The sequence below is a fragment of the Ruegeria sp. YKSD163 genome, from assembly GCF_059612905.1.
Genome location: NZ_JBXWRM010000014.1, coordinates 54,760 through 112,430 on the forward strand (window position 1 = coordinate 54,760; position 57,671 = coordinate 112,430).

A 57,671-nucleotide genomic window follows, 5' to 3' on the forward strand; every position below is an offset into this window, starting at 1 on the left:
CAGCGGCCAGAGGGGTTGCCGCCGACTATCAGGCCCTGCTTTCGGGCGCCCGGACCTAGCGCTGATCGCTCGCCGACTCGATATTGCTCTGCCGAAAGGCCTCAGAAGAGTTGGTGTGCGGATAGTCTTGCTCCGGGACCGGGACCCCGAGGAATGCACAAAGCGGTTCCCAGCCCGTCCCAAGCTCATAGACAAGCAGGCGATCCGCGGGGATTGCAGATTTCACCTCGGCGACATGCCGATCGAATTCGGCAATGGCCCGTTCGCGACTATCGAAACGGTCTGCGAGGAAAACTTCGATGAATTCCTGCATGCGGCGCTGATGCACGGCCTCGGGTGGCATCTCCGTCTCGCGAAAGACCTTGATGGTCTTGGAATAGGAGTTGTACCAGCCTTCGGCGTCGCGGACCGACAGGATCACCTTGGCATCGGGATATCTTTCAGCCGCCTCCCGCCATAGATGTGCACCGGGCCAATCGACCTGCGACCGGTACCCGTCGAAAAGCAGGTCAAGATCCAGCGGCGCACCCCCGCAGAAATGATCATGCCATGGCTCTATCTTTTCGGGATTGTCGCGGATCTCGTACATATGGTGGCAGGGACCAAACCCCAGGATCGTCAATGCTGCGCGCAGCGAGTCGGTGCCTGTCCGCCCGAAACCGGCGCCGATGATTTCCAGTGCCATCGGTATCTCTCCTTCAACCGAAGCCGTGTCAGCGAAGCATGGGGCGCGGAAACGCGGCTGGCAATCTATTCTTGAAATGGCAGATGAGCATCACTTCTCTGGATGTCATGCGCCGCCGGATCCCCTAAGTTGCCCGAAGCACCCCATTCAGGAGCCTGACCCCTCAGATGACCAAGATATCCGATCCCTTGTTGGCGCAAATCCGTGACCGATTTGCCCAGGTCGAAAATTGCCCGGTGCAGGGGCGGCGCATCTTCTTTGAAAACGCCGGTGGTGCGTTGACGCTGAAAACCGTTCTGGAAAGCTCTGCCATCCATGCCGCCATCCCCGACAACCAGGGACGCGACAATCCCGGCAGTCATGCACTGGTGGCGACAATCAACAAGGCCAAGCAGGACATGGCGGACTTCATGAACGCCCCCGGAGGCCAGTTCTTTGTGGGGGAAAGCGGCACTGAATTGCTGTTCCGCCTGATCATGAACGCCTGTCTGGGTACCGGCACAGGCAAGGTTCTGGGATCGACGCTGGAACACCCCGCCTCTCGCTCGGCCTGTGACCGCTGGGCACGCATCGCGGGCCAGCAGCATGTTCTGATACCACATGACGACGCCATCGGCACGATCGGGGCCGATGCCTATGCCGCGGTCGTCACCCCGGACACCAGGGTGGCCACGATCGTACACACCTCGCCCGTGACAGGCATGGGCGTGGATGTGACAGCCGTCAGCCGTGCCATCCGAATGGTGGCCCCCGACTGTTTCATCATAGTGGACGGCATTCAGCACGCGGCCCATGGCGGCATCGACCTGACCGACCATGACGTGGATGGATACGTGATCTCGCCTTACAAGGTGTTCTCGCGCCATGGGTACGGGGTTGCATGGATCTCGGACCGGTTGACCCGCCTGCCCCATAACGCGCTGCTCGACGGGCCGGAAGACAACTGGGAAATGGGTACCCGCGACACCGGTGCCTATGCGACCATGTCGGACGTCGTCTCCTATTTCGAATGGCTGGGCGGCGAGGTTAGTGATGCCACCGACCGACGAGGCAAGTTCAAGGCGGCGGCCGAAGCGATCCATGACCAGGAAAAGGCCCTGACCGATGCCATGATCCATGGTACCGGCAACCTGTCCGGCCTGGCGGAGATGGAAAAAGTGACCATCCTTGGCGGTGTCGACAACCCCGCGCGCGAGGGTCTCGTGTCGCTGCGGGTCGAGGGCGTGCCCTCGGTGGATGTGGTCAGGGCGCTGAACGAACAGGGCATTCGGACCCATCTGAGAAAGGCGGACCACTACTCGGGCAACATCCTGACACCGCTGGGCATGGACAGTTGCGTGCGCGTTTCGATGTGCCATTACAACAGCATCCAGGAAGTCGCCCAGTTCCTTGCCGCCATGAAAGACATCACCGCCTGACAGCCTGCCGTCCGGGGCAGGCGAAAGGAACGTGCCGCGCGGTCTTGCCCGCGGCGCGTTTCGTGAGCAGACCGCTCCCGGCAACACGGCCACACCAGTGCCGCGTGCGGGGCCTCTTGGGTCCGGGCCCGTTTTGATATGGATCATTGCTCGCGCGGCTCCGCTTCGGCCACATTTCAAGTGGGAGGGGGCCGTGATGCACGAGATCATCAGAAAGCGCCCGCAGCATTTGGGAAGCTCGAAGTCGACGCCGGACGTCGGAACCGCTCGGTTGGATGCCTACGCGATGGGACGCGCGCTGGTTACGGGTTTGCCGAATGGCGCGCTCAACATCGGTTTCGAGGCCGTCGATCGCCATGTCGCGCAGGGCCATGGTCGTGAAACAGCGATCATCTGGCTCTCGAAAGATGGTCGCCGCGAGGTGATCAGCTATCAGGAGCTTGCCGAACTCTCCTCCCGATTAGCAAATGTGCTGAAGTCGCATGGTCTGGAGAAAGGAGCCCGCGTCTTTTCCGCCATGGGCCGCGAGAAAGAGCTTTATGCCGCGGCCTTGGGCACTTGGAAGGCGGGCATGGTCTTCACGCCGCTCTTCGCCGCCTTCGGGCCCGAGCCGTTCAGAACCCGGATGGAAATCGGAGAGGCCAACGTTCTGGTCACCAGCCGCGCACTCTATGAACGCAAGATCGCCGCCTGGCGGGAGGACATCCCGACGCTGCGTCTTGTGTTGATCGTTGGCGAGGAGGCACCCGAGGGATGTGTCGCGCTGGGTCCGGCGCTGCGCGCAGCCTCGCCGGAACACGAGACGGTCAACACCCGGCCCGAAGACCCGGCGCTGATCCATTTCACCTCGGGCACCACCGGCAAGCCCAAGGGTGCGTTGCATGTTCACGAGGCGGTTCTCTACCACGCCCTGTCCGGGCGCCGTGCGCTGGGGCTGCGGCCCGGCATTCGCTACTGGTGCACCGCCGATCCCGGCTGGGTCACGGGAACGACCTATGGCATCATCTCGCCGCTGGTGAACCGGGCCACGATGATCGTTGACGAGGCGGAATTTGACCTTGACCGCTGGTACGGGACGCTTCAGCGGGAAAAGGTCCAGATCTGGTATTCCGCCCCGACCGCAATACGGATGATGATGCGCGCCGGCAAGGACGCCGCCGCTCCTTACGATTTCTCGGTCCTTGAGTTTCTGGCCAGCGTCGGCGAGCCGCTGAACCCCGAGGCGGTGATCTGGTCGAACGAGGTGTTCGGGCTGCCGTTCCATGACAACTGGTGGCAGACCGAAACCGGCGGGATCATGATCGCCAACACGCAGGACGCGGACATCAAGCCCGGTTCGATGGGCAAGCCGCTGCCGGGGATCACCGCCGGGATCGTCGAACCCGCCGTTGATGGCCTGCGCGAACTGCCGGATGGCGAGATCGGCGAACTGGCCTTGCGGCCAGGTTGGCCCTCGATGATGCGGGCCTATCTGAACGAACAGGCGCGCTATGACAAGTGCTTTGCCGATGGCTGGTACCTGTCCGGCGACTTGGCCATGCGCGATGCCGACGGGTATTACTGGTTCGTCGGGCGGGCCGACGACCTGATCAAGTCCTCGGGCCACCTGATCGGGCCGTTCGAGGTGGAAAGCGCGCTGATCGAACATGACGCGGTGGCCGAGGCGGCGGTGATCGGCGTGCCCGACGAAACCGCCGGCGAGGTGGTCAAGGCTTTCGTCACGCTCAATCGTGGTGCAGAACCCGGCCCCGAGCTTGAACGCGACATTCGCGGTTTCGCCCGCAAACGTCTGGGTGCCGCCGTGGCCCCGCGCGAGATCGTGTTCCGCAACACGCTGCCGAAAACGAGATCGGGCAAGATCATGCGCCGTCTGTTGAAAGCGCGCGAACTGGGTCTGCCCGAAGGCGATACCTCGACACTGGAGACGGAGGAGACATGAGCACGGAGGAAAAACCGAAGCTTGATCACGACACTGTCCGTCGGCGTCTTGGGGACATGATCCGGGTGCGACGCTTCGAAGAACGATGCGCAGAGTTGTATACACAGGAAAAGATCCGGGGATTCCTGCATCTCTACGATGGTGAAGAGGCGATTGCCGCCGGGATCATCCCGCTTCTGGCCGAGAAGGACCGGGTTGTCGCCACCTATCGCGAACATGGCCACGCCCTGATGCGCGGCGTGCCGATGACCACCGTCATGGCCGAGATGTATGGCAAGGCCGAGGGCTGCTCCGGCGGTCGCGGCGGCTCCATGCACCTGTTCGATGCCACGCGCAATTTTTATGGGGGGAACGCCATCGTGGGCGGCGGCCTGCCGCTGGCCGCCGGACTTGCGCTGGCTGACAGGATGCGGGGTGACGACACGGTCACCGCCTGTTTCTTTGGCGAGGGCGCTGTGGCCGAAGGCGAGTTTCACGAGGCGATGAACCTTGCCGCGCTCTGGACCCTGCCGGTTCTGTTCGTCTGCGAGAACAATGGCTATGCCATGGGAACCGCGCTGGACCGGTCCGAGTCGGAAACAGATATCGGCCGCAAGGCTGCCGTCTTTGGCATCGAAACGCAGGTTGTCGACGGCATGGATGTCGTCGCTGTCGAGGTGGCCGCGGCGAAGGCGCTGCGCCGGATACGCGCGGGCGAAGGCCCCGTCTTTCTGGAGTGCCGGACCTATCGGTTCCGGGCGCATTCGATGTTCGACGCGCAGCTCTATCGCGACAAGGCCGAGGTTGAAGCGTGGAGGCAAAAAGGGCCGATCCTGCGGTTCCAGTCCTGGCTTCTGGACAACGGTCTGATCCATGAAGAAGAGATCACGGCGATCGGGGCCCGTGCCGAGGCCGAGATCGCCGAGGCGGTGCAGTTTGCCGAGGCAGGCACCTGGGAACCGGTCGAAAGCCTGACCCACGACGTGGTGGCCGTCGAAACGCCACCGGTCGCAGCATCCCCGCCCACCGGGGAGAAGATCGAGACCACCTATCGCGACGCCGTTCGCGCCGCGATTTCCGAAGCGATGCGACGAGATGAACGGGTGTTCCTGATGGGAGAGGACGTGGGCGCCTATGGGGGCTGCTACGCGGTGTCCAAGGGGTTGATGGACGAATTCGGCGAGGCCCGCGTACGCGATACCCCACTGTCGGAATCCGGCTTTACCGGCGCCGGGATCGGGGCAGCCTGTGCGGGCATGCGCCCCATCGTAGAGCTGATGACGGTGAACTTCAGCCTGCTCGCTCTGGACCAGATCCTGAACACCGCAGCGACACTCAGGCACATGTCCGGCGGGCAGTTCAACGTGCCCGTGGTGATCCGCATGGCAACTGGCGCGGGCAAGCAATTGGCCGCGCAGCATTCCCACAGCCTCGAAGGGTGGTATGCGCATATTCCGGGGCTCAGGGTGCTTGCCCCCGCCACGCTGGAGGATGCGCGCGGCATGCTGTGGACGGCGCTGGAAGATCCCGACCCGGTGCTGATCTTTGAAAACGTGATGCTCTACAATCGCAGCGGCGAGATCGACGCGGGCGCAGGTGCCGTCGACATCTCGCGCGCGGCGATCCGGCGCGAGGGCGGAGACATCACCCTGATCACCTATGGCGGCTCGCTCTACAAGACGCTGGAGGCCGCCGAAGTGCTGTCCGGCGACGGGATCGCGGCCGAGGTGATCGATCTGCGCGTGTTGCGACCGCTTGACGATGAAACCATCATGGCCTCGGTCGCGCGGACACGGAGGGCGGTCATCGTCGACGAGGGCTGGCGCAGCGGCTCGCTGGCGGCAGAACTATCGGCGCGCATCATGGAACAGGTGTTCTGGACACTCGACGCTCCGGTCGGGCGGGTCTGTTCGGCAGAGGTGCCGATCCCCTATCCGAAACATCTGGAAGATGCCGCGATCCCGCAGGTTCCGGCCATTGTCGCCGCCGCCAAAACGGCATTGGGGCGCGGCTGAGATGGGTGTTTTCCGAATGCCATCGCTGGGGGCCGACATGGAGGCCGGGACACTGGTCGAATGGCTGGTGAACCCCGGTGACACGGTCGCGCGCGGTGATGTGGTCGCCGTGGTCGAGACCCAGAAGGGCGCGATCGAGATCGAGGTTTTCGAGGCAGGTACGGTCACGGAACTCTTGGTGGAGATCGGGCAGACCCTGCCGGTTGGTGCCCCCATGGCCCGGATCGGCGACGGCGAAGAAGCGGGTGCGGAGCCAAAGCCGCCGGAAGAGGAAACACGACCGGCGCCGAAGGAGCTGAGCGCCCCTGCCCCACCAGCAGAAGCCGAAGCGCCCTCGGAAAAGCCCGCGCAGCCCCGGCAAGAGCCACCAGCGTCCGCCGCCGGTGCAAGCCCGGCGGCCCGCCGCGCCGCGCAAGAGGCCGGGATCGACCTCGTCCAGGTCAAGGGCTCGGGCCCCCAAGGCGCAATTGTTCTGGCTGATGTCGAGGCGCAAATGGGACAGGCCACGCCCACCAGCCGGCCAGCCGGAGAAGGCCTGTCGGACATGCGCCAGGCCGTCGCCGCCGCGATGAGCCGGTCCAAGCGCGAGATACCGCATTTCTACGTCTCGCACACGGTCGAAACCCAACCGGTTTCGGAATGGCTCGCGCAGCAGAACGCCGAGCGGCCGCCAGCCGACCGGATTTTGCTGGGAGCCGTCTTTGTCAAGGCGGCGGCGATGGCGGCCCGGCAGGTCGCGGCTCTCAACGGTCATTTTACAGGGGGTGGTTTTGTCCCCTCGGAAACGGTGAACATCGGCATGGTCATTTCCCTGCGCGGTGGCGGGTTGGTGGCCCCTGCGCTGGCCGATGTCGACAAGATGAGCTTGTCGGATGTCATGGCCGGGTTGCGCGACATGGTCACGCGGGCGCGTTCCGGACGCTTGCGCGGTTCCGAGTTCACACGCGGCACCCTGACCGTGTCGAGCCTGGGCGAGGATGGCGCAGAGGGCATGACCGGAGTGATCTTTCCCCCGCAGGTCGCACTTCTTGCCGTGGGCGCGCCACAGATACGACCATGGGTAACCGGGTCCGGGGTGGAACCGCGCCAGGTCACGACCCTTGTTCTGTCCGCCGACCACCGTGTTTGCGACGGGCGGCAGGCGTCCCGGTTTCTCGTCGCCATCCAAGACTGCCTTGCCAGACCGGAGGAGCTATGACCGAAACCGAAACGAGGGCGATCTTCCTGGAGGAACTCAACCGTGTCGCGCCCGACATAGACCCGGCAACGGTAAGGGACACAGACCATCTTCAGGATGATCTGGAACTGGATTCCATGGATATCCTCAATCTCGTGACAGCGCTGCATGCGCGTCTCGGCGTTTCGATCCCCGAGTCCGATTACAAGGAGATTGAAACGCCACGGAAAGCCAGCGGATATCTTGCCAGACGGCTGCGCGAGCCGGAGTAACGGGCGCTGCTGCCAGCGCGTCGTCAATCCGCTCGCGTGGTGCGGCGGCCTGCGCGCAACCAACCGCCCCCGACAACAATGGGAAACAGGCTTGCACCGACTGCCAGCGCCCCTTGCCGCCAGCCTAGCGGCGTCAGCTGCAAAGCCTCTGAAACGGCCGGGATCTGGAACGCGGCCACCAACAACCCCATGCAGAACCCCAGCGCGGCATAGACCCAAGGGTTCCGGGAGACGCTGTTGATCACGCCGGGCTCGCCCCGATCACGCATGTTGAACACGTGCCACAGCTGCGCCAGCGCAAGGGTCAGGAACGCGACGGACACGGCATCGTGGGCATCCATGTCCAACCGCGATAGCGCGATCCAGAACGCTCCCAGCGTGGCAATGGTGATGGCAAGGCCGAAGACGACGATATCAACCCATTGCGGCATTCCGACGATCGGCTCTTTCGGGTTGCGCGGCGGCCGTTTCATGACGCTGCGATCCCCCTCGCCAAGACCCAGTGCAAAGGCGGGAAAGACATCCGTCACGATGTTCAGGAACAGGATCTGAAGCGGCAGCAGCGGCGCGGGCAACCCTGCTGCAATGGCCAGGCCAACGATCAGTATCTCACTGAAATTGCAGGACATGAGGTAGATGACAAAGCGCCGGATATTGCCAAATATGACGCGCCCCTGCCACATCGCCGCAACGATCGAGGAGAATGCATCATCCTTGAGGATGACATCCGCCGCATCGCGCGCGACCTGCGTGCCGCGCTGGCCCATGGCGATACCGATATCCGATTTCTTGAGCGCGGGCGCATCGTTCACACCGTCACCGGTCATCGCAACGATATGACCGGCGTCCTGGTAGTGGGCGACGAGCTTCAATTTGGTTTCCGGAGCAACGCGGGCGAAAACATCAACCTGCTCCAGCTGATCCCGCATCTCGGCATCGTTGCCCCTCGTTTTCAACCCTTCAAGCGATGTTTCGGACAGCGCAACGATGCGCCCATCCTCTCCGAGACCGGCCTGCAACGCGATTTCCCTGGCCGTCGCAATATGGTCACCGGTCATCATGACAACGCGCACTCCGGCGTCCCGGCACTCGGCAATGGTGGCGGGCACATCCTGTCGGAGCGGATCAAGAAGCGTGACGAGGCCGACAAGAATCAACGACTGATAGAGGGCGGCTTCCTCTGGACCGCCCTGTTTGTAGGCCAGCCCAATCAGGCGATAGCCGTCACCTGCAGCATCCTCGACCCGTTGCAGCCAGTCCTGCCGCGCGACCTCGGAGAGGTCACGGATGCCCTCTGCCGTCAAAACACGATCAGAGGCGTCGATCACCGCTTCGGGCGCCCCCTTGACCGCGGTAAACACATCGCCGCCTGCGGAATGCAGCGTCGCCATCATCTTGAATTCGGGATCATAGGGATGCTTGGCGATCGCGGGCCTGTCGTCCGCGTCGAGATCGGGACGCACGCCAAGCAGTTCGGCAAAATGCAGCAAGGCGATTTCCATCGGGTCACCGACCCCGTGTTGCGCGCCCGCCTGACCGATCTCGGCAGTATTGCACAACACGCCGATTTCCAACGCGAGACGCAGATCGGGCGCGGTCACGGCCGCTTGTGCATTCAACAGATCAGCGGCCGCCAAATCGCGCCCGTCCAGCAGGAACCCCGCGACGGTCATTCTGTTCTCGGTCAGTGTCCCGGTCTTGTCCGTCAGGATCAGCGTTGTCGCGCCCAGGGTTTCCACCGCCGAAAGCCGTTCGATCAACGTGTTCCGCCGCGCCATCCGCAACATCCCTCGGGCAAGCGCGAGCGTGGCGACGACCGGCAACCCCTCGGGCACTGCCGCGACGGCCAGTGCAATCGCGGTTTCGATCATGTCTACCAGCGCCAGACCTCGTACAAACCCGATTGCGCCAATCAGGGTGGATAGCGCGATGGTGATCAGGACCAGGGTGCGCCCCAACCTGTCGAGGCGCTTTTCCAGCGGATGCGCGGCAGCCTCGGCGGTTTGAACCAGTGTCGATATCCGACCCAGTTCCGTTTCGGAACCGATCGTCGCGACCACGCCGATCCCATCGCCCCGCGTCACCGCCGTGCCCTTGAAGGCCATGTTGGTTCGATCCGCGACAAGAGCGTCAAGAGCAAGCGGCGCGACGGTTTTCGAAACGGGGGCCGATTCACCGGTGAGCGCGGATTCGTTGCATTGCAGCGTGTCGACCTGGATCAGCCGCAGGTCTGCGGGCACCACATCCCCCGCCTCGACGACAACGATGTCGCCCGGCGTGATCTCGTGCACTGGCAGCATGACCGAATGACCGTCACGTCGGACCCGTGCCGTTGCCGCGGTGAGACTGAACAGCGCCTCCATCGAGCGCAGGGCATTCCAACTGGTGAAGAAGCCGATGGCGGTGTTGATGGCCAGCACGAGGATGATCGCAACAGCCTCGGGATAGTCCCCCACCGCCACCGACAACAGCGCAGCAGCACTCAGCAACCAGACGATCACGCTGCGGAACTGATCGAGCAAGAGTGCCAGGGCAGAGCGACGCTTCACCCTGTCCAGACGGTTGTCACCATAGGCTTGCCGCCGCAAGGCGGCCTCGTCCGACGACAGGCCGATTTCCGGGTCGACGCCAAGAAGAGCGAGCGCCGCCGCGCTCCCGTCTGCGTGGACCTGTGATCGTATCTCGCTTTCTACATGGATGCGTGACATGGGCTTTCGCGATCCGGAGGCAGTTGAACGCCCGCCTCCAACAAAACATTTTCGACCGGGTTCCAGACGCCTGTCGGCACCAAGATCTATAGATGCTAGAATTGTGATACAATCTGGTGAAAGGTCACGCCATGCCAACGGCGACGCACACGCAAACACATCATATCGTAGGGGCCGGCATCGCGGGGCTGGCGACGGCGGTGTATCTGTGCCGCGACGCGGGCGTTGCTGGTCGCAACATCCATATCTACGAAGCACTGGAGACGGCGGGCGGGGCGCTTGACGGATCGGGGAGTGCCGAAACCGGTTACCTGGTTCGAGGCGGTCGCATGTTCGAAGACCAGTTCGTCTGCACGCTGGATCTTCTCGACAGCATTCCTCTTGCCGACGATCCGACAACGTCGCTCAAGGAGGATCTTCTTGCGTTCAACCGCATGGTTCCGGGATCCTCCAATTGCAGGCTGGTGCGTGATGGCAGGCCGGCCGAGGACCGGCACGAACTGACGCTGAACGCACGCGACATTGTAGACATCAACAGGCTGTTCCTGCACAGCGAGCGGGGTCTGGGCGGCAAGACCATCCAGGACTGGTTTCAACCCGATTTCTTCGACAGCAATTTCTGGCTGATGTGGTCGACGATGTTTTCGTTCCAGCCGTGGCATTCGCTGACCGAAATGCAGAGGTATCTGCGGCGTTTCATCCATCTGTTTCCCGGCTTCACCCGGATCGCCGGGATCTTGCGGACACGCCACAACCAGTATGATTCAATCATTGCTCCGATCCTGGCATGGCTGACGGCCCGCGGCGTACGTATCGAAACCAAGGCGCATGTTGCCGACGTCCTGATCAGCGGCACCAAGCTGGATCGCCGCGCGAGCGCCCTCCTGCTTAGCGATGGCAGGACGGTGCCGCTGCGGTCGGACATGTATGCCTACCTGACCCTTGGTTCGATGACAGAGGGCTCGGCTCTGGGGTCCAACGACCGCGCGCCAAGCGGCGGCAACGGTCCGGGGCCAAGCTGGAACCTGTGGCGCAAGCTGGCGACTGAACACGAAGGTTTCGGGAACCCCGACGTGTTCCTGGGCCGACCCGACCAGACCACATGGACATCTTTCACGGTCACGATGGATGGCCCCGAGTTCTTCGAGTTCATGGAGGATTTCACCAACAATCGCAGCGGAACCGGGGGGCTTGTCACCTTTGCCGGTTCGGGCTGGACGCTTTCTGTCGTGATGCTTCATCAGCCGCACTTCCGGGCACAGAAGAAGGGGACCTATACGTTTTGGGGTTATGGCCTGCGGGGTGAACGGGACGGAGACTTTGTCAGGAAGCCCATGTGGGAGGCCACCGGAACGGAAATCATCAAGGAGCTTTCCGGCCAGTTGCGCCTGTCCGAGGCGCAGAGGGCATGGTTCGACAAGGCGCGTATCATTCCCTGCCGCATGCCTTTTATCACCAGCCAGTTCATGCCGCGCAATCCGGGCGACCGCCCCGACGTACGCCCGCCCGGTGCGCGCAATTTTGCGATCATCGGGCAATATTGCGAACTGCCCCGCGACTGCGTCTTTACGGTGGAGTATTCGGTACGCTCGGCCCGGACCGCCGTTGCGCAATTGACGGGACTGGTCGATGCGCCCCCACCCGTTTCACGCACCGATCTCGATCCGATGGTATTGGGGCGCGCGGCAAGGGTGCTGTTGGGTATGTAGCTCCCGCCTGCCTGCTCAAGCGTATCAAGAGAACTCCGCCTCAGTCACGGGGCGCACCGGTTTGGGCAGAGGGGCGCTTGAGACGCGTTGCCCCGATCACCACCACCGGGCATCTTGCGGCCGAGAAAAGATGTCGCAGGTCCTCTTCACTGGTGAAAGGCCCCACTGTCAGATCGACGACGATCGCCGCGACACGGCTGCGATCGATCCGCTCCAGAACATCTGCAGCTTTCTCGTCATTCCGAACCTCGGACACGAGGGCTGCGGACGCATCGGCCAGCGCCCGGACCGTGGCCAACACTGTGGCGGAATGTGAACCGGTTGCGCCGATCAGCAGCACATCGCCATGAAAACCGAGCATCGGGCGCTGGCACAAAAGCAGGATATCTTCGTCTTGGGCGGCGGCGCATGCGCAGGACACGATATCGCCCTCGGCAAGGTCGCAACGCCAGTGCCGGGACCGACCCGATGCGAGTTCGGCCATCAGTGTCTCGACAGAGCTTACCTCTCGTTTCAAGGTTCGCCGCGATTGTTCGTCACTGGGAATGTCGCGCAGCGTACCGTCGGGGGCAACGATCCTGTGCCCCGCGCCAATTGTCAGCCCGGCAATCCGCGTATCCACAAGCAGCCCCCTCGGGGCCGCCGAGAGTGTCTCGAGCAAGACACGCGCATAGGACATCGTGGCCTTGACATCGGCAAGGCTCATGCCCGCAACAACCAGATTTGGCTCGGGTCGTATCCTGCCAGTCATGACCGGCCACCCTCTCCTGTCGGCTCGGCACGCGACGCAAAGGCCCTTCGTTCCCTGGCAAAGGCGCGTAACCGTTCTTCGACATCCGCATTGACGCTTCCCTCCGGGAACACGCCCGTTTCCGTTCTGGCGCCTGCGGTACAGCTGGTCATGATTTCCAGCCCCTCGTCGACCGACTGGATCGGAATGATACGAAAGCGCCCCTGCGCGACCGCCGCAACGACCCGGTCACGCAACATGAGATGCTCGACATTCGAGGCCGGGATGATCACGCCCTGCCCGCCGGTCAGACCACGCGCATCGCACAGATCGAAGAAGCCTTCGATCTTTTCGTTGACGCCACCGATCGCCTGAACTTCGCCCAGCTGGTTGACCGAACCGGTCATTGCGAAATCCTGCCGGACGGGTCGGCCCGAGAGTGCCGAAAGCAGCGCAATCAGTTCGGCACAAGAGGCACTGTCGCCATCGACCCCGCCATAGCTCTGCTCGAAAACAAGGCTGGCATGCAGCGAAAAAGGTGCATCAAGCGCGTAGGTCGATGTGAGATATCCCGCAAGGATCATGACGCCCTTGGAATGCAGGGCACCGCCAAGTTCCACCTCTCGCTCGATGTCGATCAGCTTGCCGGATCCCATTCGGACACGCGCCGTGATGCGCGAGGGTCGGCCGAACCTGTGCCCCCCCGTCTCTATCACGGACAATCCGTTGATCTGGCCCACCTTGGCTCCTTCGGTATCGATCAGGATGATCTGCCGCGACATGGCTTCCTGAAAACGCTCCTGCACCCGCGATGCGCGCCGCTCACCCTCGTCGACGGCGCGACCTATATCGGCTTCACCGACGATGGAATGCCCGTCGGAGCGTGCATAATGCTCCGCCTCGCGCAGCAGGTCTGCCAACGGGCTCAGTTGCAGCGTCAGCTTTCTGGCATCACCTGCGATCCGCGTGGCCTCGTCCAGCAGGCGTGCCGCACCGGTATCGGACAGGGGAAGCAAACCCTGTTCGCGGACAAAATTGCGAATGACCGAGGCCAGACCGATCATTGTCTGGTCGCTGCGGTCCACCACACCTTCGAAATCGGCCTGTACCTTGAACAGTTCCGAAAACTCCGGGTCCAGCATGACAAGGAGACTGTGCAGCATGCGGTCCCCGACAAGAACGACCCTGACATCCAGTGGAATCGGTTCCGGTTCCAGTGATGTTGTCGAGAACAGGCTCATGCGATCCGCAAGCGAGGTGATCGTGATCGACCGTTTCTTGAGACAACGCTTCAGCGCGTCCCATGCATAGGGCTCCCCGAGAATGCGCTGCGCATCGATCAGCAGGTACCCCCCGTTTGCCAGGTGCAGCGCGCCCGGACGAATGAGGGAAAAGTCGGTGACCAGGGATCCCATCTGGGAAACATGTTCAATACGCCCCGCCAGCCTTTCCAAGGTTGGCAGGTCCTCGACAACCACGGGCGCTGACGCCTCCTGCCCCGGATCGTTGGAGACGATCACGTTGACCTGATACCGCAGGAAAATCGGGTCGAGATGCGATTTCCCGACCGCCTCGGGAAAGGGCCCGGTCTGCCGCTCGGCTGCGGCCTGAAGAAAGGTCTCGGGGTTCTCGATCATGTCGGTCCGGACACGCGCCAGATAGCTGGCAACCCCGTCGACAGTGCCGAACACAGATTGAGCCTCGTCGATCCGGCTTGAAACCGCGCGTTCAGCCATCTCGGCATTCAGCTCTTCTACGCGCGAGCGGTGTTCACGCTCCAGTTTCGAAGCGTCCCTGAGAATCTCGGAAAGCTGGTTCTGAAAGCGATCGACCTTCTCCTCGATCGCGGCCTGCTCGTCTTCGGAAAGCTTCTGGAATTCCTCGGTCTTGAGGACGTTCCCCTCTTTGGTTGCAGCGACCATGAAGCCCATCGGCGTTCTGATCAGGGTCGTGTCTTCGGCGCGGGCGCGCTCGGCAAAATCGGCCATCGCCTGCTCGTGCCGCTCGCTGAAGCTTTCTTCGATTGCGCGCCTTTGTGCCTGGTATTCCTCGGACTCGAAGAGCGCCGGCATGTCGCCCGCGAGGTCGTCGATGATGTCCTCCATCTCGGTCTTGAGACGATCCGCCATACCGACAGGAAGCTTGAGTGCGACCGGCTTGTGCGGCGCGTCAAAGTTGTTCACGTAGACCCAATCGCATGGGGTTTCGCGCGTGGCTGCGTGATCACGCAGAACCTGCTCGACCGTAGTATGGCGCCCCGTGCCTTGCGGGCCGAGCACGAAAAGGTTGAAGTCCGCGTGGCGAATTTCGACGGCCAGCTTGAGGGCGCGCAGCGCGCGTTCCTGCCCAACGAGCGTGCCATTCCCGGTTGTTTCGACCTGCGCCGCCGCAAGGATCGTGGGGTCGCACTTCTGCTGCAGCTGTTCGACCGACAGTTCACCCTTCGATCGTGTCGCCATGATAGCCACCTCGTGTACTCCGGATGCCTTCAATCTAGGTGCTGCGAAAAAGGTTGGCGTTGATCTCCATCAAGCGTTTGCGGCCTTCAGGAAACGAACGTTCTCGGGTTCGATGAGCAAGGTATTCCCTGCCACAGGATGGCATCGGCCTCGCCTTGACTGACGACAGCAGGTGCAAGAAAACCGAGCCTCGCGTGACAGCGGCTGTTCTCGTCGGGAATGGCGAAGTCATCGCCCTTTCCAGGCAGATGCGTCAGCTGGCCACGTTCGAGACACCATTCCATTCCAGCCTGGCCTTCTTGAGCAGACCGTCCTCGGCCAGGGTACCAACCGTCGCGCAAGCTTTCATGATCGGAAAGGCGGCCAGCGCCAGCCGCTTTCCCGCCTCGCTGTCTGACGGGTAGTGAACCCCAAGAACCTCGCGGTTTCGGGCGATGCGCGTGGCCATGTCATGCAGGGCATTGCGTGTTGCACCGCCCTGATGCGCGGTTTCCAGTATCTTGTTTCCCGCTGCGTCCAGCATTACCTCGTCAAGACAATAGGCAATCAGCCAGGCTTCGGTGGCATGGGCGCTGGGATAGGCGGCATGCTGGGGCACATCGATCGGTGGCAACAATCCGGGATGCAATTGAGAGGGTCGCGGGCGCCCGAACTTCATCTTGAAGTGGAAGGCAAGAAACTGTGCCACCGTAAGCGCCAGATTGCACAGGCGGAACGTGTTGGGATGCGACAGGTATGCAAACGGCATGATCCCCTGAAAATAGCCGATCAGCGTATCACGTTGCTGCAAGGCCTCATCCAGTACGCCCTGCCGATACTCGATCAGCCCCACCAGTTCTTTCAGCTCATCGTCGATCTTCCAACTCACTCCGCCGCCGAAATTCGTCTCATCGCCTGTGTTGGTTCCGGTATGGGCCGGTTCGGGCAATGACAGGCTCATCCAGTCGGGGCCACCTGCCCCTTCAGAATCCAGGGCGGCGAATTCGGAAAGGAATGCAATCGCCTGATTGCCCGGCGACCAGTGGTTGAACGACGCGGATTTGTAGAACTTGTATATCGCGTGAAGCCGCGCGGGGTCGCCTGAGCCGTCCGCCACGACCGGATGGGTCGGCGGCCATTGGTTTCCCGGCCACCATCGGTTTTCAACCGCCGGGGTCCCCTCGCCGTCATGCTCGGTGTGTGGCGAGATGCCCAGGCCCAGATAGGCCGGACTACCACCATAGCCCGAGGCCCCGCGCGCATCCCTTGCATCGCGTGCATCCCGGGCGTCGCGCGCATCGCGTGCATCGCGTGCATCAAACGGGCCAAGTCTTCCTGTCGGTATCGGCATCTTGCTGTTCCCCCTTCGTTGCGCTGTCAGTCTGGAACGCCAGCCTGTTCGAGGCGCGCACAAAACAAATCGACAAGCCCCGGATCGCTGTAGTGGCGATGCGTCCTGCGGTACTCGGACACGGAGAATCCGGGCTCCAGTTCCAGCAGGCGCTGGGCCGATTTCCGCGCATCCTGCAGTTGTCCGGCCGCAACTTGGGCAACGGCCAGAGTCCGCAGACCGCTGGTATAGCGCTGGTTCTCCGCCAGCCCACGCGACAACCACTTGATCGCGGTCAGGTAATTCCCGGCATCGTAATGCACGGTTCCAAGAAAAACATAATAGACGAACAGGCGCTGATCGAACGGCGACAGACGCAAGGCCCGTTCAGCCGCCGAGATCGCCTCGTCGCTGCGCCCCACGCTCGACAACGTGACACTCGATAGCAGCCATGCGATCGAACTGTTGGGATTGGCCGCGCGCGCGCGGTCGAGATAATCTATCGCGGTCTCGAAATCTCCGAACAGGTAGGATTGGATATGGCCATAGGTGGCAAGCGCAAGCGCGTTCCGGGCATCCAGTCCTATGGCCTTCTTGGCCAGGGAAATGGCGGTGCCCGCATCCGCGCGCGGGTCGTTGGACCACCCTTGCCCGACGTTCAGGCTGTACCATCTGGCCAACCAGGCCAGAGGTGAGGAAAAGCTGGGATCCGCCGCAATGGCGTCTTCGAGATGACGTCGCGCCTGACCGAACGCGTCCCGTTCCAGATCCCCGATCAGGTCGAGTGCCTTGAGGTAACTGTCATAGGCGGTAAAGGACGCGGGCGTCTTGCGCAGCGTCCGGCGCCGCTCCTCGGCCAGCAGGCTTGGCAACAGGTGCACCAGCGAAGATTCGACAATCTCGTCCTGTATCGCAAACAGGTCGCTCTGATCGAAATCCCGTTGCAGGCTGGTCAGGTTCCGGCTGTTTTCGGTATCCACCAACTGGGCAGAGATGCGGATATGCTCTCCGACCCGCCACAGCGTGCCCGTGATCAGGTACCGCGCATTCAGTGCCTTGCCGATCGACTTCGGTTCGATTGCCTGACGTGCAAAGGCCAGGGTGGACGACCTTGAAATCACGGTCAGATCCCCTTGCCGTGACAGCTGGGACACGATGCCCTCGGATATGCCGGCGGCAAGATACTCATCCGCCTGGTCAACCCGGGAATTGCTGAAAGGCATCACCGCTACAGAGGGCAGGCTCACGTGATCGTCGGTCGGTTGCACAGAGTATCGCGCATCGGAAACCAACTCGTAGGCGGCGACACTCACGCCCAGCTTGCGCATCGGCAGCTGGCCCAGCTCTCGGGTTTCGAACTCGCTGCTGCCGGCAATCGTGTCCTGTACGGATTGCGTCAGGATGATGCCACCAGCGCTGGCAAACTCCTGCAACCGGGCGGCAATGTTCACCCCATCGCCCAACAGGTCGTCCCGGTCGCGCAGAACCTTGCAATAATTGAGCGATATTCGCAGCGACAATCCCTGTCTGCGCTGCCGGGCCCTTATCTGCAACTCCCGCCCCCAGCGTACAGCTGCGACCGGATCGCCAAACGTTGTCAGGACGCCATCGCCGGTCAATTTGACCAAGGTGCCACCATGCTGCTGCATCAGCGGCAGCACCACCTCGTCACGCAGATCCGTCCAACGATAGAACGTACCCTCCTCGTCGCTGTGCATGAGCGCCGAGAAACCGACCACATCGACAAAGCCGACACAGAGTTCAAGTTGCTTGGCCGTCTTGCCAAGATCAGAGCGCAATGCCGGAGCGGAGGACGGTTCGCATTCACCTGAACCGAGTGTGGTCGCTTGGGGCTCGGAGCCGCCTGGAGCGACGCCGCCCAAATCAACCGGCACTTCTCGTCCCGGCTCAATCGAAATCTCGGTCGTTTGAAAGAGACCGTTTCTCAAATCAATCTCTCCTATGAGTGCATTATGTTACGATTCGCGGTAAAAGTTAACTGTGAGCCGGAGAAGGCGCAGACGTGCTCGTGCGTCGACGTTGACCGGACAGCCATCCGTTCGCGGGCCGGAGACCATGGCCGACAGGCCGTTTCCCCGCCCAGGCTGCCGTCAGTCCGGACGGTGGAGGCGTGGCCATGACAATCAAGATGTTCCTGTTCGACCGCAATCAGGAGGGGCTGAAATCCAACCTTTCCAAGATCGGGTTTGATCTGGCTGACCTGATGGATTCATTCGGCTTGCCCGGCTTCACTCCGCCGACGGACCAGACCAACAACCCGTGGGTTCCCTTCGATCGGAACGGTACCCAGATCGACGGCGTGCCGGGGTCGGGCACCGGCTATGGTATTCCCCTGCTGTTGCCCGACGCAGGCACGGCGCGCGGTCTGTTACAGGATTTCCGGGACAAGGCACTGGCGGTCGGCGACCCGAATGCGGCGCGGGTTCTGGGGGTCGAGTTGGAACCGGCGACGATGACCCTTGCGCTGCCCGGCCAGCATTGGTGCGCCGGTCACGGCATGGGCACAAGGTTCGGAACCCGCAGAAACGCGCGCGGCCTGATACAGGCCGATGCCCTGCGAACACATGAACTGGACGGTCAGGGCACCAAGGTCTTTGTTGTCGACCGGGGGTTCAGCAAGACCTATGTCGAAGCGCTCGGCGGCACGTTTGGCGGCGGTCTCGGTATCGCCGAAGACGGAAAGATCACCAAACCGGGCAGCGGCGCGGAACCCTATCTGCCATTGCATCTGCGGCACGGATCGATGCTGCTGCGAACTCTGACCGACCTGGCACCGAGGGCCGAATTCTTTGACCTGCCGCTGTTGCCGACGCGGATCACCGATGTCGATTACTTCGCTCTGCGGGCAATGTTTGCGTTTCTGGCCATGGAACACTTCTTTTTGTCCGAGGATGAGAACTGGGTGATCCTGAACGCCTGGGGCATCGTCGACCGCTTTGCCGAACGGATCAGGGGCGAATACACCAACAACCCCGACCACTGGCTGAATACCCTGCTGGCCTCGATGGGGCGCCGGCACGATGTTGTCTTTGCGGCGGGAAACAATGGCCAGTTCTGCGCTGACCCGCGCGCTCCCGGCTATGACCGGGGTCCGGGACAGAGCATTTTCGGCGCCAATGGCCTGATCGACGTCACCTCTGTTGCGGCGGTTCGCTGCGACGGGATATGGATCGGGGCGTCGTCCCAGGGGCCGGGACCATCGGCTTTCGATCCCGAAGGCGCACCAGTCGAAAAGCCCGATCTCTGCGCGCCGAGCTGGTTCGTGGAAGATCGCGATGCCTCGCTGCGCAGCAGCGGAACCTCTGGCGCCTCCGCAGTCGTTGCCGGTGTCATAGCCGCGCTGCGCAGCGGCTGGGACAACACCGCCATCTCTCCTTCGCAGATGCGTTCCGCCCTGCGCGCAGGCGCCCGCGAGATTTCGGGACCGGGTTGGCACTACAGGACCGGTGCGGGCCTGCTGCGGCTTGAGGACACGATCACAGAACTTCAGGCCTGAATGCCCACAGTGAGCCGGAACGCTCATCCCGGTTGAAAACGGTTGCCTGAATGCGCCTCCAGTAGTCATCCAACCCCTACCCGTCTCGATCCGATCTGCCATCAAGCGGTCGATCCGGCCACGATCCGGGGGCTGTATGGTTTGGTCTGTCCAAGCCGGGGATGTCATGCGACCAATGGATCATGACCAGAATCAATATCGAGCAACTCAGGACATTTCTGGCGGTCGTGCGTCTGGGCGGGGTCCGCCGGGCGGCGTCAGGGCTCAACCTGACCCAGCCCGCCGTCACCGCACGGATCAAGAACCTTGAGGATTCGCTTGCCTGTGAACTGTTCGAACGGCGCTCGGGGGGCATGCGGCTGACCAAGCGCGGCGAGCTGCTTCTGGCCCATGCAGAGAAGTTCGAACACCTCACCGAACTGGTGGAACGCGATGTGGTCGACCCGCAAGGGATCGATGGCCGTTTGCGGCTGGGCGTGTCCGAAACCATCGCCCAGTGCTGGCTACCCGAACTGATTTCAAGGTTGCACGGGCTTTACCCAAGGCTGGATATCGAATTCAACGTGGATATCTCGCTGAACCTGCGGGCCGGGCTTCTCAATCGCGAGATCGATCTGGCCATCCTTCTCGGCCCGGTATCCGAATATTTCGTCAACAACATCGAACTCCCCGGCTTTGATCTGGCCTGGTATGCGGCGGCCAATACCGCACCCGGTCTGACCGAAGACAAGTACCTTTCCCGCCCCGTCCTGACCTATGCCCGCAATACCCGGCCCTATCGCGAACTCAAGGAGATGCTGTTCGAACGGGTTGGCCCGGATGTGTCGATGTTCCCCTCTTCTTCGCTATCCGCCTGCTTCCGGCTGGTCGAGGCCGATCTGGGCGTTGCGGTCCTGCCGCGCGCCCTGGGTCAGGAATTCGTCGACACCGGTCGCATCCGGGAATTCGATCCAGGCTGGGTGCCGTCGCCGCTTCGGTTTACCGCCTCGTATCTGGGTGAGCCCAGAAGCCATCTGATTGAAACGGCGGCAAAACTGGCGCTGGAAGTTGCCACCGAATACCAGCGCGATAGAAATTCTTAATCGATATCGAGAAAAAGTTTCGATTTGAGTTTATAGAGCTAACCGGCGACCCTCGCTTCATCTCGATGGAGGGGCCCGCGTGAGCGAAACATACCAGAAGCTGAAAAACAGCACATTGGACGAACAGCGCGCCGCGATCCGGTCCGGCGCTTACCGGTCGCACACGGCGGGGCTGGGCCAGGGCCACTTGCAAGCCAACCTGGCAATCATGCCCGAGGCCTATGCGCTCGACTTCATGCGGTTTTGTCAACGCAATCCCAAGCCCTGCCCGTTGACCGGGGTTTCCGACACCGGCAATCCGATGATGTTCACCCTGGGCCGCGACATCGACATCCGCACCGACGTTCCGGCCTATAACATCTACCGAAACGGAAAGCTTGCAGGCTCTGCCAGCGACATATCCGACATCTGGCATGACGATCTGGTGGTATTTGCTCTGGGGTGTTCGTTTACCTTCGAACATGCGCTGATGCGGGCCGGGATACCTGTCTGGCATATCGACAACGACAAGACGGTGCCGATGTTCCGCTCGAATGTCGACACGGTGCCGGCGGGTCCCTTTTCCGGCAAGATGGTGGTGTCGATGCGCGCCATCCCCGAAAACCGTGTCAGCGAGGCCATCGAGATTTCGCGCCGCTTTCCGCTGGCCCATGGAGCACCGGTCTATTGGGGTGACTCGGCCGGTCTGGGCATCGCCGACCTGTCCGCCCCGGACTGGGGCGACCCTTCGCCCATAGGCCCCGGCGAGGTGCCGGTATTCTGGGCCTGCGGCGTGACCCCGCAGGTCGCGATCGAAGCCGCCAGACTGCCGCTCTGCATTACCCACAAGCCGGGACACATGCTGATCACCGACGTGGCCGAGGACGCCGAAGCCCCGGTCCTTACATTCACCAATGACAAGACATAACGTCCAACCAGGAGAACGAAGATGAAGCGTATCACCACCATTCTGGCCGCCACGACGGCGCTGGCCGCGCCCGCCATGGCCGAGGATCTTTCCGTCGTCGGCAGCTGGTCCAGCCTGCCCCTGCACAAGCAATACGAAGCCCCGTTCTGGGGCGAGGCCCTGCCCGCCGCGTCGGGCGGCAAGATCAATGTCAATCTGACCACCCATAACCAGATGAATCTTGGCGTCGGCGACGTTTTCCGCCTGCTGGGTGACGGCGTCTATGACGTTGCGATGACGGTGGCGGACTATGCCGTTGCCGATGCGCCCGAGCTCGAAGGGCTGGACGTGCCGTTGCTGGCGCTGACCGCAGACGAGGCCCGCGCCATGGTCGATGCGGCCCGGCCGATGGTGACCGACATTTTCCACAACCGGTTCAATTCGCACGTCCTGGCCATCGCCCCCTATCCGCCGCAAGTGGTGTTCTGCAATGCCGAGATCGCCGGGCTGGACGATCTGAAGGGGCTCAAGGTACGTGCCTCGGGCCGGATGACCGCCAAGTTCCTCGAAGCGCTGGGTGCCGAGGGCGTCAATGTCAGCTTTGGCGAGGTACCCGGTGCATTGCAGAAGGGCACCGTGGACTGCGCCGTGACCGGCGCCGGCTCGGGCTATTCGGCGGGCTGGTGGGAGGTCTCGACCCATCTCCTGCCGATCCCGCTGGGAGGCTGGGACAGCGTCGTGACCGCGATGAACCTGGACAAGTGGAACAGCCTCGATGCCGACACCCAAGCGCTGATCGCGTCCAAGGTCGCATCGGATTTCGAGGCCCCGGCCTGGGCCAGCGCGCAGGGTGCACTGGTCAATGACATCGCCTGCCTGACCGGCAATGGCGACTGCCCCGCCGGCGACGCGCGCGGGATGAAACTGGTCGAGGTCTCGGATGCCGATTTTGCCCGCGCCCGCGACGTGTTGGTTGGTGAAGTTCTGCCCGATTGGGCCGAGCGCGCCGGTGGCGACTGGGCCGAGCGCTGGAACGCCTCGGTGGGCGCGACCGTCGGTGTAACCATCGGGAACTGATCGGCACCGCCAGGGAGGGACAGATGGAAGAGATCGTGCTGGAGAAACTGCGCAGCTGGAATCGCCGTATAGCGATCTTGACCGGATGTGTCCTGATGGCCTGTGCCAGTGTCGTCCTTCTCGACGTTCTGCTCAGGCGCCTGGGCTCCTCCTTTGGCGGAACCGATGAAATCTCGGGCTATGTGATGGCCATTGCCACCTCTTGGGGAATGGCCTTCACGCTTCTCGAACTTGGTCACGTCCGCATCGACCTGCTGCGCGGGCGAACCGGGCAGATCGGCAAGTCGCTGTTCGATCTGTTCGCAATGCTCATGATGGCAGGCACGGTGACACTGATCGCGGTCAAATGCTGGCCGGTGCTGGCCCGGTCCCTGGCCAATTCCTCACGCGCGAACACGCCGCTGGAAACGCCGCTGGCACTGGTGCAGGTGCCATGGTTCGCCGGTTGGGTCTGGTTTGCCATCGTTGCCTGGGCGACGCTTGGGTCGGCTCTGCTGCTTGTGCTCAAAGGCAGGTTCGAAGCGTCGGAGGCAGCCATCGGCTGTTTCGGCGAGGAGGCGGCGCTGAAATGATCGGCTATGTGACAATCGGCCTGCTCGGGCTGCTCGCTCTGTCGATCCCGGTCGGCATCGTGCTCTTTCTTCTCGGTTTCGGGGTCGATGCGTTCTTTAGCCCGTTTCCCCTGATCCGCGGATTGGGCAACCTTGTCTGGTCGACCTCGAACAATGCAACCCTGATCGCGATCCCCTTCTTCGTACTGCTGGGCGAAATCCTGGTCCGGTCGGGGATCGCAACACGCACCTATGCCGCGCTCGACCGCTGGGTCAGCTGGTTGCCCGGCGGATTGGTGCATGCCAATGTCGCCACCGCCACGATGTTCTCGGCCACCTCCGGCTCGTCAGTTGCCACCGCCGCCACGGTCGCCACGGTCGCGATGCCCCAGGCCGAGAAACTGGGCTATGACCCCAAGCTCTTTTCGGGCGCAATTGCGGCCGGCGGCACGCTCGGGATCATGATCCCGCCCTCGATCAACCTGATCGTCTACGGGTTCCTCACCCAGACCTCGATACCGCGCCTGTTCCTGGCGGGCCTGGTCCCCGGTCTGGCGCTGGCGCTGGGCTTCATGGCGATCACCGTGATCATCTGTCTTATCCGCCCGTCACTGGGCGGCACGCGACAGGTGTTTCCGCTGGCCGAGATGCTGCGGGCCCTGCTACAACTGCTGCCCATCGTGCTGCTCTTCACCATCATCATCGGAACGATCTACAAAGGCTGGGCAACCCCGACAGAGGCCGCCGCGGTTGGCGTTGCCGGCGCGGTGATAATCGCCGCGTTCTTCGGGAGTGTGTCCAGGGCAATCTTCGTCGAAGCCATCCTTGGTACGGTCAAGATAACCTCGATGATCATGCTGGTCGTCATTGGCGCCTCGTTCCTCAATTTCACACTGGCCTCGGCCGGGCTCGGGCGCGAGCTGGAGACCTTCCTCGACGGGCTGGGCCTCTCGCCTCTGGGCACGATCCTGGTGGTGGTGCTGATCTACATCGTGCTGGGTTTCTTCATCGAAACACTGTCGCTGATGGTGGTGACGATCCCGATCATCGTACCGCTGGTGGTGGCGCAGGGTTATGACCCGATCTGGTTCGGCATCCTGATGATCGTGCTGATCGAGATGGCACTGATCACACCGCCGGTCGGCCTGAACCTCTACGTGGTTCAGGGGGCTCGGAAGTCAGGCAAAATGAGCGAAGTCATGCTGGGGACGATCCCTTACGTGATCGCCATGCTGATCATGGTGGCGCTGCTGATTGCCTTTCCCGCAATCGCGCTGTTCCTGCCATCTGTGCTTGGGGGGTAAGGCCTGATGCGGTTTGTTGCGGAGGGACGCGAGATAGAAGCACGGATCGAGCATATTGTCGTCGCCGGATGGACCGGACGCGACATCGGCGCGGTGCGGCATCATATCGACGAGTTGGCGGCGATCGGCGTCGCGCCGCCATCGCAGGTGCCTCTTTTCTACCGGGTTTCGCAGTCGCTGCTGGTGCAGAGCCCGAGGATCGAGGTGCTGGGCTCGGACACCTCGGGCGAGGTCGAACCGTTGCTACTCAATATCGACGGTACGCTCTGGCTCGGGCTTGGATCGGACCACACGGACCGCCAGCTTGAAACGACCTCGGTGGCTGCCTCGAAACAGGCCTGCCCGAAACCGGTCTCGAACATGCTCTGGCGGTTCGACACGGTCACGCCCCATCTGGATCGGCTGATCCTGACATGTGAAATCCGTGAGAACGACGAATGGACGCTCTATCAGGAGGGGACGCTGGCCATGATCCGGCCGCTTGGCGATCTGGTCGCGCAATCGGGCCTGGATGCTGGCGGCGCCATGCTCTGCGGCACGCTTGGCGCCATTGGCGGGGTGCGGCCCGCTTCGGACTATCGCATGCAATTGCGCGACCCGGTTCTCGAACGCTGCCTGCTTCTGGAATATCGGGCCGCTGCCCTGCCGGTGGTGGCCTGATAACCACCCACAGCGCCGAACCCCGCGCGTTCAACTACGGGACCGCACTGACCTCTGCGGGACTGGGTTCCGCCACCCTGCGCGACAGAAGGCCTAGGGCGGCAGTTCGACCCTAACTTGCAGCCCCCCCTCCCCCGGCATTCAGAACAAGATCGGGCTCGCGCGAGTTTGCATCGACCCTATCCGCATTCACCAGATCGTTCCCGATCGCCCGAGCCCGCGCGGCATCGAAAGGCATCCCCTGATCCAGCCAGCGCTGTGTCAGTCGCGCCTCCAGTTCTTCACGCGCGACCTCCAGTCTGACCGTCAGATCGAACAGATCCGCAAGCTCGGACCATGGCGCGGTATTCATGAGCAGGTAGTTTCCCTCGATCAGCGCGATTTTTGTGTCAGCCTCGACCCTGGCCGCATCGGCAACACATCGATCGGCATCCCGATCGAACAAGGGGTAGGAAACGCTGGTGCCCAGGCGCAAGTTGCGGACAAGCGCGACGAAACCATCCGCATCGAACGTCTCCGGCGCCCCTTTGCGATGCAAAAGTCCGGCTTTCGCGAGGACATCGTTTTCCAGGTGATACCCGTCCATAGGCACCACTGCCGCCGGTTGGTCCAGGCAGGCCGCCAGTTCTGCGCAAAGTGTCGACTTTCCCGACCCCGGCGGGCCGGCGATGGCGACCAGAACACGGCCTTGCCCGACGCTGCGTGCATTGATCTCGCCGATCAGCTGTTTTCTTGTGATCTTTCGCATCGCACACATCAGAGTTCGTCGGCCCAGGGCGGGTTGGCACCGGCACGCGAGACCGTGACGGCGGCGGCGCGTGCCCCGAATTGCATTGCCCTTTCCACCTCGTCGGGTCCCAACAAGGCGATTCCGTCCGGGCTCAGGCACCCGCGCTCTGCCAGATGCGCCAGCACGCCTGCATTAAACGTGTCACCGGCACCGACAGTGTCGACGACCCTTGTTTCACAGGCCGGGACATGCAGCTCGTGCCCACCACGCAGGATCCCTGTCGCCCCGGCTCCACCCTTGGTGACAATGACCAGCGCCGGTCCCGTGTCCAGCAGGGTCCGAGCCTTCTCTGACACCGAATTCGGTGCCTCGACGATCCAGTCCAGGTCTTCGTCGGACAACTTCACGATATCGGCCAGGGAAATCAGACGCGCGATCCGCGCCCGGTAAGCGTCTGCATCCGCGATGAAATCCGGCCGAATATTTGGATCCAGCATGATCACGCGTCGTCCGCTCTCTCTTTCGAGCAGCGCGGCATAGGCGCTGGCCCCCGGTTCGCAGGCCAGACTGATTCCACCGAAGAACAGCGTCGAAACCTCGGCGGACAGGTCGGGCATATCGTCGACCGTCAACATGCGCCCTGCGGAATTCTCGTCAAAGAAGCTATAGCGCGCCTGCCCGCCGCATAGCTGAACGAACGCCAGCGTGGTGGGTCTGTCACTCAGGATCACGCGGGACACATCGACATGCGACGCCGCAAGGCTTTCCGACAACTGCCTGCCAAACAGGTCGGATGACAGACCGGTCAGCAGGCCAACCCGAGCGCCGAGCCGGCCCAGCGCGATGGCAGTGTTGAAAACGGCGCCGCCGGCATGGGGAACAAAACCGACCTCACCCGAAGCCACCGCCTTGGGGATCATGTCGACAAGCGCTTCTCCGCAGCAGAGTATCATTCGCAATCGTCCCTCCGCTCAACGAGCCAGATAGTCGGCTATCGCGGCCTCAACACCCTCTTGCCAGATCTGCACCAACCACCTGCCGAATGCATCGGCGAACCCGGATGCCTCTGACAGGTCCCCATAGATGGGCGCCTGTGCAAGCCACGCCGAGGGGTCGTGCCGGGCCGCCACCGCCGCCGCCTGCAATCGGTCCCAGAACGGGTCGTTGGGGTCGATCCGGGTACCATCCTCGCGGGTGCCCTCGCACATGCGCGCCCAGATCGCCTCGACCAGAGCCAGCCCCTCGACACTGATGCCCGCGGCAAGGCCCGCGCGGATCGACGGGATCACAAAGCCCGGATGCCGCGAGGACCCGTCGAAAGCAACCCGCCGCGTGGTGTCCACGATGCTGCGGTTCGAGAACCGGCGTTCAATCAGATCGGCATAGGCGTCCGGCGCCATTCCCGGAACCGGTGCCACATGAGGTGCGATCTCTTCTCGCGCGACCTTGCGGAACAAGGCCCTGATCCGTTCATGCGCCATACAGTCCGCGATCGTGGGAAGTGAAAGAATTTCACCCGGATTGGCGACGATCTGATGCCCGCCGTTCAGGATCCGGATCTTCATCGCCTCATAGGCATGCACGTCGTCGGCAAAGACTGCCCCGGCCCTGTCCCATTCGGGTCGACCCGCGCAGAACGCATCCTCGATCACCCATTGGCGGAAATCCTCGTGCGTTACAGGGACCGCGTCATCGATGCCATGGACCCGCGCCAGTTCCATTTCCTTTGGGCCGGTAGCGGGAACGATGCAATCGACCATCGAGTTGGGAAAGCTGCAATGCGCGTCGATCCAGTCCGCCAGCTCAGGATCGGACAGGCGGGCCAGTGAAACGACCACGTGGCGAAGGATGGTACCGTTGCCCTGCAGGTTGTCGCAACACAGACCCGAAAACGGGCCGGTCCCGTTCTGGCGCCGCAGCTTCAGGGCGGCAACCATTGCCCCGAAAGCGGTCCTGGGCTGTTCGGGATATGCCGCATCGTGCCGTATATCGGGGTGCGCGCTATCCAACGCCCGCGTCACCGGATCGAGGTAGTATCCCCCCTCCGTCACGGTCAGCGACACGATCCGGATTTCGGGACGAGCCATGTACTCGATCAGTGGCCCGTTGCCGGGCACCACCGGAACATAGTCAATCATCGACCCGATCACCTCGGCCGAGCTGCCCGAAGGGGTAAGCTCGATCAGGGTCGTCAGGTAATCCTGCCCCGCCAGTTTCCGGCGCTGCTCCTCGTCATAACTGCGCATGCCAGCACCGACGATCGCCCAGTCGCGGGCCAAACCGACCTGCATCAGACGATGCAGGTACCATGCCTGATGGGCGCGATGGAAGTTTCCGACACCGATATGCAAGATACCCGGCCTGAGAGTCGACCTGTCGTAGACCGGTTTCAGGACATCTTGCGGCAGCGCCGTCAGAGAGGAATTGCTCAGTTTTACGGGGACAGGTTCTCCAGAGAAAAGCGGGGACATCAGCTCATCCAGTTCCCGCCGTCAACGCCGAAGGTTTGCGCGACGACATAGTCGGACTCGTCGCTGGCAAGAAACACGGCCATTCCAGTCAAATCCGAGGCATCTGCCATGCGCCCGATCGGTACGGCCTCGGCCACTTCCTTTTTCTTCTGTCCCAACGGCTTGTTCTCGTAGCGGGCAAAGAACGCATCGACCCCATCCCAATGTTCGCCCTCAACGACGCCCGGCGCGATGGCGTTCACGTTGATGCCATGGCGGACAAGGTTCAGCCCGGCAGATTGCGTCAGGCTGATCACCGCCGCCTTGGAGGCGCAATAGACCGCAACCAGGGGTTCGCCGCGCCGCCCGGCCTGCGAGGCCATGTTGATGATCTTGCCGCGCGTGCCGGTTTCGATCATGTGCCGCGCCACCGCTTGCAGCGTGAACAGAGTACCGGCGACGTTGATATCGAACACGCGGGCATAATCGGCGCGGTCGATTTCGACGATCGGAGCCGCGCTGAAGATCGCGGCATTGTTGACCAGAATGTCGATGCCGCCGAAATGGGCGACGATTTTGGCGATGGCCTTGTCGATGCTCTCTTGCCGGGTCACATCCATGTCCACCGCCAGCGCTGCCGGGCCTATCTCCTCTGCCGCGCTCCGGGCGCGGACAATGTCGATATCGCAGAGCGCGACCTGCGCGCCTTCGGCGGCATAAGCGCGGGCGAATTCCAGCCCGATACCGCGTGCGGCCCCGGTGATCAGGGCGGTTTTTCCGGCGAGTCGTTTCATTCCTGGCGCAACCCCTTGTCGTCGAACCGGTGCAGATGCGCCGGATCGGGGGTCAGGAAGACGCGCGCACCGTAGGACAATTCCCTTTCGCCGCTTGCCCGCACGGTCAGCGGTTCGGGAAACGCATCGCATTTGACGTGAAAGAACGTGTCCGACCCCAGATGCTCGGACACGCCGACCGTACCGGGCCACGCCCCGTCGGCATCCGAGATCGCAACATGTTCGGGCCGGATGCCGATGGTATGCGCGCCCAGTTTCTGCGCCTCGGACCCTTCCAGAAGGTTCATTTTCGGAGAGCCGATGAAACCGGCGACAAAGGTGTTGCGCGGGGTACGGTACAGCTCCAGCGGGCTGCCGACCTGTTCGATCACTCCGGCCTGAAGCACCACGATCTTGTCGGCCATTGTCATTGCCTCGACCTGATCATGGGTCACATAGATCATCGTTGTCGCCAGCCGCTTGTGCAATTCGCTGATTTCCAGCCGCATCCCCACGCGCAGCGCCGCGTCGAGGTTCGACAGTGGCTCGTCGAACAGGAACGCCGCCGGTTCGCGCACAATGGCGCGTCCGATGGCCACGCGCTGGCGTTGACCGCCCGAGAGTTGTCCCGGACGCCGGTCCAGATAATCGGTCAGGTTCAGAACCTCGGCGGCCTGCGCAACACGCCGGTCCTGTTCGGCCTTGTCCAGCCCGGCCATGCGCAGCGGAAAGGCGATGTTCTTGCGTACCGACATATGCGGGTAAAGTGCATAGGACTGGAACACCATGGCCAGTCTCCGCTTGGCCGGGGGCATCGACGTGGCATCCTGTCCGTCGATCAGCATCTGCCCGCTGCTCACATCCTCCAGCCCCGCGATCAGCCGCAGAAGCGTTGACTTGCCACAACCCGACGGACCGACAAAGACCACGAATTCTCCATCGTTGATTGTCAGGTCCAGCGGCGGGATGACTTCGATGTCTCCAAACGTCTTGGCGACCCGCTTCATTTCGATTTGTCCCATCGTGTCAGTCCTTATTTCACTGCGCCGAATGTCAGGCCGCGGACGAGTTGTTTCTGGCTGAACCAGCCCATCACCAGGATCGGCGCGATGGCCATGACCGAAGCCGCGCTGAGCTTGGAATAGAACAGTCCTTCGGGGCTGGAATAGCTTGCGATGAAGGCTGTCAGCGGCGCAGCCTTGGCCGCCGTCAGATTGAGGGTCCAGAACGCCTCGTTCCAGGCCAGGATCACGTTCAGAAGAACGGTCGAGGCTATTCCGGGCACCGCCATCGGGGTCAGGACATAGAGAAGTTCCTCGCGCAGACCGGCGCCGTCCATCCGGGCGGCTTCCAGGATCTCGCCGGGGATCTCGCGGAAATACGTGTAGAGCATCCACACAATGATCGGCAGGTTGATCAGCATAAGCACCACCACCAGCCCGGTGCGCGTATCGAGCAACCCCAGCCTGATGAACATCAGGTAGATCGGATAGAGCACGCCCACCGCCGGCAGCATCTTGGTCGAGAGCATCCACATCAGGATGTCCTTGGTGCGCTTTGAGGGCACGAAAGCCATCGACCACGCCGCCGGAACCGCGATCAGCACGCCAAGCAGCGTCGACCCCAGGGCAATGATCACGGAATTCATGAAGTGCTTGAAATAATCCGACCGTTCCTGCACGACCTCATAGCTTTCAAACGTCCAGGCAGAGGTCAGGACTTCGAGCGGTGTGCGGATGGCATCGCCCTCGGCCTTGAAGGACAGGACCACGATCCAGAGGATCGGGAAGAAGATCAGCAGACCAACTGTCCAGGCGATGGCGGTATTCAGTGCCTTGCGGCGGGTTGTGACGGCGCGGGCCATTTTCCGTTCTCCTCACGCGTCCAGATTCTTGCCGACGATGCGCATCAGGAAGAAGGCAACGATATTGGCTAGAATGATTGCATAGACCCCGCCCGCAGACCCCAGCCCGACATTCTGGCTTTCCAGAACCCGCTGATAAATCAGGTATGTGAGCGTCTTGGTGCCAAAGGCGCCGGCGGTGGTGACAAAGATCTCGGCAAAGATCGACAACAGAAAGATCGTCTGGATCAACACCACGATGGTGATCGCGCGCGAGAGGTGCGGCAGCACGATGAACCAGAACCGGCTGAACCAGCCCGCCCCGTCCATCTCTGCCGCCTCGACTTGCTCGCGGTCCAGCGACTGGATCGCGGTCAGCAGGATAAGCGTGGCAAAGGGCAACCATTGCCAGGACACAATCATGATGAGCGACGGCAACGACGCCTGGCTGAGCCATTGCACGGGCTCGGCACCGAAGGCTTTCCAGAGATGGGCCAGAAATCCATTCACCGGGTCCATGAACATGTTTTTCCAGACCAGGCCCGACACGGTCGGCATGACGAAAAAGGGCGCAATGACCAGGATACGGACGACCCCCTGCCCCCACATCGGTTGATCGAGCAGGATCGCCAGCAGGATCCCCAGAAAGACGGTGATCACCAAAACGCCGCCCACGATGATCAGCGTGGTCGCAATCGCCGGCCAGAACGCGCTGGAGGTCACGAAGCGCACGTAGTTTTCGAACCCGACCCAACCCAGGTCACCGCCGCGCAAAGGCAGGTATTTCTTGAAAGAAAAGTAGAGCGTCATCGTCAGCGGCACCAGCATCCAGCCCAAAAGCAGGATCACGGCGGGGGCCATCATGATGCGCGCAGCAGATCGTGAATGCTGCGTGGCCATTGACATATCTCCTGTGTTCACGCGCGCCGCAAAAGTTCCCGGCGCCGATCCTCAGTTTCCGGGATCGGAAAGTCAGAGAGCGGCAAGACCGCTCTCTGACAAGGGAGGGACCCTAGCGATAGCCAGCGGCTTCCATCGCATCATTGGTCAAGGCCTGCGCCTTGGCCAAAGCCTCTTCCACGGTCTGCTGACCGGCATAGACCGCCGAGAACTCTTGGCTGACCTCGGTCGCGATTCCGGCAAATTCGGGGATCGCCACGAACTGGATACCGACATAGGGAACCGGCTTGACTGTCGGGTTCGTCGGATCGGCCGCGTTGATCGAATCCAGCGTCATCTTGGCAAACGGAACCTTCTGATATTCGGGGTTCTCATAGAGCGAAGTCCGCGCCCCCGGCGGGACGTTGGCCCACCCCTCCTTGGCCGCGACCAGTTCGATATACTCCTTCGAGGTCGCCCATTCGATGAACTGCTTGGCCGCCGCTTCCTTCTGGGTGCCCGCCGGCACTGCCAGCGCCCAGGCCCACAGCCAGTTCGACCGCTTGCCCATGCCGGTATCGGGCGCCAGCGCAAAGCCGACCTTGTCGGCAACCGTCGAATCCTTGGGGTTGGTCACGAACGAGGCCGCCACGGTTGCGTCGATCCACATGCCGCACTTGCCCTGCTGGAACAGCGACAGGTTCTCGTTGAAGCCGTTGGTGGCATATCCCGGAGGTCCGGCTTCGGTCATCAGTTCTACAAAGAAGTTGAGCGCATTGGCCCATTCCGGCTGGTCGAACTGGGCATTCCAGTCCTCGTCGAACCAGCGCGCGCCAAAGGAGTTCCCGGTGACCGTGATGAAGGCACCGCCTTCACCCCAACCGGCCTTGCCGCGCAGGCAGACACCGTTGATTTCATTGTCGCGGTCGGTCATCGCGATCGCCGCCTGGCGAATGAAATCCCAGGTCGGTGCCTCGGGCATCGTCAGCCCGGCCTTTTCCATCAGGTCGGTGCGGTACATGACCATCGAGCTTTCGCCATAGAACGGCGCGGCGTAGAGCGTACCCTCATGGCTGAGCCCGCCACGCATCGCCGGCAGGATGTCGTTGACATCATAGGCATCCGACAGGTCGTCGAGCGGCACCAGCCAGCCATTGGCACCCCAGATCGGGGTTTCGTACATACCGATGGTCATGATGTCGAACGCGCCACCCTTGGTGGTGATGTCGGTGGTAACACGCTGACGAAGAACGTTTTCCTCCAACGTCACCCATTCGACCTCATGACCCGTCTTGGCCGTGAAGTCATCGGTGTAGCCCTGCATGCGGATCATGTCACCGTTGTTAACGGTCGCAATCGTGATGGTATCGGCAAATGCACCGCTGGTCGCCAAGAGCGACATGGCCGTCGCCGCACCAAGTGCGTTTCGGAAATACATACGAGTCCTCCCTCTCGTGAGTTTGTCGTTTCACGATAAGAAATCAGATTGCCTCTCGTCAATTTATTTTTTTACGCGCGTAAATTTAGTGACTTCTTTTCTTATCAAAGTATTACGCTGATGCGCGCATGATCAGCTCTCCGTTGAACAGCCTCGTTTCGCGAGCAGCTCCCCGTTCTCCCGATTCGATCAGGGACAGGATCGTCTCGACGCTGGTCGTCGCGATCGCAGAATAATTGTGCGAAACCGTCGTCAAGGTTGGGCAGGTATAGCGCGAGAACGGGTGGTTGTCGTGACCGGCCACCCGCAGCGAACAGTCCGGCCCCCGCCCCACACTCACCCTCAATTCATAGGCTGCGGCAAGGAAACCTATGGCCAGTCGATCATTGCTGCAAAACACCGTGTTTGTGGCCAACCGCCCCGCAGAGATCACCCGCAGACCTTCTTGATACCCGATCTCTTCCAGATCCCAGCCCTCACCTGCGGCCTGGATCATATGCGGCGTCAGGCCCATCTGCTCCATGCCCTCGATATAGGCATTGCGACGCTTGTTGGCATTCGGGTTCGGCGGCGTGCGCATCTCGAAAAAGACCGGAGGTTCTCCGGACCTTGTCAGGTATTCCAGCATGATCTTAGTGGCCTGGGCATTGTCGTGACCGATGAATGCCTCGCCCACCCCCTCGATATTGGCGTCGAAATTCACGGTCGGAACGCTCTTGCAGAAGGCTTCGATCGCCCGCCTATCCGATGCCCGGCCCAGTGGCGCGAGCAGCACGCCCGCCGGCTTGATCGAGCGCAGGGAGTCGAGATTGCCGACCTCAAGCGCCGGATCGCCATGCGATGACAAAAGGATCGGCCGGAACCCCGCTTCGATCACGAGCGTCTCGATCCGGCGCGCAATCTCTGCAAAGAACGGATCCGCCAGATAGGGCACCACTATGCCAATATTCTTGGTCAGTTTCCGGTTCTGGTTAATGGCGAAAATGTTGGGCCGGTAGTCGCAGGTTTCCAGCGCCCTCTCGATCTTCTCACGCGTCGAGGGGCGTACACTCTGCGGATCGTCGAAATATTTCGACGCCGTGGGCCGCGAGACACCGCTATGCGCAGCAAACTCTTCCATGTTCCGGATCTTGTGCTTGCTCATCTGCGCCGACCTCTCAAACTTTCTGAAACTTAACAATTTATTACCGCGCGCAAAAAATCAAATGCATTTCCGCATCGATGCAGCATTGTTGCAGAACTCTCGCTCTGAAGGATTCACTTCATGAATCCATGCGTTTAGACGGATGGCATGAGCAAGCCCAGGCCCGCCCGCAACCACACGACGAATTGGTCCGCCTAAAACGCTGCGCTCCGCAAGCGCGGGTCTCTGATGGGCTGGCTTGACAAGGAGATGGCGTGGCACGCACCGCATGAAGGCCGCCCGGGCCGCCCCGCGGTCTTCTCGGAAGCGGCAATCCAGTTCTGCTTGTCGATCAAGGTGCTGTTTAAGTTACCGCTCAGTCAGACCGCCGGGATGGCAGCAAGCCTCCTGCGTCTGGCCGGGCTTGATTGGCCGGTTCCGGATTACTCGACGCTATGCCGGAGGCAGAAGACCCTGCAGGTGTAGATCCCATATCGCCGCGCCGACGGGTCACTGAACCTGTTGGTGGACAGTACCGGGATCAAGTTCCTCGGCGATGGCGAATGGCAAGCCCGCAAGCATGGTGTCCAGGGGCGACGCCAATGGCGCAAAGTACATTTGGCCATGGACACGGTCACATCCGATATCCGCACGGTCGAGTTCACCCTCAGCCGAGATGGCGACAGCCCTGTCCTGCCTGATCTACTGGACCAGATAGCCGATGACGAAGAGATCGGCACCGTGACCGCTGATGGTGCCTATGACACGCGCCGGTGCCACAGCGCGATCCTCGAGCGCGACGCGGTCCCGATCATTCCGATCCGCAAGAACGGTCGATTATGGAAGGAAGACTGCCCGGCCGCATGCGTCCGCAACCAAACCCTGCGCGCCACCCGATACCATGGCCGAGCCTTCTGGAAGCGCTGGGCGGGCTATCACGCCCGGGTCGGGTCGAAGCGAAAATGCGCCGCCTGAAAGCATTCGGAGAACGCATCGCCGCCAGAGACCCCGACCGCCAGACGGCCGAAATCCACATCCGCATCGCACTCGTGAACCGCTTCAACGCCTTCGGCACCGCCGAGATCGTTCGCGTCGCCTGACGTCAATGGGGTAAGGGGCCAGCGCGCCTCAAGCCCAAGTTCTGCAACAATTCCGGGCCGCTGTGAAAATACCTAAATGGATCGCGTTTGGGCATGGAAAGGAGCTACAAGCCGCCCTCCCCGCCTCAACCAGATTCCTTCTGACAAGACCCACCGTACATCTCAAGGGCAAAGACCCCATCCTTCTGGCCAAGGAGCATCTATTTCGACAGCGGTATCGGGCACGCCTACGTCTTTGGCTAGGAGCAGGATGCCATGGTTCTGAGTGTTTGCTGGAAGCCCGGTTAACGTCTATCTGGTGCTTTCATTGACCATTTTGATCAGTTCCGCCCGCACCCAACGCATCATCGGGTTGGTATGGGTACGAGGGTGCCACCAGATCGAGACGTCATAGGCGGGCAGATCGAAATCGAGTTCGATCTGCCTGAGCGGTGCGCCCTGAAGAATCCTGAGCATGGGCAAGGGCATCAGCCCGACCATGTCCGAACCTTTCAGCACATCGGGCAGCGAGGCAAAGGACGACAGAACCGTGACGATCCTGCGTTCTTCCTTGAAGCGGCGCTGGCTGCGCTCGAAATACCGTCGGATGACGCCCGTGCCTGTGGGCGAGACATCGATCTGTGGCAGCGCAAGGAAGTCATCAAGCGAAAGCCTGTCAGGGATCGTTGTATTGGCCGCATCGGCCACGCATACAAACGGGTCGGATATGGTTTTTTCGTGATGAAGGTTGGCAAAGGGAAAGGCTGCGCTCACCACCATATCGACCATGCCCTCATCAAGGATTTGCTGGGGATAGAGTGAGCCGACGCTCCTCAATTCGACACAAAGGTTGGGCGCGGCTTCCCGCATGCGCCGAATGAAAGGCATCCCGACGGTCGCCTGTACATAATCGTTGGCGCCGATCTTCAGCCAACCACTCACGGTTTGTGGTTCAAAGGGCCCTTGTGGGTGATAAAGCGCATCGAGCGAAGCGATGATGTCCTGAAGCTTGAGCGAGAGATCATTTGCATAAGGCGTCAGATGCATGCTGTTGCCTCTGCGGACCAGAAGCGGATCGCCAAAGGTTGCGCGCAGGCGCGTGAGCGCCTTGCTCACGGTGGGCTGGGTCACATTCAACAGCTCGGCTGCGCGCGTCACGCCTCCTGTATGAAGCAACGCCGCGAGCGAAATCAGCTGGTTAAGATCCTGGCGCTGAAGGTTGGTCAGTTCGACATCGCTCATGTTCGGGCTCCTTTCTGCCAAGACATTCCAAATTGGAATGTATGAAATAGCTTTGCCATTATCGCATAGGAATGACCCTGATGCTAGTTTCTCACCAAACATGTGCGGCCACGCGGCCCAGAGGGGACATTCATGGATTTTCAACTCAGTGAAGAACAGGCGCAACTGCAGGACATGGCGCGCAGATTTGCGCGCGAGAATCTCGCGGAGCTGGCACGCGATCTGGAACGGCGCGAAGAGGCGCTGCCTGACGAATGGATGCGCCGCTACGCCGAGATGGGCTTTCTGGGCATCAACCTGCCCGAAGAATACGGCGGGCAGGGCATGTCGCATCTTGATGCCGTGCTAGTGCTGGAAGAGTTCAACAAGCTCGGCAGCGTTGTCGCGCTTCCCATATTCGAATCCTGCTTTGGCCCGACGCTGGCGATCTGGCGCAATGCAAGCGAGACGCTGAAGCAAAAGGTTCTGCCTGCCGTCTGCCGTGGCGAATTGATCGTCGCGGTTTCGATGAGCGAGCCAAATGCGGGCTCAGCCCTGACCGACTTGACCACCAAAGGGGTGATCGACGGCGACGAGGTCGTTCTGAACGGACAAAAGCGCTGGTGCTCGGGCGCGGGCCATGCCGGGGGGTATCTGGTCTATTGCCGTCTGGCCGACAAACCGGGCGCGGCGGGGATCGGTGCGGTCTATCTCGAAAAGGACACGCCCGGCCTCAGCTTCGGCAAGCGCGAACACCTGATGGGGTTCCGTTCGGTACACCATGCCGACATCTTCCTGGATGATGTCCGGGTGCCCGTGGACAACATCGTTGTGCCTGCGGGCGGGTTCAAGGCGCTGATGGAAAGCTTCGGGCTTGAGCGCTGTGGAAACACCACGATGTCGCTCAGCCTTGCGCAATCGGCCTTCGATGATGTGGTCGAATACATTAAGGAGCGCCGCGCCTTCGGGCGGCCGCTGGACGACTTCCAGGCGGTGCAGCTCAAGGTCGCCGAGATGAAGATGAAGCTCGATGCAAGCCGCATGCTGCTCTATCGCGCAGTTTGCAATGCGGGCGCTGATTTCCCCGACAGCGGTGAGGCCTCGATTGCCAAGTGCTTCGCCAATGAGATCGTACGCGATGTCTGCGTCACCTCGATGCAGCTGATGGGCGGCTATGGCTATTCCACCGAATACCCGATGGAACAGCGGGTGCGCGAAAGCTTTGGCTGGGGCCTCGCCGGCGGCACGATGGACATTCAGAAGACCAACATCGCAGCCGCAGTGATGGGCCGGCGCTATGATCAGCGGAGAACCTGAGCGGATGCGCCGCGATCTGCAAAGCGAAATCAAGGTAAGCCGCGAAGGCTTTGTCGGCATCGTCGAGATCGACCGCCCGCCGCTGAATTTCTTCGACGTCACTTTGGTCGACACCTTGCTGCAGCAGATGCAGGCGCTGGATACCGATCCCGACTGCCGCGCCATCGTGTTGGCGGCGGCGGGCAAGGTGTTCTGTGCCGGGGCTGATTTCGGCGGCGGGATCGATCCTGACAAAGGTGTCGAGATCGCCAAGGCGCTTTACGGCAATGCAATCGCGCTGTTCGAGATTGCCACACCTATCGTTGCCGCTGTCCAGGGCCCGGCGATTGGCGGGGGTCTTGGCCTTGCCCTCACGGCTGATTTCCGGGTGGCAAGCGAGGCTGCGCGCTTTTCTGCCAATTTCGCGGTTCTAGGGATGCATTGTGGTTTTGCGATCAGCACGACACTGCCCCGGCTTGTCGGGCAGAATGCAGCGGCGATGATGCTTTATACCGGGCGGCGGCTGACCGGGTCTCAGGCCCATGAGATCGGGCTGGCAGACCAGCTTGTTGCCCAGGGACAAGAGCGTACCGCCGCGCTTGCGCTGGCCACCGAGATCGCCACGAACGCACCGATTGCCGTGCAGGACATGCGCCGCACGCTGCGCCGGGGCCTGGCCGAGGATGTGCACCGCGCGTTGGAGCATGAACTGGTACAGCAGCGCATTCACATGACAACAGCCGATTTTCGCGAAGGCATCCGTGCTGCATCAAAGCGCGAAACGCCAGCGTTTGTGGGCAAATAGGAGGGAAACACCGTGAGTACGCGCAATCTTCAGGGACCGCTCGCTGGCTTCAGGGTGATTGACCTCACTCGAGTCTATGCCGGGCCGCTCTGCACGCAGACGCTTGCCGACCAAGGCGCCGATGTCATCAAAGTCGAACCGCCCGTTGGGGACGAGACCCGAAACTGGGGCACGAAACTGGACGAGGATCGCTCGACCTATTTCAACGGGCTGAACCGCAACAAGCGGTCCGTGGCGCTCGATCTGAGCAAGGAGGCGGGCCGCGAGGCCCTCCTCAAACTGCTCGATGGCGCCGATGTCCTGATCCACAACTTCAAGCTGGGCACCCTGCCCAAATGGGGTCTGGGTTACGAAGAGGTGCTGTCCAAGCGCTTCCCGCGTCTTGTGCAATGCACGATCACGGGGTTTGGCAACAAGGGACCGTTGGCCGGGATGGCCGGCTATGACGTGGCCGTTCAAGGCTTTGTCGGGCTGGCCTCGATCAATGGCGAGGCCGGCAGCGACGGAACCAAGATCGGCCTGCCGCTCATTGACCATGCCACCGGTCTTTCGGCGGTGAACGCGATCCTGATGGCGCTGCTGGAGCGCGGGCAATCTGGCAAGGGCCAGCACGTAGGTGTGAGTCTCTACAACACCGGACTGACAATGCTCCATCCTGCCGCGGCAGGCTGGATGGCCACCGGCAAGATCCCGCGCCCCACGGGCAACACGGAACACTGGGTGGCACCCTATGGCGCCTATGCTTGCGCCGATGGCAAGGTGTTCACGGGCGCGGGCAATGACCGCTCATTCGCCAAGCTGATGCGTGTGTTGGGCGCACCCGAAGCGGCAGAAGACCCCCGATTCAAGACCAACGCCGACCGTGTGAAGAACCGCGAGGCGCTGGATGCGGCGATCACCACCTGCACGCAGGACCGGTCTTCCAACGATGTGGCGATGGAAATTCTCGAGGCCGGGCTGGCTGCGGGGCCGTTCCTCAACCTTGAGCAGGTCTTCAACCACCCGCAGGTCGAAGCCAACGAGATGCTTATCGACACGCCCGAATATCATGGCACGGGGCTGCCGATGACCTTCTTGCGCACGCCGGGCGCCTTTGACGCGCCACCGCCGCATTTTGCGGCACATACCGATGAAGTGTTCGCCGAGGTGGGTTTGGCCGCGGAAGACATCGCGCGGCTCGTGGCCATGGGCGGTATCGTCCGAAAGCGCAACGCGATTGTCGCTGAGCCAAGAAAGAGCGCATGATGGAGAGGCCGCTCGATCATGAGCTTTGGCTAGACATCAACGGCGGTGTCGCATGGCTTGAGATCAATCGCCCCGAGCGTATGAACGCTTTGGCGCCCGAGGGCTTTCAGGCCCTGTCGTCGCTGGCCGAAGAGGCAGAGGCGCGAGAGGACGTGCGCGTGATCGTCTTCTCTGGTGCAGGCGGGCGCGCCTTTAGCGCAGGAATTGACGTCAAGGCCATCATGGCCAAGGGCGAAACGCGCTTTCCCGCGCCGATGAAGGGCGATGCACGCAATCCTTTCGAGCGCATACTTGAGATCAACAAGCCAACCATCGCCTGCCTTGAGGGCGTGTGCATGGGCGCGGGCGCTGATCTGGCCATGGCCTGTGACCTGCGCCTTGCCGCCGATACCCTGCATCTGGCCAGTTCCGAGGCCAAGGTGGGCATGGGGGCGCATTTCGCCTCGGTGATCCTGCCGCGTCTGGTCCCGCGCGCGCTGGCGCTTGAACTGCTCTATACGGGCCGACCGATGACGCATCATGAGGGCCTGGCACATGGCTTTTTGAACAGCGTGCTGCCTGCGGATGAAATCCGCGAGGCGGTGCGCAGTCTGGCATCAACCATCGCCGCCAACGCGCCTCTGACCGTGCGGCGCTGCAAGGAGGCTTCGACCAAATCCATGGGGTTGCCGCTCGCGGCGGCGCTGCGGCTCAACGTCGGGCCGGACCCCTACACCAGCGAAGATCGTATCGAAGGCATGACCGCCTTCATTGAAAAACGGCCACCGAACTTCATGGGCCGATAAACACCTGAATGGGAGGAAACCAAATGGGTATCATGAACAACATCTTTCGCGCTGGTGTCGTCGCACTGGCCACGAGCGCAGGCGGTGCAGCTTGGGCCGACACGGTCACATTGCGCATGGCCTCCTACCTGCCGCCCGAGCATTTCGGCACCAAGCTGATCATCAACCCTCTGATTGCGAAGATCAATGAATATACGGGCGGCACTGTTCAGGTAGAAAACTTTCCCGGTGGGCAGCTCGCCAATGCGCCCGGCACGCTCAACGCCGTTAAGAGCGGCATTGCGAATATGGGCTTTGTTGGCGTCGGCTATGTGGGCGATGCCATGCCGCTGTCGACCATTGCGGAACTGCCGGGGGCGTTCTCGGACCTTGAAAAGGGCCACGCCGCCTACTGGCAACTGGTGCAGGACAAGCTGGTTGACGCAGAGTTTCTACCCAACAAAGTGCGTCCGATCATGATGAACCTGCTGCCGCAGACGCAGCTTGTTCTGGCCAAGACCATTGAGATCAACAGCCTGGCCGACCTTGCGGGTCTCAAGATCCGCGTCCCCCACGCGACGGCGGGCGATGCGATCTCGGCGCTGGGCATGGTGCCGGTCGAAATGCCGGTCAGCGATCTCTACCTCGCGCTTGAGCGTGGCACGGTCGATGGGGCGATCAACCTGACGGCCTCGGTTCCCTCCTACAAGCTTGAAGAGGTGGCCAAGGCGGTGACGACCAACCTGTCGATGGGCTCTATCGGGTTCTTCCTGGTGATCGCCGAAAGCGACTGGCAAAAGCTAACCCCCGAGCAGCAAGAGCAGGTGGCGCGCGCAGGAGCCGAGGTTGGCACCGCCAGCAGCGCGACCTTCGTCAAGGTCAATGCCGGGTCCGAAAAGAAGCTGACCGAAGCAGGCATGACCATGATCACCGTGCCCGAAAGCGTTGTGGCCGAGATCGACGCGGCCCTGGCGTCGATCGGTGAAAACTGGGTCGAGACCGTGGGCGCGCGCAACCCGATGGCCGCCGAGGTTTCGGCCGCTTACAGCGCGCTTCTGGCGGCGCAGCAGTAAGACATCTTTATCACCCCGGCGCGGTCCAGTCAGCGCGCCGGCGGTCGCATCACCACAAGAAGGAAAGCGCAGATGCGCAAGATGCTGTCACTCTTAGAAAAGGGGCTTTTGGCTGTGGCGACGGCTGGTCTCTTGCTGATGATGCTCTCGATCACGGTTGATGCCATGGGGCGCCACCTGTTCAACAGCCCGTTGCGCGGGAACTTCGAGATGACGAGTCTGTATTTTATGGTCATCCTCGTTTTCGCGACCTTGTCATCCAACTATGCGCAAGGCGTGCATGTGCGACTGGATGTGGTTTCCGACGGGCTGAAACGCCGGTTCGGCAAGAACTACACGCGGGCCACGGCCTTGATTTGCCTGCCGGTCTTTGGGTTGTTCACGTGGTATGCCTGCATCGAGGCGGTCGCCAAATTCCAACATCTGGAAACCCGGATGGGCGCCATCCCGTTTCCGATTTATCTCAGCTATGTCTGGGTCGCTCTTGGCACGGTGACGCTTACACTTCGCCTTGTTCTCGACATCGTGTGGCCGCTCGACATTGACGATGATGCAGCCCATGGCAGTGGGGAAACCTCGTCATGACCGCGATTACAATTGCGCTTCTCGGCTTCGGCCTGCTCTTGCTTTTCCTGCTTATCGGGCTGCCGGTTGCCTTTTCCATCCTGATGGCAGGTGTTGCGGGCATCTGGATGACGGTCGGGTCCGGCCCCATCGCCGGGGTGCTGGCCCACACGCCGTATGAGCATGTGGCGAGCTATACGCTCTCCAGCGTACCGCTCTTCATCCTGATGGCCGAGTTGCTGAGCGCGGGGCGATTTACATCGGATCTGTTCAACATCTCGCACCGCTTTCTCGGGCATCTACGCGGGGGGATCTCCTATGCGACGGTCGCGGGTGGCGTTCTGCTTGCCGCCATGTCCGGGTCGTCCACGGCGGCGGCCAGCACCTTGGCCTCGGTCGCCTTTCCAGAAATGCGGCGCTATAACTACGATCCGCGTTTCTCGGCGGCACTCCTGTCCATTGTCGGCACGTTGGCGATCATGATTCCGCCCTCTATCGGGTTGATCCTCTATGGCGTTTTTACCGAAACCTCGGTTGGCCGGTTGCTGCTTGCCGGGTTCATCCCCGGCGCACTGACCGCTGTGGGCTTTGCGCTGACCATCTTTATCTTGGTGCGGCGCAACCCAGACTATGCCCCGCAAACCGCCGCCCGAGCGACGACCCGCGAACGCTGGCAATCTGTCGCCACGGCTTGGCCCGTGATCCTCCTGCTGGTCGGGATGGTCTTTGCACTATACTCAGGGATCATCACGGCAACGGAAGTAGGCGCTGTCGGCGCGTTTGCGGCGCTGGTCATCGGCTTGCTCATGGGCCGCGTCGGCTTTGCAGGCATCTGGGCCGCAGCTGCGCGCGCGGCGCGCTCCAGCGCGATGATCCTGACAATCGTGGGCTTCTCAGCCGTTATCGGCGTCTTCATGGCGCTCAACGGAACGACGAACCTGCTGCTCAATCTCATCGCGGAAAGCGGGCTGCCTAACTGGGCGGTGCTTGGTCTGGTCTTGCTCCTCTTGCTGGTTCTCGGCTTTTTCCTTGATCAACTCGCTATTCTGATCCTGACCTTGCCTGTCGTTTTCCCGCTCATGACGCAACTGGGATATGACCCTGTCTGGCTTGGCGTGATCTTTGTGAAAACAGCCGAAATAGGGCTGATCACCCCGCCCATGGGCATGAACGTGTTTGTCGTCGCCGGGGTGACGCGCATGCCTGTGACCGAGGTCTTCAAAGGTATCTGGCCGTTTGTGGTGACAGAGCTTGTCGTTCTCGCTCTCTTGGTAATGCTGCCGCAACTAGCCTTGTGGTTCCCAGCCTTCATCTATGGATAAGACGCATATGACTGTTGGTCGCATTTATTGTCGATTGGATGAATAGCTGCTTTTCAGGACGCTGCGACCGGATGGCGTAAGCTCATCATTAGTGGCTTTGATCAGCTATTGTCTGAGGTCCCCCTAGGATCAGAATGCATTGATTTTGGTCGCACGGCGTGATTCACGGCTCAGAAAATGGAGCGGTGACATGAGCGACCTTTACTGGCTGACTGACGCGCAGATGGCCAAGCTCGCCCCTTTCTTCCCAAAGTCGCACGGCAAGCCGCGAGTTGATGACAGGCGGGTTCTGAGTGGGATTATCTACATCAATCGCAATGGGTTGCGCTGATGGGACGCGCCTGCCGCCCATGGTCCACACAAGACGTTCTACAGCCGGTGGAAACGTTGGAGCGAGAAAGGAATTTTTGCGCGGATGATGGCGGGGTTGGCTACGAAACACGGTGAGAAGACGACCGTGATGATCGATGCAACATACCCGAAGGCACATCGAACGGCGACCAGCATGGCCGCCCAAAAAGGGGGCGCGCTCGCCTGATCGGTCGCACCAAGGGCGGCATGAACACCAAGCTTCATGCCATCTGTGACAGCCAGGGACGACCGCTCGATCTGTCCGTCACCGCCGGGCAGGTGAGCAACTACATCGGCGCGCGGGCGCTTCTGGGTAGCCTGCCAAACGTCAAATGGCTGCTCGGAGATCGCGGCTATGACGCCGACTGGTTCAGGGAAGCGTTGAAAGACAAAGGCATACGCGCCTGCATCCCCGGCCGGAAGCAACGCAAGATGCCGATCAAGTACGACAAGCGTCGCTACAAGCGGAGAAATCGCCCCTCTCGTGACATTGCTGCGCAATGCACTGCCGGGCAGTGATCGAGATCATGTTCGGCAGGCTCAAGGATTGGCGGCGTGTGGCGACCCGCTATGACCGCTGCCCCGAGGCGTTCCGATCGGCCATCCCCTCGCGGCGACCGTCATCTATTGGTTATGAAGCCTGACCCTATCGGCACCTCATGGCGCGGCCTTTCGAACCTGCCGTTGGCAATATTGTTTCAGGCAGGGCAATTCGCTGGTAGAGATTGCTGACAACGTTCTCGTTCCCGAAATGTGAAAGATGGTGCGTCAATGAATAACTCCGTTGCGAAAACTATCGTGCGTGAATTGCACCATATGCTGCCGCCCACTGTGTTTTTTGGGATAGGCTTTAACGCGTTGGTGCTCACAATTGACACGTTGTCCGAACATTCGGGTGGCCAGCCGATATCCCATCTCACTGCAAGTATTGGGGCTCTGCTCGTCGCAAAGGGTGTGATCGTAGCCGAGATGCTGCCGTTCTTTAACAAGTTCCAGTCCGAGCCCCGCGTTGTCTCGGTTTCGTGGAAAGCGGGGCTGTACTTCTTGTTGACTACGCTTCTCCATATCACCGAGCGGGCGTTCAGTGCGAGCCGGAATGCCAAAGGGTTGGAAGCGGGCGTGGCACTGGATTTTCAGGCATTTGACTGGTCCCATTTCTGGTTGACCCAGCTGTGGTTGGCGATCCTAATTTACGCCTACACCTCTTTGATGGTCTTCGTCCGCGAACTTGGGCACGAAAGTGTATACCAAGCATATTTCGGGCAACGGAAGTCGCCGTAGACGCCTGCGCCGAACTTCGCGACGCTCCCCGGCCATTCATCCTTCGAACCAAGGTCATATAGCCGTCCGGGTGACGCGAATTAGACTTGAGACATTCAACAGGTTCATGGGGGATACCGGCTAATCCTACAGGCGGGCATGTGACCTGCCTTGCCCTTTCATTCGAGCAGCAGCGAACTTCCGGTTCCTGCTCATTTCGACCGATGCTGCGGAAACGATCAAGGCTGCCTTGGGCTCCGAGCAGACCTACACCGAATTTTGGTGAGTGCCTGCTGTGTCTAAGGTTTGTGGCTGCTGTAGAGGCAATTGGCTTGGTTGCCCGACCGTACCATTGAATGACACGCGCCGGCCCAGCCGAATATCTTGTGTGAAAGCCGTTTCCGCCACGTTTTTTCAGTGTTACGCTTCACAGTACGGCCCGAATTTTTGGAGGAGAGGGCAAACCTTGGAACGCAGGCTTGCCGCCATATTCGCCGCAGACGTCGTTGGTTTCAGCAGTATGATGGCCCAGGATGAGGTTGGTACCTTCGAACGTTTGACCACGTTGCGCCAGGACATCCTCACCCGCTTAATAGACGAAAAGAACGGGCGAGTATTTAAGCTTCTCGGCGACGGGCTACTGGCCGAATTTGCAAGTGCCGTTGATGCCGTGGAGGCTGCGATCCAAATACAGGAGGCAGTTTCCAATAGAAACGTCACTATTGATCCCAGCCAGCGTATCGAATTGCGTATCGGTATCAACCTGGGCGATCTGATTATCGATGGCGACGACATTTACGGCGACGGTGTCAATGTTGCAGCGCGCCTCGAACCCCTTGCGAAGCCCGGAGGCATCTGCATCTCGAGAGAGGTTTACAAACATACGAACGGCAAGGTCAGCAGATCATTTGAGCCTGCAGGCGTCCACCGGGTCAAAAACATACCTGAGCCTCTAGCAGTCTACCGGATGGCGGATCAGAATGGCGCACAAAACCCACGACGGTTTCGCTTGAAGTTTCGCGTCGCGGGCGCTGCGATGGCCGTGATCGCCATTCTTTCAAGCGCCGCTTTAATGTTGCGTGATGATATAGTGGCGCGGTTCAGCGGCGCTGAGAGTGAAATGATAGCGGCAGAGAACTCGTTCCCTTCCCTCATCGTGTTGCCTTTTGAAAACCTCGGGCTGCCAGACGCGGAACGTTACATCGCAGATGGGCTCACGGACGATCTGATTACCGATTTCTCGAAAGTCGCCGGGCTGATGGTGATCGGCAGCAATACCGCGTTCTCCTATCGGGACCGGACAATCGACAGCAGGGCCATCGGTCGCGAGTTGGGAGTCGGTTATGTTCTGGAAGGCAGCGTGCGCAGAGTGGGAGCACGGCTATTGGTCAATGCACGGCTGACAGATGTGAGCAGCGGGCAGACGCTTTGGGCCGAGCGGTTGGAGCGAGACGAAGCCGATATTTTTGCGATTGAAGTCGGCCTGATAAAAGAGATCATTGACCAACTGGGGGTGGATGTGAGCGTGTCCGAAAGGGAGCGGATCGAACGCCTCCCTACCAGGGATCTGGAAGCATATGACTTCTTCCTCAGGGCTGAAGAAGCTGCTCGCAGCGGCTTTCGGCCCAGGCTGCGCGAGGCTTTGAGGTTCTATTCGGACGCGACCGCAATCGATCCGAACTTTGCCATGGCTTTCGCAGCTCAGGCGCGTACCGAGGCATTGGTCATGCGTCGAAACTACGACGACGTGCTACCGTATCCAGTCGCTCGAAAACGCGCCTACGAACATGCCGGGCGTGCCTTGGAAATTGATCCCGATGCGGCGATGCCTTTTGCCGTGTTGAGCGAACTGCAAACTGTAGATGGCCGGTATGAAGAAGCGATGCGCTCGGCGCGGCTCGCCGTTGAAAAGGCCCCTGGCGAAGCATCCGCCTATCTTGCTCTGAGCTTTGCGCAGACATTCTACGGGCGCCACGAAGAGGCGATCGAGAGTTTCGAAACGGCATTGCGTCTTAATCCGCAATTGCCGGGCTATGCACGGCAGATCGCAAGCCTGTCATATATTCTTGCAGACCGTCCTGAACGTGCTGTCGAAATCCTCGAAGAGATCAAGGACAACTCGCAAGGCATTGAGGACTACTTTAATATCCTCGCTGCCGCGTATGCGGAGGCAGGCCATATGCAAGCGGCGCAAGCGACTGCAAAAGAGGTGGCCAGATTCGCACCGCATACCTCTGCGCAACTCTACAGGGTGATATTCGCCCATTTTCGGCGGCAAGAGGAACTTGATCGTATCATCAGTGCAATGTTGCACGCGGGTGTGCAGGAATGGACCTTCGGTTTTCAACCGGGTTCGCGTGAAAGGTTGACTGCCGACGAGGTCGCCGCACTGATCGATGGGAACGTTTGGCAGGGAACTTTCGAAGGGCGCGGTCCCGGTCTAGTCCAGATTTCAGACAGTGGAAGTTTGGCGATGCGAACATCCACGATGTTCATTACTGGATCGGCTTATGTGAAAGATGACACCTTGTGCATACAACAACCCGGTCTTGCGCTCGGTCGCCCGGCTTGTGGCTCGATCTACAAGAGTGCCGAAAAAGCAGCTGGCGCGGACTCGCCGTATAGCTACGTCAACGCGCATATTCTGTTCCACTTTAGTCCTGGCGGATGACACTCACCCGTGGTGCACGTCAGTTGGAGTAGTCCTTGGCAGCCAGAGGCTTGGTGCTCTCCCAGTTCGCATCCGCCTTCGCGAGCACCGCTTTCCCTTCTGGGTGGTCGAGCATTTCTGCACCGGTTGGGTCCGATATGAAATAAAGCTTCCCATCGATAATCCGCCAAGAATTTACAGGGTCGATGTTTTCGGAGGCGTTGGCTCCGAGCCCGACACCCAATGCGCAATATCCACCGTATTGCGGCGCGTATTTGGCTGGGTCAGACTTGAACAAGTCTCGATTCTCGGGGCTGTTGAAGTGCCATGGCGTGCCGAGCCAATCATATGCGAACTCACTTGACCCTTTGACGGCACGGCTTTCGGTGAAATAGGCAACGGTGTCATAGCCCTTGATCGCAATATCACCGAAGGGTCCGGTATTTATGGGCTCGTCGGCAAGCGCGGCAACGGTCATGCCTGCGAGAAACAGGCCACTCATCAGAAGTCGAAAGCTCATTTTTTGACCTTCCCTTATGTGCCTGCCTCCAAGCACAGGCGATGAAATTCCGGGCCGAAGGCGTCCGGCGGGGGGCATTTGGCCCCGTTCTCCTTTAGCAGCCCCACGATATCATAGTGCTGACGGAACATCGTTCGGATCAGAACCGAAAAGCCATCGTTGTCGAGGGTCACGATATCCGCATCATGGTCGAGCAACAGCTTGATCACCTCGATATGGCCCTCGTCGGCCGCCATGAAGATAGGTGATTTTTCGGCCCTGTTGATGCGCCCATTCACATCTGCGCCACTGGCGAGAAGCAGGCGCGCTGTCTCAACATTGCCGCTAAAAGCTGCTGCGTGAAGTGCAGTGAAGCCGCTGCGGTTTCGCGCCATCACGTCAGCCCCTGCCTCGATCAGGGCCGCAGCGGTTTCGGTGTTTCCAGCCAACGCAGCGGCAATCAATGGAGTAGCCTTGTTTGGCCCCCGCTCATCGACCGACGAACCGCTGTCCAACATAGCCTTAACGGTAACAGTATCACCCTGCCTTGCCGCATCGAATAACGGACCCGCTTGAGCGGGCCCAAGTATTAGGAATACCGTTGCAAAGATGGTACCAATCCAACGCATGGATCTACCTCCTCTGCTTGAACTCTACAATGAGCCGCGGTTGCGCGCAACGAACGAAGGGTTATTTGCTGCCGTGCTCATGACGGTTTCGGTCGAGTTGGTTGCTGCACCTGCGAGCGCCAGCGATCGTTGACTTCTGGAATGGGCTCAACAGAGACATCTGATTAAAACCATCAGATGACCGCCCATCGTAACATTGCTGCCGTTGCCGGTGTCGCCACACGTCACTCTGTCTTCGACCGTGTCCCAAAACACGGTGTTGTAGAACCATGTCGCAAACACTGTGGGCAAACAGTGTGGTCCACTTGCTCGCGATGCTACGCGGATACGAACTTGGTGATCGTGCACGGTATCGATAGATCGGTTGTCGGCTAAATGGGAACGACCGAATTGGCCCTCAGATCACGGCTTCAAAAAGCTCCCAATCTCCCTCGACCCCCTTCAACTGGAAAGCACCCGCGCTCTTTAAGGAGAATGAGTTTGTGCCGATGGTTAAATCGGCAACAGTTCTTGAGACGAGTAAGCTATGCTGAGACCGTCACAATCTACATAGCTAATCTCTGTCATTCTTCTCCCCCACTGGCTCAAGTCCTGCAGGTAAGGTTTGCATGAGATGAGACGAACTTCCAGCACATCGACCCGCTAGGGGCTAAGTCCAGACACTGGAGCTCTTTTCAGGGTGCCAGCTTTACCAATTCCCACTGCGGTCAAGACGAGCGCGGCGCAAAGCAGAGGCAGCATCCGCGTCGAGCGGCATGTGGTTTGCGGTGGAGATGTCATTTTCAATAAGGCCGATGTCGCGCAAATCGCGTTCCTTTAGGCGGCTCAGAGAAGCAGCCTGCGTCCGGCGTGCGCGGATTTCTATGACGTAGGACCAACCCCAGTGTGCGAACCGGCGCAGGGAGGAAGTGATTTGTGTGGCAGAAACAGTTGTGTTGGTGTTGAAAGTCGTCATCTTTTCGATCCTGCTTGTATGGTTTCGAGATGACTTAAGTCTGCCGAACTTGTCCGGTTTGCGGGTAGTGCAGATCATGAACCGCCCCCGGTACAGAATATGAACTGGATGGATGCGCTGCACATCTTGTAGCTTCGGGCTACAGGGAGGTTCACCGATGAAAACGAAGCCCTATGGAATAGTCTGCTCGATCACACATGCCTGCGAACTCCTTGAGCCGCGCTGGACGATCCCGATCCTTTCAGAAATGTGGGCAGGTTCTAGCCGTTTCAACGACATCAAACGCGGCGTTGGCAACATCTCACCCGCACTGTTGACCAAGAGACTCAAGGAGCTTGAACAGAATGGATTGATCGAACGCATAGAAGACCCTGCGACGGGCCAAGTCGATTATCTTCGCACTCAGCGCGCCGTTGAACTCGAGCCTGCCCTCTCCGCTCTTGGTGAATGGGCGCAGTGTAATATCGAGGCAAGGCAAGCTTTACAGGACACGGACGTATCTAACCTAATGTGGCACATGAGGGGCTTGATCTCTACAGACGAGCTGCCAAACCGCCAAGTGGTCATTCAGTTTCGGTTTAGTGATCCCAACCTAGAATACGATACATACTGGGCACTGGTCCGGCCGCGGACAGAAGTTGAAATATGCACGAGCATACCTGGATTTGACGTTGATCTTTACGTCGAAACTGACTGCGTTTCACTTTCAGCCATCATATTGAGCCGAACCACGATATCGCGTGAACTGGATGCTGGTCGGCTTTTCCTGAGCGGTGATGCCCTCTTGGTTCGGACGATGGACAAATGGCTCTATCAACGCACAAACCAAAAACCGCATAAGGTACGACTACTTGACGTAGCATCAGAGCCAAACGAGGTTATTAGTGCGAGCCAGGCAAGAGCCTAGACCACGGCTGCATGCCTTTCGATGACGCGGATGGGCTCAGGGCAGTCATCTGAGCGTTTTGGTCAGATGACTGCTTCGTCTTGGTTAGCTGTCGCTCAGCAGACGTCAACTCGGGGGCAACGTCCGCTTCTTCGTATAAACGACTGGTTACAGGAGAACCGGACCTAGGGCCAACCGGTGGCTATGTCCGAGTTGCGGGACAGAGCAGACTATTGTTCTTCGCGGTGCTGTCAGACAGATTCTAACTGGTCTCAGCTTCCCACGAACCGCAGGAGCTTAAGCGACGCAAAGCTGGCGCCACTCGGCAAGAGCAGCATCGCGGTTGAGCTTGAAATTCTGTCGGCTGGTGAGGCTGCGCTCCGAGTTGAAATGGCTGAAGACCGAGGCGTGGTCGGAAGCAAACTTCTGCAAACTTCGCATGCGCCGAAAGCGTTGCATTGCCCGCTCTCGTCGTCGGAATGGCAGGTGCGAATTCTCCGCCCTGTTGTTCAGCCAGCGACCCGTTTCCTGCCTGTGGGCATTGCCGATGTCCTTCATCGCCGCACCGTAAGACCTCAACTGATCGGTCACCAGGAGATGAGGTCGGCCGTGGCGTTTCATTGATTTTCCAAGGAATTTCAACGCGGCTTTCTTGTCTCGCGTCTTTGTCACAAAGCTTTCCAGGACCTCACCTTCGTGATCTACGGCCCGCCACAGGTAGTACCGCTCGCCATTGATCTTCACGAACATCTCATCCAGGTGCCATCGCCACTGCGGCCAGGACCGAAGCCGATCCGTGCATTTCTTGCGGATCTTGGACGCAAACAGCGGGCCAAACCGTTGCCACCAGAACCGGATCGTTTCGTGGCTGACGTCGACGCCGCGCTCGTGAAGCAGATCCTCGACATTGCGCAGCGACAGTGGAAATCTGACGTGCAGCATCACTGCCAGACGAATGATCTCCGAGCTGCTGTGGAGGTATTTGAACGGATCACGTTTCGGAATGCTCAGAGGCTACGAGACCACCCTGCCCGTCTCAACCGGAGTCCTTCTGACACCGCCATATCAGTTGCTGTGCGATAAGGTTCAGGGTGAGGGCGACAGGCGTGCTTTCCATGGCTCAGCGCCCTAGAATGGAAAGGGCCCGCCCACTGGTTCCAGCGGAACGACGCTCCAGATGCCGCCGGGGTTCGTGTCGATCACCGCACAGCCTGTCGGCCCCCGAAAGAAGCCTGAAGGGGCGTCGGTACGGCGGTCCAATGCGAAACCGCTGCAAGTTGATGGGGCTGTTGCCACATGATGGTGGCCCAGTCTTCCGTGATGAACCCCGTGAACGTGACCTGCGACAAGTGTGGCGGGGGTGTGTACATCCATCAAAATCATTTTGAGCGCCTGTGCGTTCTCAAGACCGATGGCGTCCATGAAACGGATTCCTGTCTGGATCGGCGGATGGTGGAGCATGATGATCACGGAGCCTGATCCTGTGGTCTCAAGAGCGTGGCGCAACATCTCGAGGCTTTCATCGCGAAGTCGACCACCGCCTCGCCCTTCGACCAGTGTATCAAGTCCAATGACACGCGTGTTACCAACGTCAGCTACCCAGTCGATCAAGCCCACTGTCGGCATTTCTGGAAGATCGGCAAATGCCGCGCGCATGGGCTCTCGAGCGTCGTGATTGCCTGGAACCACATATAAGGGCAGGCCAAGACGGTTGAGTTCGGTGCGCGCAAAGGCATAGCTTTCGCTACTGCCATCATCGCTTATGTCCCCCGAGACCAGCACCGCATCCAACGGAGCGAGCGCGGGCCGCAGCCCTTGCAGCCGATCAATGGCCGCCCGCAGGAGGTTGCGAGTATCCAGGACGCCAGAGGCAAGGGCACCTTCGCGCACCACGTGCAAATCGGTCAGTTGCAGGAACCGCGCCATTGTCTCATTTGATCCCGGCGCGCAGGAAGGCCTGCACGAACTGGCGTTGGAAGATCAGGAAGGCGATCAGCAACGGAGCCACCGACATCATCGTCGCCGCCGAAATTACACTGATATCGACGCCGTTTTCCGGCGCGCCAAATATAGACAGGCCTACGGTTAGAGGCCTTGTATCGGGCGAATTGGTCACGATGAGCGGCCACAGGAAGTTGTTCCAGTGGGTCGAGACCGAAACAAGCGCATAGGCCAGATAGGTCGGTCGCGCCAGCGGCACATAGACCCGCCACAGGATGCCGAACCAACCACATCCTTCGACCCGCGCAGCCTCGTGCAGTTCAATCGGCACGCCCTTGAACGCCTGACGCATCAGGAAGATGCCAAAGGCCGAAGCCATATAGGGCATCCCCACACCTAGGATCGTGTCGAAAAGCCCAAGGCGCGAAACCATAGCATAGTTCTCAACGATCAGCACTTCGGGCAAAATGAAAAGCTGCATCAGCACCAGAATGAACACGAAGTCCCGGCCCGGAAACTGCACCTGCGCAAATGCAAAGCCCGCCAGCGTGGTCACGATGAACTGTCCTACTAGGATGACCGTTACCAGAAGGAAAGTGTTGATGAAGTATTTCAGCCATGGTGCGCCCGCCCATGCGGTGCGGAAGTTCTCCAGCGTCCACGGCGAGCCCAGATTGAAATTCACCGCGTCGGAAGTGGAGTGGAATGCCGCCCAGAAGGCAAAGACCAGTGGCGATATCCATATGATCGCAAGGAGCAGCGCGCCGAAGGCCTCGATATGTCGCGAAAACTCTCTCATTGGTAGTGGGTCCGCTTGTCGAGGATCGTGAACTTGATGCCCGCAACCACGCCCAGCACGACAAGCACGAGGATCGTCATGGCCGCCGCGTGCGGCGCGTCGAAGAAAGCAAAAGCCATTTCCCAAATGTAGTAGAGGATCAGCTTTGAGGCGTCGTTCGGACCGCCCTTGGTCAGAATGAACAGATGATCGATCAGCTTGACCGAGTTGATCAGTGCATTGACCATGATGAAAAGTGTCGTCGGCATCAGGAGCGGCAGCACGATCCGGCGCGTGTAGGTCCAGCGGCTGCATCCTTCGATATCGGCGGCTTCCTTGAGGTCCTCGGGGATCGTCTGGAGCGCGGCAAGATAAAAAATCATAAAAAATCCGGCCTCTTTCCAAATCGTCACGATAATCACCGCCCAAAGCGCCGTTTCGGGTTGGCCCAGCCAGTTGATGCTGGGCAGGCCAATGAGGCCACCAAGCTGGTCCAGCACACCCAGCCCGGGCGTGTAGAAGAAAAGCCAGAGGTTCGCGGCGGCGATCATCGGCAGGACGGTTGGCGTGAAATAGGCCGTGCGCACGAAGCCGCGTGCAGGAATCTTGGAATTCGCCCAAAGCGCCATGGCAAGGGCGATGGCGATAGAGATCGGGATGGTGGCCCCTGCGTAAATCAGATTGTTGGCGACCACTTTCCAGAAGGTAGGGTCCGCGAAAAGATCCGTGTAGTTTTCACCACCCACGAATTCGCTGGGCCTGCGCCGGGTGTTGCGGCTGAAGAGTGAGGACCAGAGCGTGGCAAGCGAGGGGTAGAAGGCAAATGTGGTCAGCAGGATCGCGGCGGGGGACAGAAGGATCCAGCCGTAGATCGCCTGCCTGCGGCGTTCGTTGCTGACATGATCGGCCATGGATCGGTCCCTTGGAGAGAAAGATGGCAGGCGCCTGAGGAAGGCGCCCGCCGTTTCGCTTATTGGTAGGCACGCAGCAGGCGCTCGGCGGCAGCCTGTGCCTCGGCCAAGGCTTCCGCAGGTGACTTGGCATCAGTGAGCGCTGCCTGGATCGCGTTGTTCAGACCTTCGCGCACACGGGCGGTCTCGAAGGTCGAGAATTCGGCCACGGCGTTCTCAAGCTGGTTGCGCGCAACCAGTGCCGGCGGAAATTCCTGCGTGTAGGCCTTGAGTGCCTCGGTCTCATAGGCTGCGGGCGATACGCCCATATAGCCGGTGCCAATGGACCAGGCCGCTGCCTGTTCTGGCGAAGTCATGAACTCGATCAGCTTTAGCGCGGCAGCTTTCTCTTCGGGCGTTGTGTCCTTGAAGACGTAGAAGTTACCGCCACCGGTTGGCGACCCCTTGCGGACGTTCGCGGGCAGCTCGGCCACGCCGAAGTCAAAGGTCGCGTTATTCTTGACCGCAGTCAGGTTGCCTGTCGAATGCCACATCATCGCGGTTTGACCTTCAAGGAAGGCCTGGCGCAACGTGCCCCACTCCACGGTGCCGGTGGGCATGATACCGTGTTCCTGGCTCAGTGACTTCCAGAACTCCAGTGTCTCGACGACGGCGGGGTCATCGAAATAGGTGGTCAGGCCGTCATCCGACATGACTTCCTTGCCATTCTGGATCGCCAGCGCCTGGAACATCCAGTAGGGATAGCCCGTCGACGGGATCATCAGGCCATAGGTGCCTTCCTTGGTCAGCGCCTTGCCCATCGAGATCATCTCGTCCCATGTCGTGGGCGGCGCATCCGGGTCGAGCCCTGCGGCCTTGAACATATCCTTGTTGTAGTAGGCCACGATGGTCGATCGCTGGAACGGGATACCCCAAGTCTTCCCCTCGATCTTGCTGTTGGCCATGAGCGCCGGGTAGAAACTGTCGAGCCAAGCTTGATCCACGCCTTCGATATCGTCAAAGGCCACGACGATATCTTGTTCGATCAGATCATAGGCGTCGATCGAGAACATCACCGCCAGCTGCGCCGGTTCACCGGAGGCAAGGGCCGACAGCGCCCGGACGCGTGTGTCGTCATAGTTGCCCGAGTAGACCGCGTTGACCTTGATATCGGGGTTTGCTGCCTCGAAGTCGGCGACGATACCGTCAACCACCTCCGTCAACGCACCGCCCACGGCGATGGGGTAGTACATGGTAAGCTCGGTCTCCGCCGCCAACGGGGCAGCGAGGACCGTAGCTGACACAGCGGCCAGCCCGAGATTTCTGAATGCGTTCATTGGTTTCCTCCCTGAATTTGTATCAGTCATGCAGCGCCGGCTCACCGGCTTTGAGCGCGAGCCTTCGGCCCATCGCGTCGAAAAAGTGCAGGCTGTCGTCCGAGAAGGTGATCTCCATCGCCTCACCTGAGGGAATGCTGCGAAGTCCCGGCAGACTCACGGTAAGGCCCGTAGTGGCCGGGTGTGACAGTCCGATGAAGGTCTCAGATCCCAGGAATTCGCATTCCGACACGGTGCAGCTGAGCCGCCCCTTGCCGGCCTCAGCCACCTCGACGTCCTCAGCACGAAGCCCGATGCGGGCCGCGTGCCCAAAGCCAGGCAAGGAAGAAGCGTCGATCAATGCCATCGGCGGCGCGCCGACGAACTCCGCCACGAAAGTGTTTGCAGGCTTGTAGTATAGTTCCTCCGGCGTGCCGGTCTGCTGGATATGGCCATCCTTCATCAGCACGACCATGTCTGCCATACTCATCGCCTCGGTCTGGTCATGGGTGACGTATACAACCGTGATCCCCAGATCGAGCTGCAGCTTCTTGATATCCTTGCGCACCGAGGCACGCAGCTTGGCGTCAAGATTCGACAGTGGCTCGTCCATAAGACAAAGCGGCTGGTTCGCCACAATCGCGCGCGCCAGTGCGACCCGTTGCCTTTGCCCCCCCGAAAGCTCGCCCGGCTTGCGACCCTCATACCCAAGCAGTCCGGTGATTTCCAAGGCCCGCTTCAGCTTGTCGCGCCGCTCAGCCGCGGCGACCTTGCGCACCTTCAGGCCGAAGACCACGTTTTCGGCGACGTTCAGATGCGGGAACAATGCATAGGACTGAAACACCATGGACAGGTTGCGCTCGGAGGGGGCCGCATGCGTTACATCGCGCCCGTCAATCGTGATACTTCCTTCATCGGGCAACTCCAGCCCGGAGAGCAGACGCAGCGTGGTTGATTTCCCGCACCCTGACGGGCCGAGCAGCGCCACGAAAGCCCCACGCGGAATGGATAACGATATGCCTTCGACCCCTAACTGTCCGTTCCAGCGCTTAGCGACATTGTCCACGTGAACGAAGGGCGCTGCATCGGTCATACTGTCTTCTCCGCGAAAACGATTTTGTCGCCGAGCCCTTCGACGACCGGCTCAAAAACAGCCGCCGGCGGCCGGTCGCAGACGACCTGATCCACATCGCTGATACGTGCGCCTGCTGCCGGTGCGAGACGGCCGAATTTGCTGTGATCAATCACCAAAATCGCGCGCTGCGCATTGGAACGCATACGCTCGGACGCGCGAACTTCGGACTGGTGAAACTCAAGAAGCCGACCGTCCTCTCCCACGCCTGCCGTACCGAAAACAGCGAACTCGGCACGAAAACGCTCAAAGAATTCGACCACCTCCTCCCCGACGAAATCACGGTCGGGAAGACGAAGCTC

Annotated in this window: 50 protein-coding genes and 2 pseudogenes (2 of these 52 only partly in view); 26 read left to right on the forward strand and 26 right to left on the reverse strand. The window is 60.7% G+C overall.

Features of this window, described 5'->3' with window-relative positions:
• Positions 1–59, forward strand: the 3' end of a protein-coding gene (locus tag AC2FNA_RS17605; RefSeq protein WP_496828756.1) for a creatininase family protein. Its footprint begins 679 nt before the window's first position; 59 of the gene's 738 nt are visible here — the last part of the coding sequence; the start codon falls outside the window, past its left edge; its stop codon occupies positions 57–59.
• Here the strand turns inward: AC2FNA_RS17605 and AC2FNA_RS17610 are convergent.
• Entirely contained in the window at positions 56–685 is a 630-nt protein-coding gene (locus tag AC2FNA_RS17610; protein ID WP_496828758.1) for a sulfotransferase family protein, read from the reverse strand. The two genes, AC2FNA_RS17605 and AC2FNA_RS17610, sit on opposite strands and share 4 nt — an antisense overlap.
• A 167-nt stretch (positions 686–852) precedes the next feature.
• Between AC2FNA_RS17610 and AC2FNA_RS17615 the strand changes: the two genes are divergently transcribed.
• The 5 genes from AC2FNA_RS17615 to AC2FNA_RS17635 all read left to right on the forward strand — a co-directional run bounded on the left by AC2FNA_RS17615 (position 853) and on the right by AC2FNA_RS17635 (position 7,485).
• Positions 853–2,103, forward strand: coding sequence for an aminotransferase class V-fold PLP-dependent enzyme (locus AC2FNA_RS17615; RefSeq protein WP_496828760.1), 1,251 nt, complete (start codon positions 853–855; stop codon positions 2,101–2,103).
• A gap of 196 nt (positions 2,104–2,299) precedes the next feature.
• Positions 2,300–4,042 carry an acetate--CoA ligase gene (acsA, locus tag AC2FNA_RS17620; protein ID WP_496828762.1) on the forward strand — a complete coding sequence of 581 codons (1,743 nt, stop codon included), beginning with the start codon at positions 2,300–2,302 and terminating at the stop codon, positions 4,040–4,042.
• Positions 4,039–6,036, forward strand: coding sequence for a pyruvate dehydrogenase (acetyl-transferring) E1 component subunit alpha (gene pdhA / locus AC2FNA_RS17625; RefSeq protein ID WP_496828764.1), 1,998 nt, complete (start codon positions 4,039–4,041; stop codon positions 6,034–6,036). The genes acsA and pdhA overlap by 4 nt, the downstream gene beginning before the upstream one ends.
• Before the next feature lies 1 nt (position 6,037).
• Complete coding sequence (locus AC2FNA_RS17630) at positions 6,038–7,234, forward strand: dihydrolipoamide acetyltransferase family protein (RefSeq protein ID WP_496828766.1); 1,197 nt, start codon at positions 6,038–6,040, stop codon at positions 7,232–7,234.
• Complete coding sequence (locus AC2FNA_RS17635) at positions 7,231–7,485, forward strand: acyl carrier protein (RefSeq protein WP_496828768.1); 255 nt, start codon at positions 7,231–7,233, stop codon at positions 7,483–7,485. Before AC2FNA_RS17630 ends, AC2FNA_RS17635 begins: the two co-directional genes overlap by 4 nt.
• A 23-nt stretch (positions 7,486–7,508) precedes the next feature.
• On the opposite strand, the gene AC2FNA_RS17640 is transcribed toward AC2FNA_RS17635, so the two are convergent.
• Entirely contained in the window at positions 7,509–10,193 is a 2,685-nt protein-coding gene (locus AC2FNA_RS17640; RefSeq protein WP_496828770.1) for a cation-translocating P-type ATPase, read from the reverse strand.
• A 131-nt stretch (positions 10,194–10,324) separates the two neighbouring features.
• Between AC2FNA_RS17640 and AC2FNA_RS17645 the strand changes: the two genes are divergently transcribed.
• Positions 10,325–11,902 carry an oleate hydratase gene (locus tag AC2FNA_RS17645; protein ID WP_496828772.1) on the forward strand — a complete coding sequence of 526 codons (1,578 nt, stop codon included), beginning with the start codon at positions 10,325–10,327 and terminating at the stop codon, positions 11,900–11,902.
• A 40-nt stretch (positions 11,903–11,942) separates the two neighbouring features.
• Here AC2FNA_RS17645 and AC2FNA_RS17650 read toward each other — a convergent pair whose 3' ends face one another.
• The 4 genes from AC2FNA_RS17650 to AC2FNA_RS17665 form a co-directional block, all read right to left on the reverse strand.
• The gene (locus tag AC2FNA_RS17650) at positions 11,943–12,608 is read right to left on the reverse strand and encodes a hypothetical protein (protein ID WP_496828774.1); all 666 of its coding nucleotides are present in this window, start codon (positions 12,606–12,608) and stop codon (positions 11,943–11,945) included.
• 41 nt (positions 12,609–12,649) lie between these two features.
• Entirely contained in the window at positions 12,650–15,091 is a 2,442-nt protein-coding gene (locus AC2FNA_RS17655; RefSeq protein WP_496828776.1) for a Lon protease family protein, read from the reverse strand.
• A 253-nt stretch (positions 15,092–15,344) separates the two neighbouring features.
• Entirely contained in the window at positions 15,345–16,421 is a 1,077-nt protein-coding gene (locus tag AC2FNA_RS17660) for a phosphatase PAP2 family protein (RefSeq protein ID WP_496828777.1), read from the reverse strand.
• A 26-nt stretch (positions 16,422–16,447) separates the two neighbouring features.
• The gene (locus AC2FNA_RS17665) at positions 16,448–18,199 is read right to left on the reverse strand and encodes an adenylate/guanylate cyclase domain-containing protein (protein WP_496828779.1); all 1,752 of its coding nucleotides are present in this window, start codon (positions 18,197–18,199) and stop codon (positions 16,448–16,450) included.
• Positions 18,200–18,537: 338 nt separating this feature from the next.
• On the opposite strand from AC2FNA_RS17665, the gene AC2FNA_RS17670 reads away from it, so the two are divergent.
• From AC2FNA_RS17670 to AC2FNA_RS17700, 7 genes are all read left to right on the forward strand, one after another.
• Entirely contained in the window at positions 18,538–19,917 is a 1,380-nt protein-coding gene (locus tag AC2FNA_RS17670; RefSeq protein WP_496828781.1) for a S8 family serine peptidase, read from the forward strand.
• Positions 19,918–20,099: 182 nt separating this feature from the next.
• Complete coding sequence (locus tag AC2FNA_RS17675) at positions 20,100–20,999, forward strand: LysR family transcriptional regulator (protein WP_234137561.1); 900 nt, start codon at positions 20,100–20,102, stop codon at positions 20,997–20,999.
• 79 nt (positions 21,000–21,078) lie between these two features.
• A complete protein-coding gene (locus tag AC2FNA_RS17680) occupies positions 21,079–21,906 on the forward strand; it encodes a putative hydro-lyase (protein WP_496828783.1) in 828 nt (275 codons plus the stop codon).
• Between the two features lie 21 nt (positions 21,907–21,927).
• Entirely contained in the window at positions 21,928–22,962 is a 1,035-nt protein-coding gene (locus tag AC2FNA_RS17685) for a TRAP transporter substrate-binding protein (RefSeq protein WP_496828785.1), read from the forward strand.
• Positions 22,963–22,985: 23 nt separating this feature from the next.
• Positions 22,986–23,534 (forward strand): TRAP transporter small permease subunit, encoded by a 549-nt coding sequence (locus AC2FNA_RS17690; protein WP_496828787.1) that lies wholly within the window; start codon positions 22,986–22,988, stop codon positions 23,532–23,534.
• On the forward strand, positions 23,531–24,817 hold the full coding sequence (locus AC2FNA_RS17695; RefSeq protein WP_496828789.1) for a TRAP transporter large permease: 1,287 nt from the start codon (positions 23,531–23,533) through the stop codon (positions 24,815–24,817). The genes AC2FNA_RS17690 and AC2FNA_RS17695 overlap by 4 nt, the downstream gene beginning before the upstream one ends.
• A 6-nt stretch (positions 24,818–24,823) precedes the next feature.
• Positions 24,824–25,477 carry a DUF2848 domain-containing protein gene (locus AC2FNA_RS17700; RefSeq protein ID WP_496828791.1) on the forward strand — a complete coding sequence of 218 codons (654 nt, stop codon included), beginning with the start codon at positions 24,824–24,826 and terminating at the stop codon, positions 25,475–25,477.
• A gap of 112 nt (positions 25,478–25,589) precedes the next feature.
• Here AC2FNA_RS17700 and AC2FNA_RS17705 read toward each other — a convergent pair whose 3' ends face one another.
• From AC2FNA_RS17705 to AC2FNA_RS17745, 9 genes are all read right to left on the reverse strand, one after another.
• Positions 25,590–26,225 (reverse strand): nucleoside/nucleotide kinase family protein, encoded by a 636-nt coding sequence (locus AC2FNA_RS17705; RefSeq protein ID WP_496828793.1) that lies wholly within the window; start codon positions 26,223–26,225, stop codon positions 25,590–25,592.
• Positions 26,226–26,233: 8 nt separating this feature from the next.
• On the reverse strand, positions 26,234–27,160 hold the full coding sequence (locus tag AC2FNA_RS17710; RefSeq protein WP_496828795.1) for a carbohydrate kinase family protein: 927 nt from the start codon (positions 27,158–27,160) through the stop codon (positions 26,234–26,236).
• A gap of 18 nt (positions 27,161–27,178) precedes the next feature.
• Positions 27,179–28,678 carry a mannitol dehydrogenase family protein gene (locus tag AC2FNA_RS17715; RefSeq protein WP_496828797.1) on the reverse strand — a complete coding sequence of 500 codons (1,500 nt, stop codon included), beginning with the start codon at positions 28,676–28,678 and terminating at the stop codon, positions 27,179–27,181.
• Positions 28,678–29,451 carry an L-iditol 2-dehydrogenase gene (locus AC2FNA_RS17720; RefSeq protein WP_496828799.1) on the reverse strand — a complete coding sequence of 258 codons (774 nt, stop codon included), beginning with the start codon at positions 29,449–29,451 and terminating at the stop codon, positions 28,678–28,680. Before AC2FNA_RS17720 ends, AC2FNA_RS17715 begins: the two co-directional genes overlap by 1 nt.
• Positions 29,448–30,452: an ABC transporter ATP-binding protein gene (locus AC2FNA_RS17725; protein ID WP_496828801.1), complete on the reverse strand. Its 1,005-nt coding sequence runs from the start codon at positions 30,450–30,452 to the stop codon at positions 29,448–29,450. Before AC2FNA_RS17725 ends, AC2FNA_RS17720 begins: the two co-directional genes overlap by 4 nt.
• Positions 30,453–30,463: 11 nt before the next feature.
• Positions 30,464–31,294, reverse strand: coding sequence for a carbohydrate ABC transporter permease (locus AC2FNA_RS17730; protein ID WP_234169487.1), 831 nt, complete (start codon positions 31,292–31,294; stop codon positions 30,464–30,466).
• Positions 31,295–31,306: 12 nt separating this feature from the next.
• Positions 31,307–32,173, reverse strand: a complete 867-nt coding sequence (locus tag AC2FNA_RS17735) for a carbohydrate ABC transporter permease (protein WP_234221484.1) — start codon at positions 32,171–32,173, stop codon at positions 31,307–31,309.
• A gap of 112 nt (positions 32,174–32,285) precedes the next feature.
• Complete coding sequence (locus tag AC2FNA_RS17740) at positions 32,286–33,590, reverse strand: ABC transporter substrate-binding protein (RefSeq protein WP_496828804.1); 1,305 nt, start codon at positions 33,588–33,590, stop codon at positions 32,286–32,288.
• A 112-nt stretch (positions 33,591–33,702) separates the two neighbouring features.
• Positions 33,703–34,734, reverse strand: a complete 1,032-nt coding sequence (locus AC2FNA_RS17745) for a LacI family DNA-binding transcriptional regulator (protein ID WP_496828806.1) — start codon at positions 34,732–34,734, stop codon at positions 33,703–33,705.
• Between the two features lie 147 nt (positions 34,735–34,881).
• Between AC2FNA_RS17745 and AC2FNA_RS17750 the strand changes: the two are divergent.
• Positions 34,882–35,813 (forward strand): annotated as a pseudogene (locus AC2FNA_RS17750) (IS5 family transposase).
• 291 nt (positions 35,814–36,104) lie between these two features.
• Here the strand turns inward: AC2FNA_RS17750 and AC2FNA_RS17755 are convergent.
• On the reverse strand, positions 36,105–37,034 hold the full coding sequence (locus AC2FNA_RS17755; protein ID WP_496828808.1) for a LysR family transcriptional regulator: 930 nt from the start codon (positions 37,032–37,034) through the stop codon (positions 36,105–36,107).
• Positions 37,035–37,166: 132 nt separating this feature from the next.
• Here AC2FNA_RS17755 and AC2FNA_RS17760 point away from each other — a divergent pair, with 132 nt between their 5' ends.
• The 10 genes and pseudogenes from AC2FNA_RS17760 (at position 37,167) to AC2FNA_RS17805 (ending at position 48,364) form a co-directional block, all read left to right on the forward strand.
• The gene (locus AC2FNA_RS17760; RefSeq protein WP_496828810.1) at positions 37,167–38,330 is read left to right on the forward strand and encodes an acyl-CoA dehydrogenase family protein; all 1,164 of its coding nucleotides are present in this window, start codon (positions 37,167–37,169) and stop codon (positions 38,328–38,330) included.
• Positions 38,331–38,334: 4 nt separating this feature from the next.
• Positions 38,335–39,114 carry an enoyl-CoA hydratase/isomerase family protein gene (locus AC2FNA_RS17765; RefSeq protein WP_496828812.1) on the forward strand — a complete coding sequence of 260 codons (780 nt, stop codon included), beginning with the start codon at positions 38,335–38,337 and terminating at the stop codon, positions 39,112–39,114.
• Between the two features lie 12 nt (positions 39,115–39,126).
• Positions 39,127–40,359 carry a CaiB/BaiF CoA transferase family protein gene (locus AC2FNA_RS17770; protein ID WP_496828814.1) on the forward strand — a complete coding sequence of 411 codons (1,233 nt, stop codon included), beginning with the start codon at positions 39,127–39,129 and terminating at the stop codon, positions 40,357–40,359.
• Positions 40,356–41,144: an enoyl-CoA hydratase/isomerase family protein gene (locus tag AC2FNA_RS17775; RefSeq protein ID WP_496828816.1), complete on the forward strand. Its 789-nt coding sequence runs from the start codon at positions 40,356–40,358 to the stop codon at positions 41,142–41,144. The genes AC2FNA_RS17770 and AC2FNA_RS17775 overlap by 4 nt, the downstream gene beginning before the upstream one ends.
• 23 nt (positions 41,145–41,167) lie before the next feature.
• Entirely contained in the window at positions 41,168–42,196 is a 1,029-nt protein-coding gene (gene dctP, locus AC2FNA_RS17780) for a TRAP transporter substrate-binding protein DctP (protein ID WP_496828818.1), read from the forward strand.
• Positions 42,197–42,268: 72 nt separating this feature from the next.
• A complete protein-coding gene (locus AC2FNA_RS17785; RefSeq protein ID WP_496828820.1) occupies positions 42,269–42,781 on the forward strand; it encodes a TRAP transporter small permease in 513 nt (170 codons plus the stop codon).
• Positions 42,778–44,082 (forward strand): TRAP transporter large permease, encoded by a 1,305-nt coding sequence (locus tag AC2FNA_RS17790; protein ID WP_496828822.1) that lies wholly within the window; start codon positions 42,778–42,780, stop codon positions 44,080–44,082. Before AC2FNA_RS17785 ends, AC2FNA_RS17790 begins: the two co-directional genes overlap by 4 nt.
• A gap of 190 nt (positions 44,083–44,272) precedes the next feature.
• Positions 44,273–45,070 (forward strand): annotated as a pseudogene (locus tag AC2FNA_RS17795) (IS5 family transposase).
• Between the two features lie 134 nt (positions 45,071–45,204).
• Positions 45,205–45,714: a hypothetical protein gene (locus AC2FNA_RS17800; protein ID WP_496828823.1), complete on the forward strand. Its 510-nt coding sequence runs from the start codon at positions 45,205–45,207 to the stop codon at positions 45,712–45,714.
• A gap of 445 nt (positions 45,715–46,159) precedes the next feature.
• The gene (locus AC2FNA_RS17805) at positions 46,160–48,364 is read left to right on the forward strand and encodes an adenylate/guanylate cyclase domain-containing protein (protein WP_496828824.1); all 2,205 of its coding nucleotides are present in this window, start codon (positions 46,160–46,162) and stop codon (positions 48,362–48,364) included.
• Positions 48,365–48,383: 19 nt separating this feature from the next.
• Here the strand turns inward: AC2FNA_RS17805 and AC2FNA_RS17810 are convergent, their stop codons facing one another.
• The 3 genes from AC2FNA_RS17810 to AC2FNA_RS17820 all read right to left on the reverse strand — a co-directional run bounded on the left by AC2FNA_RS17810 (position 48,384) and on the right by AC2FNA_RS17820 (position 50,426).
• Positions 48,384–48,863: a YHS domain-containing (seleno)protein gene (locus AC2FNA_RS17810; RefSeq protein WP_496828825.1), complete on the reverse strand. Its 480-nt coding sequence runs from the start codon at positions 48,861–48,863 to the stop codon at positions 48,384–48,386.
• Between the two features lie 14 nt (positions 48,864–48,877).
• The gene (locus AC2FNA_RS17815) at positions 48,878–49,471 is read right to left on the reverse strand and encodes an ankyrin repeat domain-containing protein (protein WP_496828827.1); all 594 of its coding nucleotides are present in this window, start codon (positions 49,469–49,471) and stop codon (positions 48,878–48,880) included.
• Between the two features lie 688 nt (positions 49,472–50,159).
• The gene (locus AC2FNA_RS17820; protein WP_496828829.1) at positions 50,160–50,426 is read right to left on the reverse strand and encodes a YjiS-like domain-containing protein; all 267 of its coding nucleotides are present in this window, start codon (positions 50,424–50,426) and stop codon (positions 50,160–50,162) included.
• Between the two features lie 157 nt (positions 50,427–50,583).
• Here AC2FNA_RS17820 and AC2FNA_RS17825 point away from each other — a divergent pair, with 157 nt between their 5' ends.
• A complete protein-coding gene (locus AC2FNA_RS17825) occupies positions 50,584–51,333 on the forward strand; it encodes a winged helix-turn-helix transcriptional regulator (RefSeq protein ID WP_496828831.1) in 750 nt (249 codons plus the stop codon).
• Between the two features lie 276 nt (positions 51,334–51,609).
• Here the strand turns inward: AC2FNA_RS17825 and AC2FNA_RS17830 are convergent, their stop codons facing one another.
• The 7 genes from AC2FNA_RS17830 to AC2FNA_RS17860 form a co-directional block, all read right to left on the reverse strand.
• Positions 51,610–52,317, reverse strand: coding sequence for an IS6 family transposase (locus AC2FNA_RS17830; RefSeq protein ID WP_496828852.1), 708 nt, complete (start codon positions 52,315–52,317; stop codon positions 51,610–51,612).
• Between the two features lie 123 nt (positions 52,318–52,440).
• Positions 52,441–53,238 carry a phosphodiesterase gene (locus tag AC2FNA_RS17835; RefSeq protein WP_496828833.1) on the reverse strand — a complete coding sequence of 266 codons (798 nt, stop codon included), beginning with the start codon at positions 53,236–53,238 and terminating at the stop codon, positions 52,441–52,443.
• Between the two features lie 4 nt (positions 53,239–53,242).
• Positions 53,243–54,052, reverse strand: a complete 810-nt coding sequence (locus AC2FNA_RS17840; protein WP_496828835.1) for a carbohydrate ABC transporter permease — start codon at positions 54,050–54,052, stop codon at positions 53,243–53,245.
• The gene (locus tag AC2FNA_RS17845; protein WP_496828837.1) at positions 54,049–54,942 is read right to left on the reverse strand and encodes a carbohydrate ABC transporter permease; all 894 of its coding nucleotides are present in this window, start codon (positions 54,940–54,942) and stop codon (positions 54,049–54,051) included. The genes AC2FNA_RS17840 and AC2FNA_RS17845 overlap by 4 nt, the downstream gene beginning before the upstream one ends.
• Positions 54,943–55,001: 59 nt before the next feature.
• Positions 55,002–56,258: an ABC transporter substrate-binding protein gene (locus AC2FNA_RS17850; protein WP_496828838.1), complete on the reverse strand. Its 1,257-nt coding sequence runs from the start codon at positions 56,256–56,258 to the stop codon at positions 55,002–55,004.
• 22 nt (positions 56,259–56,280) lie between these two features.
• Complete coding sequence (locus AC2FNA_RS17855) at positions 56,281–57,330, reverse strand: ABC transporter ATP-binding protein (RefSeq protein WP_496828840.1); 1,050 nt, start codon at positions 57,328–57,330, stop codon at positions 56,281–56,283.
• Positions 57,327–57,671: the 3' portion of a DeoR/GlpR family DNA-binding transcription regulator gene (locus AC2FNA_RS17860; protein WP_496828842.1), read on the reverse strand. It continues 432 nt past the right edge of the window; 345 of the gene's 777 nt are visible here — the last part of the coding sequence; its start codon lies off the right edge, out of view; it ends in the stop codon at positions 57,327–57,329. Before AC2FNA_RS17860 ends, AC2FNA_RS17855 begins: the two co-directional genes overlap by 4 nt.

Bases quoted from the DNA above. Each gene is read 5' to 3' on its own strand.
- AC2FNA_RS17610 (WP_496828758.1), bottom strand. From the start codon at position 685: ATGGCACTGGAAATCATCGGCGCCGGTTTCGGGCGGACAGGCACCGAC.
- AC2FNA_RS17615 (WP_496828760.1), top strand. From the start codon at position 853: ATGACCAAGATATCCGATCCCTTGTTGGCGCAAATCCGTGACCGATTT.
- acsA (WP_496828762.1), top strand. From the start codon at position 2,300: ATGCACGAGATCATCAGAAAGCGCCCGCAGCATTTGGGAAGCTCGAAG.
- pdhA (WP_496828764.1), top strand. From the start codon at position 4,039: ATGAGCACGGAGGAAAAACCGAAGCTTGATCACGACACTGTCCGTCGG.
- AC2FNA_RS17630 (WP_496828766.1), top strand. From the start codon at position 6,038: ATGGGTGTTTTCCGAATGCCATCGCTGGGGGCCGACATGGAGGCCGGG.
- AC2FNA_RS17635 (WP_496828768.1), top strand. From the start codon at position 7,231: ATGACCGAAACCGAAACGAGGGCGATCTTCCTGGAGGAACTCAACCGT.
- AC2FNA_RS17640 (WP_496828770.1), bottom strand. From the start codon at position 10,193: ATGTCACGCATCCATGTAGAAAGCGAGATACGATCACAGGTCCACGCA.
- AC2FNA_RS17645 (WP_496828772.1), top strand. From the start codon at position 10,325: ATGCCAACGGCGACGCACACGCAAACACATCATATCGTAGGGGCCGGC.
- AC2FNA_RS17650 (WP_496828774.1), bottom strand. From the start codon at position 12,608: ATGAGCCTTGCCGATGTCAAGGCCACGATGTCCTATGCGCGTGTCTTG.
- AC2FNA_RS17655 (WP_496828776.1), bottom strand. From the start codon at position 15,091: ATGGCGACACGATCGAAGGGTGAACTGTCGGTCGAACAGCTGCAGCAG.
- AC2FNA_RS17660 (WP_496828777.1), bottom strand. From the start codon at position 16,421: ATGCCGATACCGACAGGAAGACTTGGCCCGTTTGATGCACGCGATGCA.
- AC2FNA_RS17670 (WP_496828781.1), top strand. From the start codon at position 18,538: ATGACAATCAAGATGTTCCTGTTCGACCGCAATCAGGAGGGGCTGAAA.
- AC2FNA_RS17675 (WP_234137561.1), top strand. From the start codon at position 20,100: ATGACCAGAATCAATATCGAGCAACTCAGGACATTTCTGGCGGTCGTG.
- AC2FNA_RS17685 (WP_496828785.1), top strand. From the start codon at position 21,928: ATGAAGCGTATCACCACCATTCTGGCCGCCACGACGGCGCTGGCCGCG.
- AC2FNA_RS17690 (WP_496828787.1), top strand. From the start codon at position 22,986: ATGGAAGAGATCGTGCTGGAGAAACTGCGCAGCTGGAATCGCCGTATA.
- AC2FNA_RS17695 (WP_496828789.1), top strand. From the start codon at position 23,531: ATGATCGGCTATGTGACAATCGGCCTGCTCGGGCTGCTCGCTCTGTCG.
- AC2FNA_RS17700 (WP_496828791.1), top strand. From the start codon at position 24,824: ATGCGGTTTGTTGCGGAGGGACGCGAGATAGAAGCACGGATCGAGCAT.
- AC2FNA_RS17705 (WP_496828793.1), bottom strand. From the start codon at position 26,225: ATGCGAAAGATCACAAGAAAACAGCTGATCGGCGAGATCAATGCACGC.
- AC2FNA_RS17710 (WP_496828795.1), bottom strand. From the start codon at position 27,160: ATGATACTCTGCTGCGGAGAAGCGCTTGTCGACATGATCCCCAAGGCG.
- AC2FNA_RS17715 (WP_496828797.1), bottom strand. From the start codon at position 28,678: ATGTCCCCGCTTTTCTCTGGAGAACCTGTCCCCGTAAAACTGAGCAAT.
- AC2FNA_RS17720 (WP_496828799.1), bottom strand. From the start codon at position 29,451: ATGAAACGACTCGCCGGAAAAACCGCCCTGATCACCGGGGCCGCACGC.
- AC2FNA_RS17725 (WP_496828801.1), bottom strand. From the start codon at position 30,452: ATGGGACAAATCGAAATGAAGCGGGTCGCCAAGACGTTTGGAGACATC.
- AC2FNA_RS17730 (WP_234169487.1), bottom strand. From the start codon at position 31,294: ATGGCCCGCGCCGTCACAACCCGCCGCAAGGCACTGAATACCGCCATC.
- AC2FNA_RS17735 (WP_234221484.1), bottom strand. From the start codon at position 32,173: ATGGCCACGCAGCATTCACGATCTGCTGCGCGCATCATGATGGCCCCC.
- AC2FNA_RS17740 (WP_496828804.1), bottom strand. From the start codon at position 33,590: ATGTATTTCCGAAACGCACTTGGTGCGGCGACGGCCATGTCGCTCTTG.
- AC2FNA_RS17745 (WP_496828806.1), bottom strand. From the start codon at position 34,734: ATGAGCAAGCACAAGATCCGGAACATGGAAGAGTTTGCTGCGCATAGC.
- AC2FNA_RS17755 (WP_496828808.1), bottom strand. From the start codon at position 37,034: ATGAGCGATGTCGAACTGACCAACCTTCAGCGCCAGGATCTTAACCAG.
- AC2FNA_RS17760 (WP_496828810.1), top strand. From the start codon at position 37,167: ATGGATTTTCAACTCAGTGAAGAACAGGCGCAACTGCAGGACATGGCG.
- AC2FNA_RS17765 (WP_496828812.1), top strand. From the start codon at position 38,335: ATGCGCCGCGATCTGCAAAGCGAAATCAAGGTAAGCCGCGAAGGCTTT.
- AC2FNA_RS17775 (WP_496828816.1), top strand. From the start codon at position 40,356: ATGATGGAGAGGCCGCTCGATCATGAGCTTTGGCTAGACATCAACGGC.
- dctP (WP_496828818.1), top strand. From the start codon at position 41,168: ATGGGTATCATGAACAACATCTTTCGCGCTGGTGTCGTCGCACTGGCC.
- AC2FNA_RS17785 (WP_496828820.1), top strand. From the start codon at position 42,269: ATGCGCAAGATGCTGTCACTCTTAGAAAAGGGGCTTTTGGCTGTGGCG.
- AC2FNA_RS17790 (WP_496828822.1), top strand. From the start codon at position 42,778: ATGACCGCGATTACAATTGCGCTTCTCGGCTTCGGCCTGCTCTTGCTT.
- AC2FNA_RS17800 (WP_496828823.1), top strand. From the start codon at position 45,205: ATGAATAACTCCGTTGCGAAAACTATCGTGCGTGAATTGCACCATATG.
- AC2FNA_RS17810 (WP_496828825.1), bottom strand. From the start codon at position 48,863: ATGAGCTTTCGACTTCTGATGAGTGGCCTGTTTCTCGCAGGCATGACC.
- AC2FNA_RS17815 (WP_496828827.1), bottom strand. From the start codon at position 49,471: ATGCGTTGGATTGGTACCATCTTTGCAACGGTATTCCTAATACTTGGG.
- AC2FNA_RS17820 (WP_496828829.1), bottom strand. From the start codon at position 50,426: ATGACGACTTTCAACACCAACACAACTGTTTCTGCCACACAAATCACT.
- AC2FNA_RS17825 (WP_496828831.1), top strand. From the start codon at position 50,584: ATGAAAACGAAGCCCTATGGAATAGTCTGCTCGATCACACATGCCTGC.
- AC2FNA_RS17835 (WP_496828833.1), bottom strand. From the start codon at position 53,238: ATGGCGCGGTTCCTGCAACTGACCGATTTGCACGTGGTGCGCGAAGGT.
- AC2FNA_RS17840 (WP_496828835.1), bottom strand. From the start codon at position 54,052: ATGAGAGAGTTTTCGCGACATATCGAGGCCTTCGGCGCGCTGCTCCTT.
- AC2FNA_RS17845 (WP_496828837.1), bottom strand. From the start codon at position 54,942: ATGGCCGATCATGTCAGCAACGAACGCCGCAGGCAGGCGATCTACGGC.
- AC2FNA_RS17850 (WP_496828838.1), bottom strand. From the start codon at position 56,258: ATGAACGCATTCAGAAATCTCGGGCTGGCCGCTGTGTCAGCTACGGTC.
- AC2FNA_RS17855 (WP_496828840.1), bottom strand. From the start codon at position 57,330: ATGACCGATGCAGCGCCCTTCGTTCACGTGGACAATGTCGCTAAGCGC.